This window comes from Spiroplasma endosymbiont of Polydrusus cervinus (assembly GCF_964019755.1).
GTDB lineage: Bacteria > Bacillota_I > Bacilli_A > Mycoplasmatales > Mycoplasmataceae > Spiroplasma.
In genome coordinates, this window is the sequence record NZ_OZ026469.1 from 865,073 (window position 1) to 922,743 (window position 57,671).

Sequence of the window (57,671 nt, forward strand, 5' to 3'; positions counted from 1 at the left end):
ATTTTTTAATTTTTTTAGCAGATAATCCAAGAATGCCAAGACTACCCATCCCCCCCTGCGCCAGCTAACACAAGTAAAGTAATTACTAACTCATTACTAATTTCCATTTTTATATTTCCTTTCTTATCCTTACTCAAACAGTGGCCATATATCCTTTCAGAACAAAATTATTGTTGTTTTTTATATTTGGTTAACCTTGCTATAATTATATATTATTTTTAAGAGTTATTGTTTATATTTAATTCTTTGTTATTTTCTTCTTGTTCTTGTTTTTTAATATTTTTATCTTGTATATTTTTAAATATTTCTTCTGTTACACCATCTAAATTATTTCATTGTTTTGCTATTCTTGGTTGAATAACACGAGGATTAATCCGGCAATCTAAACAATATCTTAAATGGTCTTTTTTTCATTTTGATTTATCAATTCAAATAATAATTAAAGAAATTATTAAAGTAATTAAAGGCAAAATTGCAAATACTAATCCCATTTTAGAAACTTTTAATCGTGGAATATCAATCTTCATATCTACTTTTGGTTTACTACTAGCAACAAAAACACCTTGAATTCCATGTATAAATAATGGTGTTAATAAAATAGCAATCCCATTACCCCAATATTGGCCGTAATTATATCAATTAATATTATCTTTAATTGCATTAATCATTCCATATTCCAATCAACAATTTAATGTTAAAAACATTAAAATATAAAAACTAACTACTCAACTCCTAATTTTATATTTTCTTTCTCATTCTCTAATATCTTTATGAGTTCAATTATAAGTTGGAATAGGGTCTTTTTTAAATCAATTTCACGGTAAGACACCTTTTAATCAACTTGTTTTATCTTGTTTTATTAATTAAACTCCTTTCTAACTTACTTTTTTTCTTTCAACAAAAACAAATTCCAAAGATCTAAACGTTGCTGGACCATTAACTCCAATATTAATCAATCCATCAGGATTAATAGATAATACTAAACATGCACTATTAACACCAATTTGATCATATATAATACCTATTATTTGTGTAAAACCACGCCTTATTTGCAACATTCCTTGACTCTTTAGATCTCCCTGACTGTTTTTCCCTGAGGCTCAAATTCTATAAATATATTTTTCTTTATAAAAATTAGGAATATTATATCCAGTTTGACCCGCTCTAAAATCATGAGTATCAACTTCTTCTCAATCATTACTAGAAATAATGGTTACATTACCACCCCCTAATAATGAATTACCATTAATAGTTTTAATGTTTGTTCCACTTATTAATTTATTTTGTTTTGTATTAATATCTTGTGATGTTTTTACAATATATTTATCATTTTCTTTATCAATATAATCTTTATTTAAATCACTATCTTTAATAATGTCAGTTGGAATATTATTAGACTGCACCCTGTTTAGTAAGTATTAATAAAAAGGTTTACAAACTTTCATTTATTATATATTTTTCTTTTTGGTTTGAATATCATTTATTTCATTTTTTAACATCATTAATATATTCATTATGAGATTTATAATTTTTATTATGGATTGTTCCTTTTTTAAGTAATGAATGAAAACTTTCAATAATAATGTTGTCTGCACAATGATAATTTTTACCCATTGAAATTATAATTTTGTTATCTAAACACTTACTATTGTAATCTTTAGATGTATATTGATATCCGTGATCTGAATGAATTATTATTTTATTTAAATCTTTTTTTATTTTTTTAATTTTATTAATTGCATCATTTAAATTATCAATTACAAGTTTGTTATTATTAAATTTTGATCATTTTACATCAATAATTTCTTTAGTATATCCATCAAGTATTGTTGATTGATAATGTTTTTTACCATTTCAAATTAAATAAGTTACATCAGTAAATAAAATTGAAAATCTTTCTTTAATATCATTAAAATTACGATTTACTAAATCAGGATATTTAATTATATTTTTATTTCTATTTTGTTTTATTAATATTTTTCTACGCATACGCTTTACATATTCAGCTTGAATATTATTTTCTTTCATAATTCGCAATACTTTCTTAGCATTATAAACAATGCCATAATCTTCTTTTAAATATTTGGTAATTCGACGATAACCAAATTGTTTTAAATTTTCTTCATAGACTTTTACAATATTTTTTAATGATTCGCTATCCTTACCATTACTTGAATAATTTTTATATTTATCTCAATAACTACGCTTTAAATCTGTTATATCAAGTAATAAATTTAGTGGATATTTATTAATGTTTTCTTTGATAAAAGATACAATTTTTCTTTTATTTAATTGTAAAAGTCATGAAGCTTTTTTAGTAATTCATACCTAACTTTGTAATAGTTTAAATCTCTTTTTTTCAAATGATTCTTTTGGACCTTTATTGGTGTTTAAAATTCCTTTCTTAAAATTTTCATACCATGAAGCAACAGTTTTTTTATTAATTTGATATTTTTTTGCAATAAAACTTATACTATTATTTTTAACCTCTTGTACTATCATTTTTCGAAAATATGCTGTATATTTATTAAATTTTTGTCCTTTTCTTGCCATATAAAAATGCACCTCCTTTAAAGTTTAGCAAAGACTTTTTTTCTTTACTTACTTTTTTGGGTGCAGTCTATACAACGACTTAAATTTTTTACGAAAATCATTAATTCTTATCTTTTTTTATTATGTAAAGAGAATTTAGATTTTTTAGGTTTTGATTTAACCGGATTATAAGAAACCTTATCCAGATTGTTTGTTTTTACTTGTTTTGTTTTTATAATTTCGACCGCTTTTGGCGAATTATTAGTTGTTTTAAAATGTGGTTTGCGGACAAATAAATGTTTAATTTTTTGTCCCAATGAATCCGTATTTTTATTTTTTTTGCTTTGTTTTTTAACTCGTAAAAAATGAAATCCTAATGTTTGTAAAATTTGAATAAAGGCTGAAAAAATCCAGTAAATAGCAACCCCCGACGCAATTGAGATTGTAACTACAAAGAAGACAACAATCATTACTCCTTGCATAATGAATTGGCGTTTACGAGCTTTTTTCTGCTCTTTTGTAATAACTCTTGTTTTTCGAAGGTTTAAAATAGTTGGTAAAATCATTGATAGAATTTGAATTGGTAAATATACAAATAATAAAGCTAAATAAACATAATTTCCACTTGTAATCATATCTCATGGCTTTTCAATTAAAAAAAGTTCCCCAATTGTTGCCATTTTTAACTCTCGTGTTGCTCTAACAACAGTATACATCGCAATTAAAAATGGAACTGATAAAAAGGAAGAACCAATTGTTGATAACGGTGAAACTCCTTCTTTCCGGTATAGTTGCATCATTTCCATTTGTTGTTTTTGTTTTGCAACAGGATCTTTTGAACCCTTATATTTCGCTTGAATTTCTGCTTGTTTAATTTGCATTAACTGCATTTTGTCTTGATTTCGTTGGACTTTTCAACTAAACATTAAAGTAATTAAACGGACAATTAATGAAGTTAAGAATAGCGCTCCAATAATTCCAGCTCCATTGTCTAAGCCACCAAAACCATAAATTAAATTAACTAAAATTCAGGCAACAGGAAATACAAAACATCCATAAAACGGTGATGATGTTTTAACAAAAGCATCAGATCATGTTCTAATTGCTAAATATGGATATTCATATAATTCTCCATTTTCAAAATGAAAAAAGTGTTCTTTTCCGACATTAGCGTATCCTAAAATAATTTCAAAAAAAACTCCTGGTTTATATACTCTTTGGCCAGAAACATCTAAAATTTGCGCTGTTCCATACTTTGGAACCATCATCTCTCCACAACCTCATAACATTGATATAATTAAAAAAAGATACAAAACTAATTTTGCTCATTTTCAGGTAATTGAATATCAAGGTTTTCGTGTTTTTTTCCCGTCTGAGAAAATATAATCACGATAATTCACTATTACGCCTCCTTTTTACATTTTGATTTGCTTTAATAAAATCTCTTTATTAACTAAATAACTATTACTAAAATATGATTTTCTAACAATGATGATTTGATCATAACCTTCTGTTACAGCAAAATCAAAAGTTAACATACTTCGAATTTGTCTTTTTACTTTATTTCTAACAACGGCATTTCCTAATTTTTTACCAACAGATATTCCAAACCGATGATAATTAAGATCATTTTTTTTTAAATAAATAAAATAAGTGTTAGTTTTAATAAAAGAACGATTACTTATTATTTTCTGAAATTCATAATTTTTTTTAACAATAAATTTTTTTCACATTTCGACACAAATAGAAAAATAAAGTATTTTACCAGCAAATTATGCCGATAATACTTTTCTTCCTTTCGTTCTTCTTTTACTTAAAACTTTACGTCCTGTCGCTGATTCCATTCTTGCTCGAAATCCATGTGTTCTTTTATGTTTAATTTTACTTGGCTGTCACGTTCTTTTCATGCTAACACCTCCTTATGATATAAATTATTAACATAGCGCTGTGTAGATACAAACGGTAAATTTATATCTTGCTAGATTAATAATAAAATATTTTTAATAAATTGCAACCATTTTTTCAAAAAAAAAAAAATAATAGCTTCATCGTACATGATGCCATAATATACCGCAACCGCTCACCCTCAAAGTGAAGCGGGCGGCAAAGTAAATAAATAGATAAATACCTTAATTATATAACTAATTCTCGCTTTGGTACTTTCACTTGGGAGTGGGTGCCAGCGAGTTAAAAAAGAGAATTAAAAAAATTAATAAAATAATTTAACGAAGGGATATATATGAAAAAGAAAAAAGTTAAATAAATACATAATTAATAAATTAAATCAAATAATGCTTAGAAGTTACCCTGTATCACTTGATGATATTACTGATGAACATTGAGCATTAAACAATAAAAATAATTAGGAGGAATAAGAAAATGTCATATTGTATTAGTGATTACTTAAATGAAAAATGAATTAATAATAAAGCATTAAAAATTAGTAATAAAGATATTATTTATGCACAAAAATTTAGACTGCACCCCGTTTAGTAAGTATTAATAAAAAGGTTTACAAACTTTCATTTATTATATATTTTTCTTTTTGGTTTGAATATCATTTATTTCATTTTTTAACATCATTAATATATTCATTATGAGATTTATAATTTTTATTATGGATTGTTCCTTTTTTAAGTAATGAATGAAAACTTTCAATAATAATGTTGTCTGCACAATGATAATTTTTACCCATTGAAATTATAATTTTGTTATCTAAACATTTACTATTATAATCTTTAGATGTATATTGATATCCGTGATCTGAATGAATTATTGTTTTATTTAGATCTTTTTTTATTTTTTTAATTTTATTAATTGCATCATTTAAATTATCAATTACAAGTTTGTTATTATTAAATTTTGATCATTTTACATCAATAATTTCTTTAGTATATCCATCAAGTATTGTTGATTGATAATGTTTTTTACCATTTCAAATTAAATAAGTTACATCAGTAAATAAAATTGAAAATCTTTCTTTAATATCATTAAAATTACGATTTACTAAATCAGGATATTTAATTATATTTTTATTTCTATTTTGTTTTATTAATATTTTTCTATGCATACGCTTTACATATTCAGCTTGAATATTATTTTCTTTCATAATTCGCAATACTTTCTTAGCATTATAAACAATGCCATAATCTTCTTTTAAATATTTGGTAATTCGACGATAACCAAATTGTTTTAAATTTTCTTCATAGACTTTTACAATATTTTTTAATGATTCGCTATCCTTACCATTACTTAAATAATTTTTATATTTATCTCAATAACTACGCTTTAAATCTGTTATATCAAGTAATAAATTTAGTGGATATTTATTAATGTTTTCTTTGATAAAAGATACAATTTTTCTTTTATTTAATTGTAAAAGTCATGAAGCTTTTTTAGTAATTCATACCTAACTTTGTAATAGTTTAAATCTCTTTTTTTCAAATGATTCTTTTGGACCTTTATTGGTGTTTAAAATTCCTTTCTTAAAATTTTCATACCATGAAGCAACAGTTTTTTTATTAATTTGATATTTTTTTGCAATAAAACTTATACTATTATTTTTAACCTCTTGTACTATAATTTTTCGAAAATATGCTGTATATTTATTAAATTTTTGTCCTTTTCTTGCCATATAAAAATGCACCTCCTCTAAAGTTTAGCAAAGACTTTTTTTCTTTACTTACTTTTTTGGGTGCAGTCTAATTGATAGTGATTATGATATGAGTTGAGAATTAAATTTATATCTTAAATTTGGTAATGAAGAAAGATATGTAGGTAATGTTTTATTGTCAACAGATTTTGACTTAAATTTAAAATGATATGAAATTGATGAAGTTAAAGGTTTAATAGATGATTATTTAGAAGATGAAGAAGCAGATTACGAAGTGATAAATTATGAATAATATGTGAAAAAATGAAGATGGTTATGTTTATACAGAAGAAGATTTATTTAATATAGCATTAGAAGAATGTCATTCAGAAGAAAGTGCTTATGAAGATATTAATAATTTAATTGAAGAAATGCAATTAGAGGAAATTTAATAATGGCAGATTTAACATTAAATAATCAAATTAAAAATATTACTTATCCATTTTATTTAAAAGGTAATGATTTTAAAAAATTAAGTTTAAAAGCATTACCAATTAAAAATTGAATTGATAATCATGGTCAAGAATTAACAGAGTTTATCTATCGTCACCTTAATCATTATACATTAAATGGTTATCAAGATATACATTTAAAAGATATACCCAGTGCTATTAGTAAAATTTATTTTGTTTTTAGAGAACCATTAGAATTAATAAAAGATTTTAAAGATGAATTAAATCGAATTAGAGTTAATATTATTAATTTAGAAAAAATACTTCAAAATAATAAAATTTAAATTAAAAATAGCCTAATACAAGTTCAATATTTAAAACAACAACAGTTTATTCAAACTAAAAAACAAGAACAAGAAAATAGGATTGAATATGCTAATAACTTAACGTCTGATATGGGGTTAGACATGGACTAAATTGAAGATGAACAAGTTCGTGCTATGGAAGATGTAGCAAAAATAGATAGGGAATTAGAAAAAAATATTGGTAAATTTCGTAAAGAAAAAATATTAGTTAAAGATATTGAGATTTTAGGTGTTAATGATGATTTTTTACAAAATACCGATAAGTTAGGACTTATTAATCTTATTAAAAATTATTTAATTATCGATGAACAAGTTGTTAAAAACGAAATTAAAGAACAATGAGATAGTAATAAAGATATTAATACTATTGGAGTTAATGGAATTAAATTCAAAATAAATAAAGGAGAAAAATAAAATGACAAATAAATTACAACAAAATGTATACTGTAAAACTAAATCATAAAAAGTTAATAAAATTATAGCAAATTAAAAATAAGTTAGAATATAACTTATTTTTTAACCCGTTAATTTATAAATTTCTTTACTTGGTTCATGCTCATCCATTTTTTTCGCATTCTTGTGTAAAGTTTCTTCTCGTTCCCATATCTTTTGATACGGCATTTCTGGTTCGGTTAAAGTAATAAAATCATTTTCGTATTTTTTACGGCGAATTGTTCGCATTTTATTTTGTCGTTTTGTTCAAATTTTATAAACAAGGGGTAAGCATAAGAAGAGACCACGGACGGAACCAGGGACTCAAAAGATTGAATTAGCAAAAATAACAAATAAAGAAGCAAAGATTAATCCGAAGAAGAAATTTAATAATTTTTGTCATCTTCAAACTGGTTGTAAATCAATATTATAAATTTCATTTGGATTATATGCTTTTGTTAAGAATAAATAATTCACTAAAATTGCAATAATAATTGGCACTAATAAAATCATTCAATTTTGAAAGACTCCTTTAAAGTTACTATTATAAGTTAAAAAGATTCAATTATAAAATCATAAGTATAAGAACCGCAGGAAACTAACAAAACAAGTAATGATTAAAATACTATATAATGCTGCGGATAAATCATCTAAACCAAAGCGGCAAATTAAAGCACTGAAAAAAGAAAGAACAATATTGATGCAACCAATAATAAAAGTTGGCATCGCTGTTTGTTTATAATTCGCTTTAGCATACACCATTACATTTGACGGCTCCGCTAAAATAATGAAAACAGAACTTAAGGCCACTAATAAGGAGAAAGTTGGTTCGTAAAAAATACTTTTAAAAATTTCAACTTCTTGTATTATTCATGGGTTTAATGTTGAATTACTATTTCTAATTTGTTCAATAATTTGGGGCGCATATAGCGTTGTGACAAAATATGGCGATAAAATAAACTGGTTAATAAATAAGAAACCACCAATCATAAACGCATATGTTTCAAATTTCATATAACTTTTTCAATCAACTCGCCCATTTTTTGCTGTTCAAGCGGCAAAGAATTCACGGAAGGAATTAATTAAAATCATCATAATGCTTCGTACCCCGACTGTGATCGTCATATATAACAATAAGGTTGAGGATGCCCGTAACCCTAATAATAAGGCGGTAATAATAACATCGCCATTAATTAGTAATGTTTCACCAATGTTTTTAAACACAACAATGTTGCTCGCTTTAACTAATTGCATATTATCGCGTTGACGAAGGAGGCGTATTCACGGATAATGTAACTTAATAAATAAATAAATTAAGCTTCCTTTCATCACCGAATAAACTAAAAAGATTAGGAAGACAAAAACCGGATCAACCGCAATTGCAATTAAGTAGAAAATAACTGAATAGGTTATTAAATCACAAATCATTAAAATTAACCGGCGTAAATGATTATTTTGGTCAGCTTGCATTAAGTTTTCATAAGCCGCTGTTCAAAATAAGGTAATTAAGTTTTTTAAGCCAATAATTAAAACAATTAAAATCATTTTTCATAAGGGATAACTAATTGTTTCATCATTTCATAAAATACTAAAATTATTTTCAAATAAATAAATATAAGCACTATAGCCAACCGCAATTGCAATTAATAAAATAATTCCGACATAACCTGATACTTTATACTGGTGCTTCGCGGTGTTAACCATTTCATTCGCTTTAATTCAATCTTTTTGTAGTAATGGCTTTACTAAAAAAATAACAGTAATGGCCCCTAAACCACCCTCTACTGTTCCTAAAAAAGAGACAATCGCCACGCTATTCTTTACAAACCCGTTTAATTGTGATCCATAACTACGAATTAATAAATACATTAGCGTAAATTGAAAACATGTTCCAATTAACGAAGTAAAAGCCCCGATTAAAATACTAAAAATTCCTTTTCTTGTTGACAATTACTTCACCTCGTTTCTAATATTTTTATTTTATAATATTTTCTGAGATTTTAATAACCTTTTCATTTAAATACGCTAAATGATCTGGTAATTTATGGAAACTTAATGTTGTTACATATAAGGCAATCATATAAGCTTTTGTTATTTATTTCACCCCATATTTAACATCATTGACAACCGGATGATGGAAATAACTTAACGATGCTCGAATCTGATGTTTCTGACCAGTTATTAATGTTCCTTCTAATCAAGTCGGATTTGCCAATCGCTCTTGAACGATAAAATGCGTGCTAACTGCCTTTGCTATTGGTTGGGCAATTTTAGTAAAACCCATTTTTTGATTAGGCTCATCTTTATACATGGATTGGCAACCCTTTTTAGGACACTTTTTATATGGACTGTTGTTTTCTAAATTCAACAGGTGTTAAATAATTTAAACTACCGTGAATTCGAATATTGTTATATCAATGCACAAAGTCAAATAATTTGTTATAATTTTATTAATTTTTTATGATTTAATTTTACAATATACAGTCAGTTCATCGTACAGGACGCGTCTTACGAATTATTTAATTTATCACCAATATTTTTAAAACTAAGCTATAATATAAATAATGTTATGGTTAAGGAGGAAAACAATGGTAAAAATGAAATATTCAACAATTAAAATTGCTGTAACATTCCAAAAAATAATGCTTTGAATTTCTGGGTTTTGATTATTTATCTTGGCAATTTTAAATTCTTTTCCAAGCGTTTATGTTAACACAAAACTTTTTGATCTTCATAATACTGGTGGCGATAATGGCGCAATTATTTTAATTACAGCTTTCTTATTTATTTTTATTGCAACCTTTATTCGACATAAAATCGGTAAACTAGTTGCAGGAATTATTTTTATTACTATTGCAGTTGTTGGAATGATTGGAGCAATTATTACTTCAACAAAAGAAGTTTCAACATGAGTAATTGTTGTTGGTGAATTAATCGCTATAATTGGTGCATTAATTTGATTATTAGAAGGAATTGGGGCAATTCGTGCCAATAAAACTAGTCCTTCAACAAGTACAACACGTAGAAACAAACAGTAAGTAATTACAAACTGTAAATTGTAAATACTAATCCCATTTTAGATAATTTTAATCGTGGAATATCAATCTTCATATCTACTTTTGGTTTACTATTAGCAACAAATATACCCTGAATTCTGTGTGTATACTGTAAAACTAAATCATAAAAAGTTAATAAAATTATAACAAATTAAAAATTGTAATATCTTGATTTGGATTATCCTCATCGTCATCATCAATAATATGTTTGGCTTGTAACGAACAACTAGCAAGCTCAAAACTACTCCCCAAACCTAACACAAAAACATTAGTAATTTTTTTATTAAATTGTCACCTTCCTTTCCTTTTGCGATGTAAGCATAATTACACTGAAAAAAAGCACCATGGTTGGTGCTTTTAACAACTTAATTGCTTACAAAGACATTTTGTAGGGAATTATTTGTTTTAAATTCGGTTAAATGTAAAATTATTTCTCCCAAATTTTTTCTTTTTTTCTTTTCAAGTTTTATTACCTTGCGAACTGAAGTCTCTCTTACCATTAGATTGCTTACTTTTATTGCTACATTGTAAATTATCATATTTAAAATTACTATTCTTTTGCTTAAAACTCGTTTGTTTACGATTAGCACCAAAGTTTTTTATTCCTTGTGGTTTTGGTTTTAAACCATATTCTGAAATATCTAATAATTCAATTCTTTTCTTCTGATATTCACCTAAGTGCTGCATTTCTTTCAATTCATTACAATTTGAAACAATTGATATTGCTACTCCAGTTGCGCCAGCTCGTGCTGTTCGCCCAATACGGTGAATATAACTTTCTCGTTCAGTTGGAATATCATAATTAATAACATAATCGATATTCTCAATATCAATTCCTCGCGCAGCAACATCAGTTGCAACCATTACCGTTTTTTTACCATCACGGAATAAACGCATTGCTTGTGTTCGTTCATAACGACTTTTATCACCGTTAATAACACAGCAACTAATACCATTGCTTGCTAACATATCCGCAATTTTATTCGTAAAAGCTTTTGTGTTAGAAAAAATAATACTTCGTTTTGGTTGTAAATGTTGGTATAAAGCAATTAAAACATCTTCCTTATGATAATTAATTGCATTAACATATTGTTGTGTTATATTATTTTGTTCAATGCTGTTTTTTGTAACAACAATTTCAACTGGATTATTTTGATAAGTATTAGCAATTTCTAATACTTGTTTTGGCATTGTTGCAGAAAACAATAATGTTTGATATTTTTCTGGGGCATTTTCAAACACTTTATCAAGATCATTTTTAAAACCCATTTTTAACATTTCATCAGCTTCATCAAGGACAATTGTTTTAATTTTATCTAAGCGTAATGTCTTACGATTAATATGATCAGCAATTCGCCCTGGTGTTCCAACAATAATATTGCTTTTTCGTAAAGCATAAATTTGGCGTTGCATATGCGAACCACCACAAATTAATGTTGCATTTACTCCTTCTAAATAAGTTGCAAATTTACGTACTTGACCAATAATTTGGGTTGCTAGTTCATGTGTTGGACATAAGATAATTGTTTGTGACCGTTTTAAGTTTGTATCTAAGTTTTGCAAGATTGGTAAAATAAATGCTACCGTTTTACCAGTTCCGGTATGACTTTTACCAATAATATCTTGATTATTTAGGGCAAGTGGAATCGCTTTTTCTTGGATTTCAGTTAGATTAGTATAACCCATTTTAGCAATCATTCGCTGTAATGCTGGGTATAAATTTAATGTATTAAAATTCATTTAGTCTCCTTTTATTTTCATATCATAGTTTAGTTGTTTTTTTAACATTACAGCTGTTGAATTTAGATATTTATATTATTTTAGATAACAGAATAAATTAAAGTTTAACAACTTAATAAGTATATCTCAAAATGAAAAAAAAATAAAGTTTTTTTATGCTAATTTTTTAAATGTATATGGTACCTTAAATTTAGTTTTACAGTATACAAAAATTTTATTTATTTTTAGTTGTTTTTGATTAAAAAAGGCGTATAATCATAAATAGTGACAAGATGTTAAAAGAACTACGGTGAGAAAAATTTTTAACTTTACTTAGATGATCAACATTTAGTGTTAGTTAATGATTTAATTACCCAATTGCAAGTCTCCCCAACAACATTACACCGTTATTTAAAGGAATGGAACAACAAGGTTTATTAAAAAATCGCGTTCATGGTGGGATTAAGTTGCAAAAGGGCCGTGAATTTTGGTTAGAGGAACAATTAAATGAAAAGATTCAACTGCATGTTGAAGAAAAGTATTTAATTGCTTGTCAAACAGTTGCAAAAGTTAAACCCAAAATGTGTCTTTACTTAGACGCTGGGGGTTGTCAACCGTAGCCCTAATTAAATTGTTATAACCAGCAGATGATTGAGTAATTATTACTAATTCAATCGATCTTCCATGTTGAATTATTAACCTTAACGGGGTTTAATGATGATTCTATTTAGGTGGTAAGTATAACGACCAAACAGGGGCTTTAATCGGGTGAGAAGCAATGAGTACCTTGCAAAAATATTACATTGATTGTGCTTTTTAGAAGTGAATGGGATTAGTGGGCAAGATTTATACACTACTGATCCAGAAGAAGTAATGATTAAAGCGGAAGTTATTAAACGAGAAATCAAGAGTTATATTTTTGCGGATTAATCAAAATTTAACATCAAATCATTAGTAAAATTCGCTTCCCGTTAGGAAGTTGAAATCATTACAAATTCAAAGAAAGGATAGAAGAATAAAAATTATGAAAATAATTGATTATTTTACTGAAACGACAACCATCTTAAAAACTTCTGCGACAGATAAAACTGAAGTTTTTGCCACACTAGCAGCAGCATTAGTTAATAATGAAACAGTTACTGATCAAGCGGCATTAATTAAGGCTTTAGAAAATCGAGAAAAAGAAGGCCCAACGGGAGTTGGTGATGGTTTAGCAATTCCCCATTGTTCAAGTAGCAGTGTTACAAAACTAGCAATTTCGATTATGACATTAGAAAAAGCCGTTGATTGACAGAGTTTAGATAATAAACCAGTTGATATTATTTTTATGATTACAGTTCCAGCCGAAGGAGGCGAACAACATTTAAATGCCTTGGCAAAATTAGCTGGTTTTTTAGGGAAAGGTGAAGTTGTGAAGCAAGTTCGAGCAGCAAAAAATTTTGCTGATATTATTACTGCTTTTGCCGAACCAATTAATGAGCATGAGACAGTTAAGACTGATGGTCATTATGATATTATTGGGATTACAGCTTGTCCAACCGGAATTGCCCATACTTATATGGCTAAGGAAAAAATGGAAGAAGCTGCTAAAACAAAGGGCTTAACAATTAAAGTTGAAACCCAAGGGCGGAGTGGCAATGAAAATGTGTTAACAGCCAAGGATATCGCCAATGCGAAAGCAATTATTCTTGGAATTGATAAAAAAATTGCGGGAATGGATCGTTTGCAAGGAGTTTCTTATTTAGAAACAAGTACAAAAGATGTCATCTACCATGGCCCAAGTGTAATCCAAGACGCTTTAAACGGAAAACGTTTAACAGTTGGTAAAGCTAGCAAAGGTGGCAGTGAAGAAGTTGGAGAATTAAGTTTAAAAAACTTTAAAGATGTTACCAAAAACCTTCTTGGTGGAGTTTCACGAATGCTGCCATTTGTGGTTGCTGGGGGAATTATTTTAGGAATTGGATTCTTATTAGACTCTGGTAATTCTGGTGGTAACTTTGGGGTAACCCGTGATGTTGCTGCTTGATTTTCAGGATTAGGAAAAGTAATCTTTGGAATGATGGTCCCAATTTTAGGAGCCTATGTTTGTTACTCAATTGTTGGACCCCAAGGATTATTACCAGGGATGACAACAGGGTTAATTGCGAATGCGCCGGGAATGTTATATGATGCTTCAACCAAAACAGGATGAGCAAACACATGAGGGCGTTTATTCCCAGACTCAATTTCAACCTTTAACTCAGGGTTCTTTGGTGCCTTGATTGGTGGTTATCTGGTGGCCTTTGTTGTCTATGGATGTCAAAAAGGATTTTCCCGTTTCCATCCATCATTAAGAGGAGTACGAGATATTGTCTTAATTCCTATTTTAACAGCCTTAGCAGCCGGAGTCTTAATGTTTGGTTTAAATATTCCATTAGGATATTTAAACTGAGGTTTAATTGAAGGATTAAAAGCCATTGCTGATTATAATTTAAATGCTTTAATTGGAATTATTATTGGGTTAATGATGGCAGCCGATATGGGTGGGCCAATTAATAAAGCCGCCTATGTTTTTGGAACCTTAACGATTGATGCAACGCAAACAGCTTATGCAGGAATTCGTGCAACTAATGGGGGAACAGTCTTTATGGCTGTTGCGATGTTAGCTGGGATGGTGCCACCATTAGCTTTAGCCGTATGTACTAGAATGTTTAAAAAATATTGAACAAAAAAAGATGTTGAACAAGGTAATACAAACTATTTCTTAGCAGTCTGCTTTATTACAGAAGGGGCAATTCCATTTGCCGCTGCTGATCCAAAACGAACAATTCCTTCAATTATGGCCGGAAGTGCTATTACCGGAGTGATTATGAGTGGCTTTGGGGTAACCTTAGTAGTACCACATGGTGGAATCTTTGTCTTCCCATTATTACAAATTCAAGATAATGGTAAAAATTGATTTACGATTGCTAATCATGGCGCTTCAATTGGGGTTGCTGTCTTAATTTCAGTTATTGCCTTAATTATCGGAAGTTTTGTTAGTGCCTTAATTCTTGGTTTTTGAAGAATGCACGATGTTAAAAACAATAAAATTACTTTAGCAGTTTAATTTAATTTAAAACATAAAAACCCAATCATTTGGGTTTTTATAATACTAAAATAAGAACGAAAGGAGTAAAAAAGATGATTTATACATTAACATTAAATCCCGCAATTGATCAAGTAATTCAAGTTCCTAATTTTCAGTTAGGAGAAATAAATAAAGCTGTTAGCGAATATGAGGTTATTGGGGGCAAAGGAATTAATGTTGCAGTGATGCTACAATATTTAGGATATCCAACTACTGCCTTAGGCTTTTTGGGTCACGATAATAAAGAAATGTTTGAACATTATTTAGCAAAGCAAGGTGTTGTTGCTTGTTTTCATGAGGTTGCGGGTAAAACGCGAATTAATATGAAAATTAAGAGTTTAGAAATAAAGCAAGAAACCGAATTAAACGGAATTGCTTTTGCAATTAGTGACAATGATATTGCCGCAATATTAACAATTATTAAAACAGAAGTAACAAAGAATGATTGTTTAATTATGTCTGGTTCGTTACCGCAAAATTGTCCATTTGATTTATATCAAAAGATTAGTACTTATTGTTATGAAAATCAAATTCTATTTGTTGTTGATGCAACAAAAGATGTATTATTATCAACTTTAGGGGCAAAACCGCTCTTAGTTAAACCAAATTTAGATGAATTAAATGAATTATTTGGAACCGATTATAAATTTACCCAAAAAGCTGAAATTGTTGATTTAGGTCAAAAACTACAAGCACAAGGGGCCCAAAATGTTTTAATTAGTAGTGGTAAAGATGGCAGCATCTTAATTACGCCAACAGATGTGTATTTTGGTAATGCAGCAACGGGTCAATTAATTAATTCAGTTGGAGCTGGTGATTCTATGGTTGCTGGTTTTGTTGGAACTTATTTAGCAACTAAGGATTATCAAAAAGCTTTGTTAACTGGAATTTGTGCTGGTTCAGCAACTGCTTTTAGTCCAGGAATTGCTGAACCAGCAGTAGTGGAAAGTTTAAAAAAACAAATTAAGATTACTGTTTTTAAATTGTAAAACTAAATCATAAAATTTTGTAAATTGTAAATGCCAAATCATAAAAAGTTAACTATTAATTTAGTTAACTTTTTATGATTTGGCATTTACAATTTACAAAATTAAAGCGCTAATTTTTCTTTTACATCTTTCCGATAAATAAAGTAATATAAGAACGGTAAGAAAATTCCACCACTTAAGCAATTACCAATTAAAGTTGGTAATTGCACACTATAAGCAAATTTCCCAAATTCTGATCAATCACCACTTGTTCCAAAAATTTTTAAAAATGGTTGTAAAAATCATAAATATGAATTAGCAACAACATGTGAAAAACCTGAAATTGCAAAAGCCATAATAATTAAATTTACCATAAAGAATTTTGCAATTGATGATTTAGTTGTATGTGCAGCATAAATTGAACCTGCAACTAAGAAGTTACATAAAATTGCACTTCCAAAGTTTTCTCATCATGCATGTTCTAACTTTCCATCAATTAAATTAACTGTATTATAATAAAAATCAGTTATTGAATCAGGTGTATGATTTAAAAAACCACCTCAGACTGTTAAACCTGCCATAATTAAACACCCAATGAAATTTCCACTTAAGACAATAAATAAATTACTAATAAATCTAACAATATTTAATTGTTTTTTAATAACAACAATTAATGCTAACAAATTTGAGGTAAACATTTCTCCCCCTAGAAAAACAATCATTGTAATTGCAACAGTAAAGACAAGACCAAATACTAAACTTTTTAGTCCAATTGGAATATTATTTCAATCCCCTTTTGTTGCAGTAATCGCCGCAATATAACCAAATCCAATAAATAATCCCGCTGCAAGTCCCATTAAAAATGTTTTATAAAATGGACTGCTCCCCTTTTTTAAAGCATACTTATAAATATTTATAAAACTATCTTCATTACTATAACTATCGGAATTATCTATTTTCTCTTCTTTTTTAATTTCGTCACTCATTCTTTTCCTCTATTTTACATTCTATTTATTGTATACTGTAAATACCAAATCATAAAAAGTTAATAAAATTATAACAAATTAAAAATAAAAAACAATAATCACAATAAATATTAAAAACAATATTTTTAATTTAATATTTATTGTGATTATTGTTTTTTATTTTTAATTTGTTATAATTTTATTAACTTTTTATGATTTGGTATTTACAGTATACAGATCAACAATTAAAGATGGCGTAGAACAAATTGTTAAACAAGAAATGCCTGATATTAAAGCTGTTGAAGTTATTATGTAACTTCTTTTTTTGTATTGTAAAATATTACTTAAAAAAATAATGAGGCATAGAACCTCATCCTAAAGTTTATTAAGTTTATCAACACGAAGATTATGATGCCCAGAATCAAATGCAGTATTTAAAAACATTTCAACAATTCAAATCGCATTTTGATTGGCAATAACTCTAGCCCCCAATGCTAAAACATTAACATTATTGTGTTCGCGAGCTAATTTTGCTAACACTGTTTCATTACATAATGCTGCTCGAATCCCCTTTACTTTATTTGCTGCAATTGAAATTCCAATGCCTGTTCCACAAATCACAATTCCAATACTATTTTGCTCTTGGATTACTCTTTCCCCAACAGCTTGACCAATATCAGGATAGTCAACTGCCGTAACACTATCTGTTCCCAAGTTAATAATTTGATGCTTTTGTTCGGTTAAATATTTAACAATTGCGTTTTTCATTTCAGTTCCCGTATGGTCGTTCCCAATTACAATTTTCATTTTTTAGTACTCCTTTATTTCTGATTTAACTATAATATATTGCTTTCTTAAATAAAAAATCAAAAATTAATTTCTTGCAATAATATCTAATAACTTGCCAGGACTCATTGGCGTCACTGTTACAATTAAGCGGGATTTTTTTTCAACAACAACATATAAATCCCCTTTTAAATCATCTAACTTAATATATAAATTCTGGGTTGTTTCAACTCGGTCAGAAGAATTATCAATCATTTTAATAATTTTTTCTTTAATAATTCAATCATTTTCATTTTTAAAAATTGGAATTCGTTGCCGAATTCGTTGTAAACAATGAAAAGAAAAATTTAAATGATGTTGATAATAATAACCCACTACGATCCACCTACTTTGTAATTATTATACATAATATTTAATAAAATATTATAAAATATTAAGAAAAAAGCATTCTCTAGACTGCACCCTGTTTAGTAAGTATTAATAAAAAGGTTTACAAACTTTCATTTATTATATATTTTTCTTTTTGGTTTGAATATCATTTATTTCATTTTTTAACATCATTAATATATTCATTATGAGATTTATAATTTTTATTATGGATTGTTCCTTTTTTAAGTAATGAATGAAAACTTTCAATAATAATGTTGTCTGCACAATGATAATTTTTACCCATTGAAATTATAATTTTGTTATCTAAACATTTACTATTGTAATCTTTAGATGTATATTGATATCCGTGATCTGAATGAATTATTGTTTTATTTAAATCTTTTTTTATTTTTTTAATTTTATTAATTGCATCATTTAAATTATCAATTACAAGTTTGTTATTATTAAATTTTGATCATTTTACATCAATAATTTCTTTAGTATATCCATCAAGTATTGTTGATTGATAATGTTTTTTACCATTTCAAATTAAATAAGTTACATCAGTAAATAAAATTGAAAATCTTTCTTTAATATCATTAAAATTACGATTTACTAAATCAGGATATTTAATTATATTTTTATTTCTATTTTGTTTTATTAATATTTTTCTACGCATACGCTTTACATATTCAGCTTGAATATTATTTTCTTTCATAATTCGCAATACTTTCTTAGCATTATAAACAATACCATAATCTTCTTTTAAATATTTGGTAATTCGACGATAACCAAATTGTTTTAAATTTTCTTCATAGACTTTTACAATATTTTTTAATGATTCGCTATCCTTACCATTACTTGAATAATTTTTATATTTATCTCAATAACTACGCTTTAAATCTGTTATATCAAGTAATAAATTTAGTGGATATTTATTAATGTTTTCTTTGATAAAAGATACAATTTTTCTTTTATTTAATTGTAAAAGTCATGAAGCTTTTTTAGTAATTCATACCTAACTTTGTAATAGTTTAAATCTCTTTTTTCAAATGATTCTTTTGGACCTTTATTGGTGTTTAAAATTCCTTTCTTAAAATTTTCATACCATGAAGCAACAGTTTTTTTATTAATTTGATATTTTTTTGCAATAAAACTTATACTATTATTTTTAACCTCTTGTACTATCATTTTTCGAAAATATGCTGTATATTTATTAAATTTTTGTCCTTTTCTTGCCATATAAAAATGCACCTCCTTTAAAGTTTAGCAAAGACTTTTTTTCTTTACTTACTTTTTTGGGTGCAGTCTAGAATCATTAAAAAATATTGTAAAAGTCTATGAAGAAAATTTAAAATAATTTGGTTATCGTCGAATTACCAAATATTTAAAAGAAGATTATGGCATTGTTTATAATGCTAAGAAAGTATTGCGAATTATGAAAGAAAATAATATTCAAGCTGAATATGTAAAGCGTATGCGTAGAAAAATATTAATAAAACAAAATAGAAATAAAAATATAATTAAATATCCTGATTTAGTAAATCGTAATTTTAATGATATTAAAGAAAGATTTTCAATTTTATTTACTGATGTAACTTATTTAATTTGAAATGGTAAAAAACATTATCAATCAACAATACTTGATGGATATACTAAAGAAATTATTGATGTAAAATGATCAAAATTTAATAATAACAAACTTGTAATTGATAATTTAAATGATGCAATTAATAAAATTAAAAAAATAAAAAAAGATTTAAATAAAATAATAATTCATTCAGATCACGGATATCAATATACATCTAAAGATTACAATAGTAAATGTTTAGATAACAAAATTATAATTTCAATGGGTAAAAATTATCATTGTGCAGACAACATTATTATTGAAAGTTTTCATTCATTACTTAAAAAAGGAACAATCCATAATAAAAATTATAAATCTCATAATGAATATATTAATGATGTTAAAAAATGAAATAAATGATATTCAAACCAAAAAGAAAAATATATAATAAATGAAAGTTTGTAAACCTTTTTATTAATACTTACTAAACGGGGTGCAGTCTAGTATACTGTAAAACTAAATCATAAAAAGTTAATAAAATTATAGCAAATTAAAAATAAAAAACAATAATCACAAAAAATATTAAATTAAAAATATTTTTTTAAATTATTGTCTTGATGTAAAATTTTCCAAGCAAGATCTAGTTGTGGTATTTAATATATCTAAAATAGATTTTAATCTACTACGAATATTAATTAATGGCTCATTTTAAGCCAATCAACGCCTTATATCTCTATTTATTCTTTCTACTAATGCTTTCTGGCGAGGTTTACCAGGATCACAAAAATAAACTCTTACTTTAAAATGTTTTTCTATTGATTTTCATCTATAAAATTCTTTTCCTCTATCGGTTAAAATACAACTAAATTTACTAATACCAATTTGTTTAATCATTTTCATTAAAATTGTTAATACACAACACTTACCTTTTTATTAAATAAAATATGTAAATTGTAAATACCAAATCATAAAAAGCTAACTATTAATTTAGTTAGCTTTTTATGATTTGGTATTTACAATTTACACTTATTTGCACGCTAAGCTGTTACTTCACTTAATTTTCATGAAGATATGTTACGCAAAGATTCATGTAACATCACAGTCATTTGATAAGCAATATAAATAAAATCAATTTTCATCAACTTATTACCATATCTTGTTTCTAAAATTTTAACAAAATCAATATATAAATCATCATGATATTCTTTAATAAATATCTAATTTTTCTTTAAAATAACTAAAAGCTAGTGTTTTAGCATTTTGTAACAATGCGTCAATTCGTAATGATAAGGTTTTATAGGTATCAGCTAAAACTAATTCCAACCGATATGTGAAATCTTCATCAGTAATCAATCACGCGACCATTATTGTGAATTAAAATAACATTATCATATAGTAATTGAATTGGATTTGTTGAATCATGAATTTTTTCAGTATTTAAAACTAGGCGTAATTGATCACAAATATTACTAAAATGTTTTTCTAAAATAATATTCTTCATTTTATATTCTCCTTAATTATTTCAATTGTGTCCATTATCAATAGTAAATAAACTAAAGGATAGCAATGATAGTTTTTTTAAATTATTTTTATAAGATTTCAGTCTTATATATCAATACCATAACATAATAAGTATTTTTTTCTGAAAAAACCCTTCTTTTTTCCATGCGACAAAAAAACACTAAAATTTTTTAGTGTTTTCGTATTTTGATTAAACTGTTGCAAAGTATAACAATGTTCGTATCATTTGTGATACATATGACATTTCATTATCATATCATGCATATACTTTAACTAATTGTTTTCCATTACGTTCAATAATTTTTGTTAATGTTGCATCAAAAATTGATCCATGTGTTTCACCAATAATATCTGACGAAACGATTGGTTGCGTATTATAACCAAAAGTTTCTGATTCTGCTGCTTTCATTGCATTATTAATTTCTTCAACTGTTGCTGTTTTTTTCAATTCAACTGCTAAGTCAACAATTGAACCAGTAATAATTGGCACACGTAATGCCATTCCATCAAATCTACCTTCCAATTGTGGCAATATTAATGCTGCTGCTGCTGCTGCTCCTGTTTTAGTTGGAACAATATTAGAAAAGGCAGCACGTGCTCTTCTTAAATCATCATGCGCTAAGTCTAATAATCTTTGGTCATTTGTTACCGCATGCACAGTTGTCATATATCCTTTTTCAATTCCAAACTTTTCATCTAATACTTTCGCCATTGGTGCTAAACAGTTTGTTGTACAACTTGCTCCTGAAATAACAGTATCATCTTTTGTAATTTCTTTATGGTTTACATTATAAACAATTGTTTTAACATCTGTTCCTTTTGCTGGAGCGGAAATTAAAACTTTTTTTGCTCCTGCTGTAAGGTGTTTTGATGCTCCGGCACGATCAGCAAAGAAACCTGTTGATTCAACAACAACATCAATTCCTAATTTACCTCATGGTAATTCAGCTGGATCTCTTTTAGCAAAAACATTTATTTTTTTCCCATCAACGATAATAACTCCTTCTTCTGAAAAAATTTTCCCACGTTTTCATCCCCCTTGTACTGAATCAAGTTCCAATAATGTTGCCAAAGTTTTTGCCTCTGTTAAATCATTAATTGCGACAATTTCAACATTTTTTTCATCAAATAATCTTCTAAAAGCTAAACGGCCAATACGTCCAAATCCGTTAATTGCAATTTTTGTCATCTACTTTTTCTCCTCTACATACATTTAATAACTTAGTCTGCAATAAAATACTGCATACTTATTATAATTTTACAACCTCTAGTCTTAATTTGCAAGAAAATTAACAAATATCCAGATATACAATGGTTTTATAGTCTTTTAATTCAATATATTTAGATTACTTTAAATTCTATTATTTGTAAAAATTAATATTTTTTGTAATTATTGTTTTTTATTTTTAATTTGCTATAATTTTATTAACTTTTTATGATTTAGTTTTACAGTATACATCATAAAGGAAATACAGATATGAAGAAATTACTCAGCTTATTAACATTAACAACCTTAGCAATGAGTGTTCCTGCACCGTTGCTGGCCAACACACCGTTAACTCGCGACAAACGCGATGTTGGGACAAGTGAAAAAGATATTACTGATGGATTGCAAATAAATATTAAGGACAGTGATAAATTATGAATTAAAATTTCAAATCCATTAACTGAAATAAACCCCGATGAAAAATATTGATATTTCATTATAGTAAAAGGGATAAATATAGATTGAGGTAAAAATATTTATGATAGTAGTGAATTAAAATGAGATTTTACAAATCAAAGACTTGATTTTCCCAAGTTAAAACCAATAGGAGAAGGAACTATTGGCATTTCTCTTGAAAAAAACAGAACACCATATTTTATATATAAGTGGTCTAGTAATTGAGGTGACTCATATATACCAAAACAACCAATAATAGATAAAAATGCAAACATTATTGATTGAAATATTGATGTATCACCGTTTCAAAAAGGAATAACTTTTTCTATTGATAATGATAATAATGGTTATTGACTAAAACCTTATCAATTAGTAACAAAAGGACAAGTTAAAGTTAAAATAGCAAATACTAATATTAAGATTGTTAAAGTCAATGGAAAAGAAATGCCACAAACAAATAAAGTATGGGAATTTGACTTGCCAACAGATAGTACCACCGTTGAAAATAAAGACTATAAAATTGAGATTGCTTTTACCCTTGATAAAAAAAGTTATGTGGGGCAAATTCTCGTATCATTATTGTTGTCGCAACCAAGTATTAATGTTAAAAAAAATACTTCGGTAATTGGCAATGTTGATAGTTATGTTTATCAAGCACCAACTAATGGTAAAGTGGGGGATATTACTTTAACTAGTGATTTGTATTATTCTGATACCAAAGTTAAAGTCAGTTTAAGCAAACCAACTGGTAGTACAACCATTACAGCACAAATATTTGGGTTAGATGAAAAATGAGAAAAAAATAAAAAAGTTTTTCAAATATTTGATAACCAAACACACAATTTAGATGGTAGTCAATTAGAAACATATCAAGGCCACTATTTAATAGAAACAGAAGATAATGCAAAAAACAAAAGTAGTTACCATGTTATTATTAACAAAAATAATTCAACGCTTAATTTTTGAGATACTGAACAAGGAAAAACTTTTTATCAGTGAGCAAATTCAAATGGCTATAATAAAAACATTAAAAAACTTAACGCAACAGAACTAAACAAAATAATCAAAGATAGTACAAACTGGCAAAAGTTAGCTAGTGATAGTCAATTTTCCAATGCGGTTGCCGAGTGGTTTAAAACAAATGGTAAACTTGCTTCCAAAGAATCGTTGATAGCTGAGCAAGTAATCGAACAGTTAAAAACCGAAATTCCAAGTAGTATCATCATTCATGGGGTAAATACTAGCAATTATGATGTAAACAAAGTGAGGTTTGAAGTAAACAAAAGTGAATCTAAACCAAACGACAAAGTCAATATTGTTATTAAATATGGTTCAGAAAAATCAAATAGTTTCACATTACAAATTCAAAGTAAGAACCCACCCGACAGCAACAAAAAGGGACTAACTGGTTGGGCGATTATTGGGATTGTTGTTGGTTCACTGTTGGGGTTACTTATTCTTGGCTGGTTGTTTAAAAAGTTTGTGGTTAGACTGCATCCAAAAAAGTAAGTAAAGAAAAAAAGTCTTTGCTAAACTTTAAAGGAGGTGCATTTTTATATGGCAAGAAAAGGACAAAAATTTAATAAATATACAGCATATTTTCGAAAAATGATAGTACAAGAGGTTAAAAATAATAGTATAAGTTTTATTGCAAAAAAATATCAAATTAATAAAAAACTGTTGCTTCATGGTATGAAAATTTTAAGAAAGGAATTTTAAACACCAATAAAGGTCCAAAAGAATCATTTGAAAAAAGAGATTTAAACTATTACAAAGTTAGGTATGAATTACTAAAAAAGCTTCATGACTTTTACAATTAAATAAAAGAAAAATTGTATCTTATAGACTGCACCCCGTTTAGTAAGTATTAATAACAAGGTTTACAAACTTTCATTTATTATAATTTTTCTTTTTGGTTTGAATATCATTTATTTCATTTTTTAACATCATTAATATATTCATTATAAGATTTATAATTTTTATTATGGATTGTTCCTTTTTTAAGTAATGAATGAAAACTATCAATAATAATGTTGTCTGCACAATGATAATTTTTACCCATTGAAATTATAATTTTGTTATCTAAACACGTACTATTGTAATCTTTAGATGTATATTGATATCCGTGATCTGAATGAATTATTATTTTATTTAAATCTTTTTTTATTTTTTTAATTTTATTAATTGCATCATTTAAATTATCAAGTACAAGTTTGTTATTATTAAATTTTGATCATTTTACATCAATAATTTCTTTAGTATATCCATCAATTATTGTTGATTGATAATGTTTTTTACCATTTCAAATTAAATAAGTTACATCAGTAAATAAAATTGAAAATCTTTCTTTAATATCATTAAAATTACGATTTACTAAATCAGGATATTTAATTATATTTTTATTTCTATTTTGTTTTATTAATATTTTTCTACGCATACGCTTTACATATTCAGCTTGAATATTATTTTCTTTCATAATTCGCAATACTTTCTTAGCATTATAAACAATGCCATAATCTTCTTTTAAATATTTGGTAATTCGACGATAACCAAATTGTTTTAAATTTTCTTCATAGACTTTTACAATATTTTTTAATGATTCGCTATCCTTACCATTACTTGAATAATTTTTATATTTATCTCAATAACTACGCTTTAAATCTGTTATATCAAGTAATAAATTTAGTGGATATTTATTAATGTTTTCTTTGATAAAAGATACAATTTTTCTTTTATTTAATTGTAAAAGTCATGAAGATTTTTTAGTAATTCATACCTAACTTTGTAATAGTTTAAATCTCTTTTTTCAAATGATTCTTTTGGACCTTTATTGGTGTTTAAAATTCCTTTCTTAAAATTTTCATACCATGAAGCAACATTTTTTTTATTAATTTGATATTTTTTTGCAATAAAACTTATACTATTATTTTTAACCTCGTGTACTATCATTTTTCGAAAATATGCTGTATATTTATTAAATTTTTGTCCTTTTCTTGCCATATAAAAATACACCTCCTTTAAAGTTTAGCAAAGACTTTTTTTCTTTACTTACTTTTTTGGATGCAGTCTATCTTTTATTTAATTGTAAAAGTCATGAAGCTTTTTTAGTAATTCATACCTAACTTTGTAATAGTTTAAATCTCTTTTTTCAAATGATTCTTTTGGACCTTTATTGGTGTTTAAAATTCCTTTCTTAAAATTTTCATACCATGAAGCAACAGTTTTTTTATTAATTTGATATTTTTTTGCAATAAAACTTATACTATTATTTTTAACCTCTTGTACTATCATTTTTCGAAAATATGCTGTATATTTATTAAATTTTTGTCCTTTTCTTGCCATATAAAAATGCACCTCCTTTAAAGTTTAGCAAATATTTTTTTTCTTTACTTACTTTTTTGGATGCAGTCTATCTTTTATCAAAGAAAACATTAATAAATATCCACTAAATTTATTACTTGATATAACAGATTTAAAGCGTAGTTATTGAGATAAATATAAAAATTATTCAAGTAATGGTAAGGATAGCGAATCATTAAAAAATATTGTAAAAGTCTATGAAGAAAATTTAAAACAATTTGGTTATCGTCGAATTACCAAATATTTAAAAGAAGATTATGGCATTATTTATAATGCTAAGAAAGTATTGCGAATTATGAAAGAAAATAATATTCAAGCTGAATATGTAAAGCGTATGCGTAGAAAAATATTAATAAAACAAAATAGAAATAAAAATATAATTAAATATCCTGATTTAGTAAATCGTAATTTTAATGATATTAAAGAAAGATTTTCAATTTTATTTACTGATGTAACTTATTTAATTTGAAATGGTAAAAAACATTATCAATCAACAATAATTGATGGATATACTAAAGAAATTATTGATGTAAAATGATCAAAATTTAATAATAACAAACTTGTACTTGATAATTTAAATGATGCAATTAATAAAATTAAAAAAATAAAAAAAGATTTAAATAAAATAATAATTCATTCAGATCACGGATATCAATATACATCTAAAGATTACAATAGTACGTGTTTAGATAACAAAATTATAATTTCAATGGGTAAAAATTATCATTGTGCAGACAACATTATTATTGAAAGTTTTCATTCATTACTTAAAAAAGGAACAATCCATAATAAAAATTATAAATCTCATAATGAATATATTAATGATGTGTATACTGTAAAACTAAATCATAAAAAGTTAATAAAATTATAGCAAATTAAAAATAAAAAACAATAATCACAAAAAATATTAAATTAAAAACAATATTTTTAATTTAATATTTTTTGTGATTATTGTTTTTTATTTTTAATTTGCTATAATTTTATTAACTTTTTATGATTTAGTTTTACAGTATACACAAATAATGTTATTATCAATTTAATTTAACAAGAGATACAAACGGCAAATTTGTATCTACACAATGCCATAAATATATTATTAAATTTATGCAGGAAAGGAAAGCATATGGAACAAAAAAAACCAACAATTGTTTCAGGCATTACTGCTACTGGACAATTAACATTAGGGAATTATATTGGTGCAATAAAAAATTTTATTGAATTACAAGAAGATAATAATTTAATTATTTTTGTGGCAAATTTACATGCTATTACAATTCCAATTAGTAAAGAAGAATTACGAAATAATATTAAAAATATGATTGCATTATATTATGCCTGTGGTCTGGACCCTAAAAAAGCAATTATTTTTGTACAATCAGATATTTTAGAAGTTACTTTATTAGCCCATATTTTATTATGTAATACAACTGTTGGGGAGTTATCCCGAATGACCCAATTTAAAGACAAGTCAATTAAAATGAAAGCAGAAAATGGCACGGAATTTATTCCAACCGGTTTATTAACTTATCCAACCTTAATGGCCGCCGATATTTTATTATACGATGCTGACTTAGTTCCGGTTGGAAAAGACCAAAAACAACATATTGAATTAACCCGAAATATTGCCGGACGAATGAATAATCGTTACCAACAAGATCTTTTTAAAATTCCAGCTGATTTTATTCCACCAATTGGTGGTAAAATTATGGATTTACAAAATCCAACCAAAAAAATGAGTAAATCTTCCAAAGATATTAAATCATTTATTAGTTTATTAGATCCCTCCGATGTAATTCGAAAAAAAATTCGTAGTGCAGTAACTGATTCAGAAGGCAAAATTACTTATAACCTGGAGAAAAAACCAGGGGTAAGTAACCTGCTAACAATCTATGCTGTTTTAAAAAAAGTTTCAATTGAAACCGCTGTTAAGGAATTTGCTCAACAAGATTATGGTCAATTAAAAGAGCAAGTCGCCACAGCAATTATTGACACTTTAGAACCAATTCAAATAAAATACCAAAAATTAATGCAATATCAAATAATTGATGAATTAATTGAGGCAGGGGCAATAAAAGCACGAGCAATTACGAATAAAAAAATAACAAAAGTTAAAAATACCATTGGTTTAAATTATAAGAAAAAGTAATGCAAAGCATTACTTTTTTAGTTCCCCTATTGTTAAAAGATTAACTTTCAATTCGATATTTTAATGTTTGTAAATTGTAAATACCAATTTGTTTAATCATTTTCATTAAAATTGTTAATACAATACTTGCCTTTTTACTAAATAATATGTATATTGTAAAAAGTGTTGCATTTAATTTACAATATACAATTTAACTTAAAATTAATTAATTTTAAGTTATAATATAAATGTTGTCAAGTAACAACATAAAACTTATTCAGAAGTGGTTAGTACGCTAAGCGATGATCCACTAGCAACCCTATATTTAACTAGAAGGTGCTTTTAGCAGGGCAAAATAATATGCTACTAATAAGATTTATTAGTTATTGAAAAGAAGTTAACTATTAATTTATATGTAACAATATTGTTATTAATGCCACATTATTCTGATGTGGTTTTATTTATGATTAAGGAGAATAGAAAATGGAAAAAGAACGCATTTTATTTACATCAGAGTCAGTATCGGAAGGTCATCCGGATAAGATTTGTGATCAAATTTCAGATGCTGTTTTAGACGCATGTTTAAAAGAAGACCCATTAGCTCGTGTTGCTTGTGAATGCTTTATTACAACGAACCGTGTTATTATTGGTGGTGAAATTACCACAAAAGCCAAGGTGGATTATGCTGCGGTAGCTCGCAAAGTTTTAAAAGAAATAGGCTATAATAATGCCGAATGAGGCATTGATTGAGAAACTTGTGAAATTGAAGTTTTAATTAAAACCCAATCACCTGATATTTCAATAGGGGTTGATAAAGCGGGAGCAGGGGACCAAGGAATTATGTTTGGTTATGCAACAAACGAATCAGATAATTATATACCATTGGCAATTTCAATTGCCCATGCTTTAGTAAAGCGCGCAACGATGTTACGGAAAAAAGGAGTCTTTATTGGGGCCCGACCAGATATGAAATCACAAGTAACATTAGATTTAACTAATATGAAACATCTTTATATTGATACAATTTTAATGTCAATTCAACATGATGAAGATATTGATGAAACAAAATTTAAACAATTTGTCATTACCGAAATTATGGAATCAGTTGCCCATGAGTTTAAATTAAATTTAGATTTTAAAGTTTTAATTAATTCAACTGGTCGTTTTGTTATTGGCGGACCAAAAGGTGATGCTGGCTTAACGGGACGAAAAATTATTGTTGATACTTATGGTGGTTATGCTCGACATGGTGGTGGAGCGTTCTCAGGAAAAGATGGGACAAAAGTTGATCGCTCAGCGGCATATATGGCACGATATGTTGCAAAAAATATTGTCGCAGCAGGCTTAACAGAACGATGCGAGATTCAATTATCTTATGCAATTGGCGTTGCGGAACCAATTTCCATTTTTGTTGAAACATTTGGCACTAATTTTGTTCCGAATGATGTTATTTTAAAAGCAATCAAAGAAAATTTTGATTTTCGGCCACAAGCAATGATTGAAACACTAGAATTACAAAAGCCAATTTATCAACAAACAGCAATTTATGGTCATTTTGGGCGTTATCATACAGAGTTACCATGGGAGAAATTGGATAAAATTCAAAGTTTAATAAAATATTTACCAGTTGTTTAATTTTTAGATATAATTAATCTACAAGAAACAAAAGGAGAAAAACTAATGGAATATAAGTTAATCGCTCTTGATTTAGATGGCACAACAGCAAGGAGAAATCGAATTTCAAAACAAAATATAACGGCAATTAAGTGAGCAATGGCCAAGGGGGTTAAAGTAATTATTGCGACTGGTCGTAGTACTGGTGCAATTCGCAAAGTTGCCAAAAAAATAGGTGTTATTGAAAAAAAGATGCCCATAATCGCTTTCAATGGAAGCGTAATTTATGATTTTGCAAAAGAGAAAATTCTGCAACAAACTATTTTTTTAAATGTCGAATTAATTAATGTTTTTAATATGGCTAATGAATGTAAAGTGCAATTATGAGCTTATTCGGTGGATAATGAACATTTAGCTTATGTTAATACAAAACATAGTTTAATGGTTAAATGAATGAGTTTTCACACGAAACGAAAAATAAAATTAATTCATAATCCAGGTACTTTGCAAGATCGGGCTTATAAATTTGTTGTTAGTGGTAAAAAAGAAAATGTTTTAAAGTTTAAAACAAAAATTTTAGTAAAATATGAATTTAATATTTTTGATTGGTCGTACTTACCAAATCAAAGTTTAAACTTAGAAATTAGTCCAAAAGGAAGTGACAAAAAAGATGCTTTAGAGTATCTGGTTCAAATTTATAATATTCAACCATCAGAAGTTATTGCCCTGGGAGATGGCTCAAATGATTATGAAATGTTAAAATGAGCTGGTGTTGGTATTGCAATGAAAAATGCAAAAGACCATCTTAAAAACATTTCAGATGATACAACCGCCTATTATCGTCATTCGGGAGTAGCAAAAGCAATTAATAAATATTTTAAAAAATAAAAAATATCATCAAAACTATTGATATTTTTTTTGTTTTTTTTATAATTAATGTGGTCGTAATTTAAAAACAAAAAGTTTAGTATAATTAAACAAAATTACGAAGGGAGGGATACCAATGTTACTAGGAGAAAAAATCAAATTATTACGTCAGAAAAACAATTTAACAATTGAAGAATTAGCAAACCGTTGTGAATTAACGAAAGGTTTTATTAGTCAGCTTGAACGCGATATTTCTTCTCCAAGTATTGAAACGCTAGAAAGTATTTTAGAAGTTTTAGGCACCAACTTAGCAGATTTTTTTAAACAAGAAAAAAATAAGAAATTTGTTTATGCCGCAGAAGAACACTATGAGGTTAAACAAGATAATTATCGGATTGAATGATTAGTTCCTAATGCCCAAGTAAATAAATTAGAACCAATTTTAATTCAAATTAAGTCCCACGGCGAATCGAAACGGATATTACCTTTTGAAGGTCAGATTTTTGGTTATGTCTTAAAAGGGCCGGTCGTAGTTTATTCGGGGCAAAAAGGACAAGAAGCCCATACCCGGGATAGTTTTTATTTATATGGTAATAACCAACATTATTTAAAAAATGAAACAAGTGAAATAGTTGAAATATTATGAATATCAACCCCGCCAATATTTTAAAAGATTAGAAAAGGAGTAGGAGCATTGAAAACAAATATTTTAGAGTTACGGAATATTTCAAAACAATATGAAGGAAAGGTTATTTTGAAAGGAATTAACTTAAACATTAAAGAGGGAGAATTTGTCACATTACTGGGGCCATCAGGATGTGGTAAAACAACAATATTAAGAATTATTGCTGGATTTGAACAGCCAAATAGTGGTGAATTATTATTTTTAGAAAAAGATTACTTAAAAACGCCGGTTCATAAGCGCGAAGTTAATACTGTTTTTCAAAACTATGCCTTATTTCCTCATTTAACTGTTTTTGATAATATTGCTTATGGTTTAAAAATTAAACGAAATAAATATAATATTATTGAAACGGAAGTTAAAAAATTTCTACAGTTAGTGGGATTAGAAGGCTTTGAAGATAAATCAGTTGAGCAGTTGTCGGGAGGACAATGCCAACGGGTTGCGTTAGCCCGTGCTTTGATTAATAAACCAAAGGTTTTATTATTAGACGAGCCAATGGCGGCCTTAGATGTTAAGTTACGAAAAAAAATGCAAACAGAATTAAAAGCTTTGCAGGGGGAAATTGGGATTACTTTTATTTTAGTAACCCATGATCAAGAAGAAGCATTGACAATGTCTGATCGGATTATTGTGATGAATGATGGGGCAATTCAACAAGTTGGAACGCCAGCGGAAATTTACAATGAGCCAGAGAACTTATGAACGGCCCAATTTATTGGTGATTCAAATATTATTTCAAATGCCATTTTTATTAAAGACAATTTAGTTGAAATTGATGGGAAAAAATTTATTTGTGCTGACCGTGGTTTTGGAGAAAATGAAAATCGCATTGATATTATTATTCGTCCCGAAGATATTGATATTGTTCCAGTGGGGAAAGGGTTTTTTACAGGAACAGTTATAAGAGTTAACTTCAAAGGGGTTCATTGAGAAATTATTATTAAATATAAGGAAAGGAAATATTTAATTCATTCAACAGATAAAGTTGAAGAAGGTGATCAAGTTGATATTTCATGAAATGTTGAAGATATTCATGTGATGTGAAAAGAAATTGATGATTAAAGAGTAAGCGTGATGGAAAACAAAGGGAAACCACTGGGAAAAGTTAAAGGGTGATTTAAAAAACACGGTAGTAGGGTTAAATCAAATAGCCAGCAATTTTCTGCTTGATGCCGCACAAAATATTTAAAAATTTCTTATCACACAAAACAAAGTAAATGGTTTAAAAGAGGTTTAAATCCAATTTTATGACCATACCTTCTTATTATGATTTTATTAATTGTTTTACCGTTATTAATTATTTTGCTATATTCATTTATTCAACCAACAGGAAATAGTTTGGTATTTGAAATTAATTTTAAAAACTTTGTAACATTTTTTTCAGAACAGAATTTTGTTATTGCCTTATTTTTAGCATTGGGGTATTCATTAATTGCGGCCATAATTGCGATTGTGATTGCTTATCCAGTTGTATATGTGATGGCATTTTGTAAATCAAAATTGTTATCAAGAAATATTTGAATTTTAGTAACACTACCAATTTGAATTAATATGTTATTAAAAATTATTGGGTTGCAAACATTGTTTAATATTATTGCCCCAGGGTTGCTAGGAACGCCAATTTCAGTTGTTATTGGGATGGTTTATGCTTTTTTGCCATTTGTAATTTTACCAATTTATAATAGTTTAGATAGAATTGATACTTCATTAATTGAAGCTTCAAAAGATTTGGGAGCAAATGGTTTTAAAACATTTTGAAAAGTTATTTTTCGTCAATCAATTCCAGGCATTATTGCGGGAGGAACATTACTATTAGTTCAAGCCACAACGTCTTTAATCATTGTAAAATTTATGGGGAATGGTCGCATCAATCTAATTGTTGATGTCATTGAAGCGTATTTCTTTAAAGGGGAAAATTTTGGAATTGGCGCAGCGATATCAGTTGTTTTAGCGCTTATTGTCTTTTTAATTATTGTCCTATCAAATTGATTATCGAAATATTTTGAAACAAGAAAGGGGCGTCGAAATGAGAAAGTTTTTTAAGTCATCTTATATGGCATTAATTATGCTATTTATTTATATTCCAATTATGATTTTAATTTTATTTTCCTTCAATAGTGGGGAAAGTATGAGCATTTTTAATGGTTTTTCTGATCGTTGATATAAACAACTTGCCAGTGAACAACCTTTTTTGAAAAGTATTATTGTGTCAGTTTTTACCGCGGTAATTTCGACCATTGTTTCAGTTATCATTGGGACGTTAGCGGCGATTGGTTTAAGTCGAGCACGCCGAGTTACCGAAAAAATGACCTTATCAATTACAAACATTCCGTTAATTAATGCTGATATTATTACAGCCGTATCGTTAATGATGTTATTTATTGCCTTAGGAGCAAATTTTGGAATGTTAACATTAGTTTTAGCGCATATTTCATTTGATGTTCCGTATGTTATTTTAACGGTATTCCCACGATTACGAAAAGTGGATCCAAAATTAATTGAAGCATCATTAGACTTGGGGGCAAAGCCATCACAAACATTACGGAAAATTATTTTGCCAATTTTAAAACCAGCTATTATTGCGGCGGCGGCAATTGCCTTTGTGATGAGTTTTGATGATTTTATCATTTCTTATTTTACGGGTGGTGATGATGTTAACGTTGCAACATTCATTTATACGATGAAACGCATTAAACCATTTATTAATGCTTTTGGAACAATTTGTATTACAATTATTGGAATTGTTATTATTGGTTGAAATGGTTGAAATATTTATAAAATTAATTATAATAAGTTTCGCCGGGAAATGTTAAAAGGAACTTATAAAGACAAAGATATTATGCATTATGAAAAGAAATTAGCCTTTCTTTATCATCAATTAAATAGTAAGCAATTTGATAATGAAAAACAAAAAGAACGTTTACGTTGAAAAATTATTAGACTAGAAAAAAAATACGATAAAAGTGTTTTATGAATCGAAAATAAGAAACAAAGTTTTGTTGAACAACAAGAAATCAAAGAAAATATTAATAAAATGTCTCGGAAAAAATTCCGTTGATTGGCAAAAAGTTGAAAACTAGTTTCGTTGACAATTATTGCTGTTGGCTCAATAGCCTTATTAACGGGGGGTTATATTAATAATAATATTTATGATTTAGCCGTCGCGAACTGAGGGGGGTATATTACTGTTGATTTAATTAGTAATTTTGAAAAGAAATATAATGTAAAAGTTAAGTATAGTGTTTATGATAGCAATGAAACATTATACAACAAACTATATACAACACATTATGACATTATGGTACCAAGTGATTATATGGTTAATAAGTTAGCACAAGAAAATCGTTTAGAAGAAATTGATTATCAAAAACTAAATGAAGTTGATAAAAGCTTTAACATTATTAAACCAAATGTAAATTATCATGGTGAACAGGTGACAGAACGAAAAATTGGAAATGAATATTTTAATGATTTAAATGTTGATATTGCAACAGTGCAAAAAACAAATCCAGAATTTTACCAAAATTGTATTGTGCCAGCTAATTTAGACCCAACAACATCAAAATGTTTTGATAAAAATCATACCGCATCATTAGCCAATGGTTTATTAAATGTTTTAAATAAAAATAAAATAAGTGGCGAAAAAACAATTGTAAATTATAGTTTACCTTATTTTTGAGGCGAAGTTTCGTTAGTAGTTAATCCAACAGCAAGTAATTTAGAATTCTTAAAATATTTTTTTGCAAAGGCAAATCAAACTTTACCATCATCAGCGAAAGGGCAATTTGGTTATGAACGAGCAGAGTGAGATACTGATGCTGGCCGTGATCAAATTAAACTTATTGATGTGGTAAATAATAGTGTTGAATCAAATGGAATTTCATGAGATATTTTATGACGAGCAGCAGCAGCAAATAAGCGCGTTTTAATTAATAATGATCCGCGAAACTTATTTATGTTGACTACTGAAAAAAAATATTTTAAACCAGTGCCAACAACAAAAAGCGAAATTGATTATGGTTATCATGAATTAGCAATATTGTTAAAACATAATAATGTTGCCTTAATGAATGATGAATTAATAAACGCTGTTGGGGATGGAAACTTTGATTTTGCCTTTATATATAATGGTGATGCAATTTATGCTGATACATTATTTGCTAAGAGTCGTAGAGAAGCTAGTGCTACCAAATTAATTATTACCCGACCACGAGCAACAACTGAATGAACACCAGCAACAATCGAGGGAACTAATATTTGAAGTGATAATATGGTTTTAGCAAAGAATGCGAAGTATCCTGATTTAGCTTATAAGTTTATGAATTTTATTATTCAAAACGGAACCGCTTTAACTGAAGAAGCAAATTATATTTCTCCTTACCAACAAGTAATGGATTATGAAAATAATTATAATTATTATCGTAATGAACATGGCCCAATATCAGGAGCTATGGTTAATTATCGTCGTGACTATGTGCCGGTGGCGAAACTTGATGATAATGATATGTATATTTCCCAACCAGAAATGGCAGATGGACCATTTACAATTTACAATATATTAAACACAAAAAAATAAATTTTACTAATCTTAACAAACACTAATTTAATTTAAAAAAATTTTTTTAAAATATTGTCTTGATGTAAAATTTTCCAAGCAAGGTCTAATTATGGTATTTAATATATCTAAAATAGATTTTAATCTACTACGAATATTAATTAATGGCTCATTTTAACCCAAATCAACGCCTTATATCTCTATTTATTCTTTCTACTAATGCTTTCTGGCGAAGTTTACCAGGATCACAAAAATAAACTCTTATTTGAAAATGTTTTTCTATTGATTTGGTATTTACAATTTACATTTTAGGCATATATTCCATAGCGATCAACCAACTGTCTTGTTCGTCTTTCTAATAATAAAAATAAAGTAGCATTGACAATATATTTTCCTGTAAAAATTCCAAATAAAATTCCGATAAAAATTAAAGTATGCTGTCATGATTCAAAAATCGAAGCCATTCCGTGAATATCATGGTCATGATCATGACCAACATCAGTATGACGGATATTTACTAAAATTTTGGCAACAATTAGAAATAAAATTGCTTCAATTAAAGCACATATTGGAATAATAATAACAAATGCTAAAATTTTCTTTACGCAATTAATATTGCTAATTTTATGATGATGATTATGAGCTTTTTTAACATGATGATACTCATGAATATTATGGTCGGTCACATTTTCTGGCACCCTAGTTTTTGCACAAGCATTGAATAAAATATAATAAACAAATCATGTTATAAACACAACTAAAATATTAGAAATCATAAAAAACGCCATTTCAATTCAGGTATGATACCCATCAATTAAGTTATGAATTCATGGTAAGGCTATTCCCTCTAATAAACCAAATCCTAACCCAACAATTGAAATTGAATAAATAATTACTAAAGTATCAAAAAAACGCAATCCAAAAGTTGCTCCCCAAGGAGTTGGCACATTAAAAACTTCTAATAAGCTTAACTCAACCACCATTGCTAAAAAAATAGCAGAAGTCGCAATTTTAAAAGTAATTGACCTTTGATTATATAATTCTTTATGAAAAACTGATTTTTTAATTCGTGCTCAAATCTTATCATTTTGTAATATTAAATTACTGTTATTATTTTTTCTCATTATTTTTTCCTTTATTATTTATAAAAAATATAATTTTTTTAAAAAAGTCAAGTTAAACAATTTATTTTTATAAAAAAAATTATAACTAATTTAAATAAAAAAAATTATGAATATGTAAAGAAAAGTTTACATAAAAAATAAAATTTATTTAGGATTGAGTTATTCTGTATTCAACAGGACTTAATCCTTTTAATTTTCTTTGTGGTCTAATTTCATTATAAAATTTAATATATTGTGGAATCATTTTATATATATATTCTTTGTTTCTAAAAATACGTTTTAATGTTTCAAAAAATTAAGTTTTAAAAGTTCCAAATCAAGATTCAGTATGACCATTATCTGATGAAGATCCTCTTCGTGACATTGAAATTATTATTCCTAATTTTTTACATAAATTTGTAAATATAAAATTTGTATAGTGAAATCCTTGATCAGTTTGTAAAGTTCATGTTTTAGGTTTCCCCGCTTTTATTCAAGCATTAATTATATTTTTTACCACAAAAGGCATATCTAGAGTTTTGTTAATTTGGTAATCTAAAATTTCATTAGCATGAAAATCTTTTACTATAGATAAATAATATTTTTTATTATTAGTAGTTAAATATGTAATATCTATTCCATTTTTTGGTTAATTCCAGTTGTAGAAAAATTTCTATTTAGAATATTTTCATATCTTAATTGACCAGAAAGTTTTTTATAATTGAATCTTTTTTTCTAATTATAGCTTTTAATTTCATTTCTTTCATATATCTATATACTACTCATGGATTAATATTTAAATCATATAATTTTTTTAATCATAATGTAATCATATTATAACCATAGATTCTTTTAAAATTATGATATGTTGATTGAATAATATCCGCAATTAAATTATTTCATTTATTATATTTTGGTTTCCCCAAACATAATAATTTATGATAACCAGCTCTGGAAACTTTAAATATTTTACACAAAGATACAATTGTATAAATATTAGATAATTCATAAATTTTTTTATATTTATTTTTTACGCTTAAGGATACGTACTTTGATAATTCTTCAAATTGTTTTGCATATTCATATATTTCTTTCTTTGTCAGTAACTCTAATGGTTTATTGGCAACGCCATGCTTTCTGGTTCTGCTTTTTATTTGTGTTCCATGACCTCATTCTAAACTTTCTTCACCTTTTGCATTATATGTTTTAATTCATAAATAAATAGTATGTCATGAAACATTATATTCCTTTGAAAGTAATTTTACGGGTTTTCCATTTTTGTATAAATTAATAATATTTATTTTAAATTCTTTATTGTTTTTTTCATATAAAAGAACATCTCCTTAATAAATTAATAAAGTTTTAACATAATTTTCTATTTTTTATGTCTACTTTATTTTAGATGTTCATTAATATCTATTTTTATTAACAAAGTTACAACATCATAACCCACGTTCTGTTTTTATTTTCTTAAAATAAAATACTAGTTATTTATCTATCAATCATTAAATTGATCCTCTTGTTTCTTCTGTTTAAAAACAAGAAGTTCCCTTACCAAAATTTAGGTTTCTCGCTTGTGGGGTTTACCCGTTCCATTTTTTAAATTTCTTTAAAAACTCGTTTCTGTGGCACTTTTATAGGAAAAACTCCATATTATTTAATAATAACGTAGGAGTTTTTTCAGCCGTCATAAGTTACCCTTATGCCTAATTTTATGAATTAAATTAGCACAAACACTACAATCATCACAGACTGTGCGAGCGTGGAGTTTCCTCTATTAACAAAATGTTAATAGCAACTAGCTCTGTTATAACTCATAATTATTATACTATATCTTTATTCTTAATTAAACAAATCTAATCATTATTTATTTTACCCTCTAAATTATGAATTCGTTTAATTAAATCCGCTTTTGAATATCCTTCTTCTTCTAAGCGCGCTTTTTGTGCTTTTGTTTCATCAAGTTGAGCACGTAACACATCATTTTTATCTTGCAACTCACTTAATTGTTGACGCAAATACTTGATTTCTTTATTAAAATCATTTGTAATGTACTCAAAAATTTGATAATCAGTGGCAATCATATCCAAAAACATATCAACATCATTTGGATCATACCCCTGATAATCAACTTGAAATTCTTTATTAATAATATCAGTTACTCGTAATTTAATTGCTTTCATTTTTACACCTCATTTGTAATGAACAAATTCCCCTTTTTGATAATTATATTAGGGAAGGAGAAAAACAACAATGCCCCTACTCAATAATCGTGGAATGTTTTTAGAATCTTTACTTAATTATACTATTCAAAAATATTATGATAATAATATTCGTCTCTTTTTTAAACAACCAGTAACTATTATCCCGCTGGAAAAACAGCAACATTTAATCACAAAAAGTTATTTTAAATCAAAAACTGGTTGTGATTATTATGAACTTTATTAAGACCATTATATTGAATTTGAAGCAAAAGAAACCAACCAAAAAAATTTAATTTAAAAAATATTAAGACTCATTAATTACAACAATTAGCTTTGGTTCATAACCATCATGGCATTAGCTCTATTATTATTTATTTTCATATCTATAATCGTTATTTTATTTTATCATATCAGAAATTAATAGAATTGTATACTGTAAAACTAAATCATAAAAAGTTAATAAAATTATAACAAATTAAAAATAAAAAACAATAATCACAAAAAATATTAAATTAAAAACATTGTTTTTAATATTTATTTTTAAAATTATAAAATTAAACACAACAAAAAATAAATTTTACTAATCTTAATAAATACTAATTTAATTTAAAAAAATTTTTTTAAAATATTGTCTTGATGTAAAATTTTCCAAGCAAGGTCTAATTGTGGTATTTAATATTTCTAAAATAGATGTTAATCTACTACAAATATTAATTAATGGCTCATTTTAACCCAAATCAACGCCTTATATCTCTATTTATTCTTTCTACTAATGCTTTCTGACAAGGTTTACCAGAATCACAAAAATAAACTCTTATTTGAAAATGTTTTTCTATTGATTTTTATCTATAAAATTATTTTCCTCTATCGGTTAAAATACAACTAAATTTACTAATACCAATTTGTTTAATCATTTTTATTAAAATTGTTAATACACATAGACTGCACCCAAAAGAGTAAGTAAAGAAAAAAAGTCTTTGCTAAACTTTAAAGGAGGTGTATTTTTATATGGCAAGAAAAGGACAAAAATTTAATAAATATACAGCATATTTTCGAAAAATGATAGTACACGAGGTTAAAAATAATAGTATAAGTTTTATTGCAAAAAAATATCAAATTAATAAAAAAACTGTTGCTTCATGGTATGAAAATTTTAAGAAAGGAATTTTAAACACCAATAAAGGTCCAAAAAAATCATTTGAAAAAAGAGATTTAAACTATTACAAAGTTAGGTATGAATTACTAAAAAAGCTTCATGACTTTTACAATTAAATAAAAGAAAAATTGTATCTTTTATCAAAGAAAACATTAATAAATATCCACTAAATTTATTACTTGATATAACAGATTTAAAGCGTAGTTATTGAAATAAATATAAAAATTATTCAAGTAATGGTAAGGATAGCGAATCATTAAAAAATATTGTAAAAGTCTATGAAGAAAATTTAAAACAATTTGGTTATCGTCGAATTACCAAATATTTAAAAGAAGATTATGGCATTGTTTATAATGCTAAGAAAGTATTGCGAATTATGAAAGAAAATAATATTCAAGCTGAATATGTAAAGCGTATGCGTAGAAAAATATTAATAAAACAAAATAGAAATAAAAATATAATTAAATATCCTGATTTAGTAAATCGTAATTTTAATGATATTAAAGAAAGATTTTCAATTTTATTTACTGATGTAACTTATTTAATTTAAAATGGTAAAAAACATTATCAATCAACAATACTTGATGGATATACTAAAGAAATTATTGATGTAAAATGATCAAAATTTAATAATAACAAACTTGTAATTGATAATTTAAATGATGCAATTAATAAAATTAAAAAAATAAAAAAAGATTTAAATAAAATAATAATTCATTCAGATCACGGATATCAATATACATCTAAAAATTATAATAGTAAATGTTTAGATAACAAAATTATAATTTCAATGGGTAAAAATTATCATTGTGCAGACAACATTATTATTGAGAGTTTTCATTCATTACTTAAAAAAGGAACAATCCATAATAAAAATTATAAATCTCATAATAAATATATTAATGATGTTAAAAAATGAAATAAATGATATTCAAACCAAAAAGAAAAATATATAATAAATGAAAGTTTGTAAACCTTTTTATTAATACTTACTAAACAGGGTGCAGTCTAGTAAGTAATAGATTAAAACCTATTTTAGATATATTAAATACCACAATTAGACCTTGCTTGGAAAATTTTACATCAAGACAATATTTTAAAAAAATTTTTTTTAAATTAAATTAGTGTTTGTTAAGATTAGTAAAATTTATTTTTTGTTGTGTTTAATTTTATAATTTTAAAAATAAATATTAAAAACAATATTTTTAATTTAATATTTTTTGTAATTATTGTTTTTTATTTTTAATTTGTTATAATTTTATTAACTTTTTATAATTTAGTTTTACAGTATACATCCCAATTAAATTATTATTTATAACAATATCTTTAAATTTTGTTACAATTTCGCTAGCACTATGATTTTTTAATTTCACTGCAAAGTAATTGTTACTTGACTGTTCAACTAATACCAAACAACTAGATTGGTAGTGTTTTCCCACAACAGTATCCATTTCAAATCAACCAACACTAGAAACTTTATTTTCAATATCTCAAATTGATTTAAAATTAATTAATTTTCCACGATTATCATTTTGTTTTGTTTTATATTTTTTACCACGATGAGGAAAATTTTCTTTTCTTAACCCTAATTTTCCTAAACGAATTAATTTATATAAAGCTTTAACACAAATAGAAAATTTAACACCAAATTTTATAAAATAACGATAAATCAATTATTGGGGTGTATCACGGTATTTATTAAATCTTGTTTTAATAAAATCTAACTGATCTTTTGTAAATTCAGGTATTTTTTTAATACATTTTTACGCTTTTGTTTATAATCTTTGTGAGCATCTGATGGCTTATAATCTTGTATATTTTTAAATCGCTTAATTTCTCTTTTAACAGTATTAATCCCACGACCCATTTGTCTTGCTATTTCAGATAAATTAATCGTGCCATTTTTCTTTTTACAAGTATCAGATAATAATAAATCCTTAAAAAAATCTCGTTCATCAAATATTAAATGTTTAAATTTTTTCATTTTTATACAAATTACCTTTATTTTTTCTTATAATGTATTATATATAAAATAAAGAGGTTAATAAATATGCAAGAATTTAGTAAATTTAACAACAAAAAACGAATTATTAGTTATGAACATTTAAATAAAAAATATGATTTAAATTTTAGTGACTATAATTTTGGTTTTGATTGAGAAATATTTAAAAATTTTGTTGGTGATAGTTATGCTCGATATTTTACTTCGCCAAGTTACTGCCTTACCTTTAAACTATACACAAAAGTTAGTATTTAATCCTTTTACGATACCGGGTGGAGTTGGTAAATTCTTAAACTTTATTTCTTTTGGTATTCCTTGGGGATAAGTAATTAACGAAGATGAAAATACATGACCTAATTTTTAATGATTAAATGGTTTTATGAGTGCTAATGTTTATAGTTTTTATAATGATGCTTTTTGAAGTGGTGATGCAAAAGGTAATAGTTATTTACCATTTGAAATATTTAGAGAACAAGGTAATGATAAAGTTGGTGCTATTTTTGGTGCAAATGCTACTAGTTTTGGTTTTACTACTTTATTAACTGATAAATTAGTAGGTACTGTTTTAACTAAGGATGGTAAACCAACAAATAATATAGTTTATTCAACATATAATCTAAAACAATTAAACGAAAAAACTAATCGAGTTTATTTAATTAATGAACTTACAACAGCAGTAGATGCTCAAACACCAGTTAGTGATAAGTGAAGAAGATAATGATTGTGAATTCTTACAAACACCCGATGGGATAAATTGTAGTTATATAATTCATATGTTTTCAATCCAAGCATTATATAAAGGTAATTTTGAAATTATCTTTTATGCTGATAACCCATATACAAATAATGAAGAAGATTATTTACGTTTATCAGTATGGAGTTTTCGTGGTAAAACAAAAAGTGTATTAAATAACTATTTACGCGATATTACAACTAATTATAAAGCTAGTTTTTTATTATCCCATGACTATGAAATACCAACATTTAATTACCCACAACAATATGTATTGCCACCAGCTCCTTATAATTATCGAGAGTATACAAAAGATATTATTTCTGCTGGTGCAGTACAACCATTAAAAACTAAAATTACCGCACCAGCACAATGTAAAAGAACAGGTACATATATTAACTTATTTTTTGATGAATTTAATTATGCTCATTATGAAACTGAAATTGATTTAAGACAAATTGACCAACAATTCAAAGTATTGATAAATTTATTAGTTCTTATAAAATAATAGAAATAAGTAATCTAGGTAATTTACAAATTGAATGTGGGCCACCTGATATCGAAAATTTTATTCCTAATAGAAATATTAATATAATAAGTGGGAGTGAAGAATGTAGTAATAATTTATTTTCATTGAAAAATATAACTTTACAACAGAAGGGTTATTCGCAAACTGATAAAGTTAATTTTGATAATACAATAACTTTATATACTGATAATATAACTAATGAAATTAAAACATTTGCTACTGGTTATACTAATAGATTATTAAAAAAAACTATAATCCATATGATTCAAAAAATGGTGATAGAATAAAATTTTTACTACAAATAGTCTGATTAGACAGACTAGATAATCCTAAAATTAAAGAAACATATTTACAAGAATATTATACTAATGATATGAAATTAAAAATTAGATTTTCAAAAACATTACTATCTAAATTATTATTCACTTTTAAAGAAATACTTACTCTTTTTTTCGGTAATGATAAAAATGTTGTATTAGATGTTAATAATCCAAATACACTGGGAATTAGAAATAATAGTACTAGTCCTGTTAAAATTACAATGAAACCATGGTGAATAGAAGAAAGAGATTTAATATCTCTTTCTTCTATTCACCATTAACTTTTACATCACCATTTTTATCAACAATTACGTTAGGTAAATCTTGTTCTTTACCATTTCAACGATAAACTGCTTTAAAATAATTACCATTGTCACTTTCTTCACGAGTAGGATTGGGCCAATTCATAATAGTATACTTAATTCCTATTTTATCGTTAAATAAATATATTTTTCTACCTTCTTCATTATTTGATACTTTTTTAATTTTTCAACCATCTGAATAAAAAGTTATAAAATATCATTTATTATTAGGATTAAAAAATGGTTTTTCTTGTGGTGATATTCATTCTAAATTGTCTCTGATTTCTTGATTAGCAGTATCTATTTTATGATTTTCTTTTTCTTTTTTTAATTCATCTTCAGTATATTGTGGTTTATTACAAGCAACTAAACTGGTTGTACTTATTCCAATTAAAGTGATTGTTATTAAGGAGACTAATATTTTTTTCATTTAAGTATTTTTTTATTATCAATTAAGTGAATCTATTGAAATAGAATAATTAACATCTATATTTCCAATATAAACAGTTAAATCAGAAGAATTAATAGTTGCTTTGTTATTATTAATATTTTCAACTTTTATTTTATCAATATCTACCCGTGGATTTAATCCTTTTACTTTATTTTTGATTTGTTGCGCTGTTGGGTTAGATAAATTATTAGTTTTAAATTCGTCTAAAGTATTATTATTAATAACTGTACTTAGTAATACAGATTTATCAACTGTAAAATTGATATCTAATATATCAGAAACAGTATCATTATTTGGTCTACAACTAATTTTTGCATTTGTAGAATTTATAATATTAATGTTCAAAAAATTTAAAAAACTACTTTTTAACATTATAGGGTATAATTCTTTTATTTTATCTTTAATTTGATTATCTGTTGGTATACTTAGACCATTGGTTTTTATTACACCCAAATTATTATTTTTTATATAAAAACCTAGTGGTAAGGTATATTTAACATCTGTTTCACCAATATAAACATTTATATCATTTGAAGTAATTTTAGAAGAATGTGTACTAAGTAGTTTAATATTAATTTTTGAAATGTTTAATGACGGAAATAATTTTTTTAATTTATCTTTAATTTGTATTTCACTTATATTTACAATATTTTGTTTACCCTCCTCATTATCAATTATTTGACCTAAACTAGTATTATTTGGAATTATAGTATTTAAATCAACAGATTTATCAATTATAAAATTAATTGTTTTCGTATTACTAAAACCAGTTAGAGTGATTACCGCGCTATTTTCAGTAATTTTTGTAACATTAATGTTATTAACATTTAATTGAGGATTTAATTCTTTTACTTTATTTTTGATTTGTTTTTCAGTTGGTCTGTCAGCTCCATTAGTTTTAAATATATGTTTAGTTTGATTGTTTTTTGTGTCTCTTTTATTTTTATTTATATTTAAACCTGTTCAATTTAATTCAGATAAATCTTTAATAGTATTTTTTTGATAAGGAATATCAGCAATCATTATTCGTACACCAGTTCCACTAATTGTTAATATGCTTAATAAACTTAGTAATTTTTTCATACTTATATTTCTCCCTTTTTCAATTTCTATTGACAGTGTATATATCTATATATCTATATATATATATATATATATATAGATATATACACAAGCAAAATTATGAATTATTTTAAAAATTTTATCTTGTTAAATAACTACTATCACGCGTTTTAAGACCTAAAATGGTAATAAAATATATTAAGTTTAGTATTTATGTATAAAAAGTATTGTATTGGTAAAATAATAGTATATAATTAATTCATAGGTTTAATCTTTTTCCGTAAAAAAGAGTTATGCTGACTTGTTAATCGAACAAGAATAAAAAAAGAGGAGTTTATAAAAATGGCACTTACAAAAGAACAATTAATCGAACAAGGTTTAAATGAAGAAATTGCGGAAAATATCTTAAATCAGTTTAATAATGAAGCAAAACAAATTAGAGAAAGTGTGCAAAAACGCGAAGATGTTATATCTAGACTGCACCCCGTTTAGTAAGTATTAATAACAAGGTTTACAAACTTTCATTTATTATATATTTTTCTTTTTGGTTTGAATATCATTTATTTCATTTTTTAATATCATTAATATATTCATTATGAGATTTATAATTTTTATTACGGATTGTTCCTTTTTTAAGTAATGAATGAAAACTCTCAATAATAATGTTGTCTGCACAATGATAATTTTTACCCATTGAAATTATAATTTTGTTATCTAAACAATTTACTATTGTAATCTTTAGATGTATATTGATATCCGTGATCTGAATGAATTATTATTTTATTTAAATCTTTTTTTATTTTTTTAATTTTATTAATTGCATCATTTAAATTATCAATTACAAGTTTGTTATTATTAAATTTTGATCATTTTACATCAATAATTTCTTTAGTATATCCATCAAGTATTGTTGATTGATAATGTTTTTTACCATTTAAAATTAAATAAGTTACATCAGTAAATAAAATTGAAAATCTTTCTTTAATATCATTAAAATTACGATTTACTAAATCAGGATATTTAATTATATTTTTATTTCTATTTTGTTTTATTAATATTTTTCTACGCATACGCTTTACATATTCATCTTGAATATTATTTTCTTTCATAATTCGCAATACTTTCTTAGCATTATAAACAATGCCATAATCTTCTTTTAAATATTTGGTAATTCGACGATAACCAAATTGTTTTAAATTTTCTTCATAGACTTTTACAATATTTTTTAATGATTCGCTATCCTTACCATTACTTAAATAATTTTTATATTTATCTCAATAACTACGCTTTAAATCTGTTATATCAAGTAATAAATTTAGTGGATATTTATTAATGTTTTCTTTGATAAAAGATACAATTTTTCTTTTATTTAATTGTAAAAGTCATGAAGCTTTTTTAGTAATTCATACCTAACTTTGTAATAGTTTAAATCTCTTTTTTCAAATGATTCTTTTGGACCTTTATTGGTGTTTAAAATTCCTTTCTTAAAATTTTCATACCATGAAGCAACAGTTTTTTTATTAATTTGATATTTTTTTGCAATAAAACTTATACTATTATTTTTAACCTCTTGTACTATCATTTTTCGAAAATATGCTGTATATTTATTAAATTTTTGTCCTTTTCTTGCCATATAAAAATGCACCTCCTTTAAGTTTAGCAAAGACTTTTTTTCTTTACTTACTTTTTTGGGTGCAGTCTATAACAAAATTACCATCTTCTTTAATTTCTTTTTCATCTAAATTAATGTCAGTAATATCTATACTTAATTCTTGTGCTAATTTACGATATAATTTTGCTTCAACCATTTCTTTTGGTCATTTATTTCAAGGCGAATATTCACTATTTCCACTTGGACTACTATTTTTTAAACGGTCAATATCTGCTTTTCTTAATAAAATACCTTGATAATTTCCATTAATATCTTTTGCAAAAGCATAAGCACCAATAATTTCATTATAATCACTAGTATTTGCATTAAAATTAATCTCATGAATTTTGGTGCAAGAATTTATAGTATCCCATTCAAATTTTTCATCTTTAAATATAATAGATTTTCGTGGACTGTATCCTGCTTCTTCAATTCTTTTACAATAAATTTTACTATCAATAATAGTAGTTAATTTATTTTTAAATGGAATAATATTAAAATCTTTTCCAAAAATTAAACCTTTATTACTTAATTTAATAATTCCTAAGGCTGTAATTTTGGCATTATCTGCATTATTAATTAATTGTAAATAACTTTGTCCATTTTTCATTTTTAATTCTTCAAGTGCTAAAATATTTTCTTTTAAATATTTCTCATTAACTTTTAATTCATATTTAATAATTGCACCTTTAATATATTGTTGTAATTTATTTGTCATTTTATTTTTCTCCTTTATTTATTTTGAATTTAATTCCATTAACTCCAATAGTATTAATATCTTTATTACTATCTCATTGTTCTTTAATTTCGTTTTTAACAACTTGTTCATCGATAATTAAATAATTTTTAATAAGATTAATAAGTCCTAACTTATCGGTATTTTGTAAAAAATCATCATTAACACCTAAAATCTCAATATCTTTAACTAATATTTTTTCTTTACGAAATTTACCAATATTTTTTTCTAATTCCCTATCTATTTTTGCTACATCTTCCATAGCACGAACTTGTTCATCTTCAATTTGGTCCATGTCTAACCCCATATCAGACGTTAAGTTATTAGCATATTCAACCCTATTTTCTTGTTCTTGTTTTTTAGTTTGAATAAACTGTTGTTGTTTTAAATATTGAACTTGTATTAGGCTATTTTTAATTTCAATTTTATTATTTTGAAGTATTTTTTCTAAATTAATAATATTAACTCTAATTCGATTTAATTCATCTTTAAAATCTTTTATTAATTCTAATGGTTCTCTAAAAACAAAATCAATTTTACTAATAGCACTGGGTATATCTTTTAAATGTATATCTTGATAACCATTTAATGTATAATGATTAAGGTGACGATAGATAAACTCTGTTAATTCTTGACCATGATTATCAATTCAATTTTTAATTGGTAATGTTTTTAAACTTAATTTTTTAAAATCATTACCTTTTAAATAAAATGGATAAGTAATATTTTTAATTTGATTATTTAATGTTAAATCTGCCATTATTAAATTTCCTCTAATTGCATTTCTTCAATTAAATTATCAATATCTTCATAAGCACTTTTTTCTGAATGACATTCTTCTAATGCTATATTAAATAAATCTTCTTCTGTATAAACATAACCATCTTCATTTTTTCACACATTATTCATAATTTATCACCTCGCAATCTGCTTCTTCATCTTCTAAATAATCATCTATTAAACCTTTAACTTCATCAATTTCATATCATTTTAAATTTAAGTCAAAATCTGTTGACAATAAAACATTACCTACATATCTTTCTTCATTACGAAATTTAAGATATAAATTTAATTCTCAACTCAAATAATAAAAAGTTAACTAAATTAATAGTTAACTTTTTATGATTTGGTATTTACAATTTACACATCAAAGATAATTTTTGAATTTTCTAAGCATTTATAAAACCGCTTTTGTTTTTTATCTTTTGTTCGATTTAATAAATCTTTATGTTTTTCACAAGTTCATAAAACTCTATTTGATACAAATTCTTCGGTAATGAACGATATTTTTTATAGCAATTATCAATATCGCAAATTTGTTGTTGCTTATTAATTGCCATTACTTACTCCTTTCTTTATTAAGTTTTTTATTTATTAGCAAATTAATTAACTAAAGCAGAGAAAGGACAACACCTTAAAATAGGAGAAAAACAGCTACACTTTGTAAAGATTTCTAAGATTTTTAATAAATGTCTAACACAAATTAAATACGGTAACAAAAATTGTGATAAAAAGTTTCTATTTTAAAATTTAGGATGCTGCCCTTTCTCTGAATCAATTAATAATTTTTGTTTTATAAATAAAAAACAACTCTTTTTATTTAACAAGAGTTGTTTTTTGGAGCTTCATCGTACATGATGCCTTTTGAACCAATCCTTAATCAATTAATCAATTATATTTAGTTAATGATTTTGGTTTATTTTTAAGGTAATTATCAATAAATTTCAATAATTCTTTAAAAGTTATTTTTGTTTCTTGATGACTATTAATAATTAAAGTTAATTGAAAATCAGAAATTTTATTTTCTAAATAAGTATTTAAGGTAGATTTTTCGTGGTCATTAAGCGGTTGTTGTAAAATTTCATTTACTTGGTCAAATAAATTCTTTTTCTCAACATTTAACTGTAAGTTTTCAAGTGAAATAATAATTTTATTAAAAATTGGTGATAAATCCATTTCCAAAACATCTTTTTTCATCTTAATATCAATGAAACCATCTTGTTTCAACTGATCTAACATTTGTTTTGCTTGTGCTTCGGTAAAATTAGAATGATTTGCAATCTCTAACGGCGTAATAAACCTTTTATCAGAAGAAGAACAGTTCATAATCAACATGATTAACACTAACTGTTCTTCTGACAAATTTATTAATTTATAATGACTTAACAAAAAGCGTCACTTATTAATACTGCCTTTGTTAAATAAACTATTTAACATAACAATTAAATCTTTTCTAATTGTTAATTAGTTTAATACATCTTTTAATTGTTTAGCTGGTTTAAATTTAGCTGCTTTAGAAGCTGGAATCTTGATTGTTTCCCCCGTTGCTGGATTTCTTCCATCTCTTGCTGCTCTTTTATTTACAACAAATTTACCAAATCCTGCAATGGATACTTCATCTTCTTTTACTAAAGTTTCTTTAATTTTATCAAAAATAAAATTTGTAATTTCTTCAGCACGTGATTTTGATAAATCAGTAAATTGTCCTGCAATTTGTTCTGCTAGTTCTTTTTTTGACATAATTACACCTCTTCTAATAAACCTTTTATAAATTTAGGTTTATATTATCTTACCCAATTTTCCAGAAAATGTATACCTTTTTAGCCAAAAAATTACTTTTGGCAAGTTTTACAGTATACATTATGGTATAATGACTCTATGAAAACGTTGAAATTTAAGACAAAAACAAATAAGGAGTTCTATGTTGACGGTTCTTCATTTATTAATAAAAATAATAAATCTAAATTTGTTTTTAAGATATTGAAAATTGTTCTCTTAATTGTATACTGCACCCAAAAAAGTAAGTAAAGAAAAAAATCTTTGCTAAACTTTAGACTGCACCCTGTTTAGTAAGTATTAATAAAAAGGTTTACAAACTTTCATTTATTATATATTTTTCTTTTTGGTTTGAATATCATTTATTTCATTTTTTAACATCATTAATATATTCATTATGAGATTTATAATTTTTATTATGGATTGTTCCTTTTTTAAGTAATGAATGAAAACTTTCAATAATAATGTTGTCTGCACAATGATAATTTTTACCCATTGAAATTATAATTTTGTTATCTAAACATTTACTATTGTAATCTTTAGATGTATATTGATATCCGTGATCTGAATGAATTATTATTTTATTTAAATCTTTTTTTATTTTTTTAATTTTATTAATTGCATCATTTAAATTATCAAGTACAAGTTTGTTATTATTAAATTTTGATCATTTTACATCAATAATTTCTTTAGTATATCCATCAAGTATTGTTGATTGATAATGTTTTTTACCATTTCAAATTAAATAAGTTACATCAGTAAATAAAATTGAAAATCTTTCTTTAATATCATTAAAATTACGATTTACTAAATCAGGATATTTAATTATATTTTTATTTCTATTTTGTTTTATTAATATTTTTCTACGCATACGCTTTACATATTCAGCTTGAATATTATTTTCTTTCATAATTCACAATACTTTCTTAGCATTATAAACAATGCCATAATCTTCTTTTAAATATTTGGTAATTCGACGATAACCAAATTGTTTTAAATTTTCTTCATAGACTTTTACAATATTTTTTAATGATTCGTTATCCTTACCATTACTTGAATAATTTTTATATTTATCTCAATAACTACGCTTTAAATCTGTTATATCAAGTAATAAATTTAGTGGATATTTATTAATGTTTTCTTTGATAAAAGATACAATTTTTCTTTTATTTAATTGTAAAAGTCATGAAGCTTTTTTAGTAATTCATACCTAACTTTGTAATAGTTTAAATCTCTTTTTTTCAAATGATTCTTTTGGACCTTTATTGGTGTTTAAAATTCCTTTCTTAAAATTTTCATACCATGAAGCAACAGTTTTTTTATTAATTTGATATTTTTTTGCAATAAAACTTATACTATTATTTTTAACCTCTTGTACTATCATTTTTCGAAAATATGCTGTATATTTATTAAATTTTTGTCCTTTTCTTGCCATATAAAAATGCACCTCCTTTAAAGTTTAGCAAAGACTTTTTTTCTTTACTTACTTTTTTGGGTGCAATCTACAACGTAGCAATGACTATTCAACTTAGAATTGAACTTATCTTAATATGTGCTATTTCTTGATTTTTAAGAGTTAAATTTTCAAAAAGAGATGATTTGTTAAAGCATAATTATTGAATTGATGCTTTAAAAATATTTGTCGTATTTGGCCTTTTTTGGTGTTATTTTTGATCCAGTTTTAAAACTTTCTTTGGTAGACCATACTGAGTTCATGTTGATTATCAATATGTTATTGATCACTTACCAAGTGATTGAATAAACAAACCAACGGATATAATTAATGCCGAATATTTAGATTGATGACAAATTCAAGGGTTTAAATCTGAATATTGAGATTTCTTATTAGGAAAAGCAGGAGAAGAAACGCATCACTGAAGTGACAAAGCCTTTCCATCTGGTCATATTAATTCATCCTCAATGCCTGTTTATGGATTCTTATTATATTTTATGAATGAAAAACAAAAAAATATTACTTGATGAAAATGATTAGTATTTGGATTCTTTATCGCAAATGTTGCAATGATGGCATTTATGCACATTATTTCAAGAACACATTATTTAACAGATTTAATGTTTAGTTTAATCATCTTATTAATTTTCTTTAAAGGGGTAGCTTCTGTGATTGATCATGTTATTTGTAAAGTTTTATCATTAATTTGAAACAAACAGAATAAAACATATCATGGATAGGTTACAATAAGTTGGACCATATTTATATGGACTTTCAAATAAAATATAATTATGAAGAAAGTAGGAATATAAAAATGGGAAGAAATTCATATACCGATGAATTTAAAAAACAAATTGTTTTACTTTATCAAAATGGTAAAACTATTCTTGAAATTTTTAAGGAATATGGGGTGTCAAAATCAGTCGTATATCAGTGAATTGAAAAATTTAATAATTCTGGATCTTTTAAAGCAAAAGATAACCGCACTGTTCAAGAAAATGAACTGATTGCCTTGCGGAAAGAATTAATCCAATTACGAATGGAAAACAACATTTTAAAGCAAGCGACACTGATAATTGGCAAAAAATAGAAATTATTAACAATAAAGCGCTGTGTAGATACAAACGGCAAATTTATATCTTGCTAGATTAATAATAAAATATTTTTAATTTAATATTTTTTGTAATTATTGTTTTTTATTTTTAATTTGTTATAATTTCATTATCTTTTTATGATTTAGTTTTACAGTATACAAGGAGAAAAGTGATTATGACAGATATTAAATTAATTGCTGTTGATTTGGACGGAACATCTTTGAATTCAACTGGTGAAATGTCTCCGCATACTTTGCGGATTTTAAAAGAATTGGCTAGTAAAGATATTAAGTTAGTAATTGCTACTGGCCGACCATTATATCAAAGTAAAGATATTGCAGAAAAATTAGGATTAACTGATGATAATGATTTTACAGTTAGTTTGAATGGTTCAGTTGTAACAAATAATGCAACAAAAGAACTTTTATTTTGTGATTTTTTGAATCAACAATTATTACGAGAAATTTATTTGGATGTTATTAACTTTGATTTAGAAACCTTAATTATGTTTGATGCTGATCATTCGTCGTTTAATAAGATGTTATTGCATTGTAAAGGGTTCAAAGATAAAATAACCAAAAATTATTTAGCAACTTTTGCTGAAGCTAAAGATGAAGTAACGGCTTGTCTATATTCTACTAATTTTGATATTAATGTTAATAAGATTTATATTAGTAGCTATACTTCTGATGTGAATCGTTTTGTGGCGAAATGAGAAGGAAAAATTGAAATTTCACAAGAAATTCGTGGTGATCGCTCGTCGTTAGAAATTACTAGTCGCCAAATTAATAAAGCAACGGGAATTACCAAGATTTGTGAAAAATATCAATTAACAGCCAAGAATGTTTTAGCGTTTGGAAATGAACATAACGATGTTGCGATGTTACAGTGAGCAGGCATTGGCGTAGCAATGGGAAATGCTCCGGCCGATGTTAAAGCAATTGCTGATTTAGTGACCGATGATAATAACCATAATGGAATTACGAATGTAATTGAAAAATTACTTTAAATTAGGATAGTAATTCAGCAGTGCTAATAAGAGTAGACTGTACCCTGTTTAGTAAGTATTAATAAAAAGGTTTACAAACTTTCATTTATTATATATTTTTCTTTTTGGTTTGAATATCATTTATTTCATTTTTTAACATCATTAATATATTCATTATGAGATTTATAATTTTTATTATGGATTGTTCCTTTTTTAAGTAATGAATAAAAACTCTCAATAATAATGTTGTCTGCACAATGATAATTTTTACCCATTGAAATTATAATTTTGTTATCTAAACATTTACTATTATAATCTTTAGATGTATATTAATATCCGTGATCTGAATGAATTATTATTTTATTTAAATCTTTTTTTATTTTTTTAATTTTATTAATTGCATCATTTAAATTATCAATTACAAGTTTGTTATTATTAAATTTTGATCATTTTACATCAATAATTTCTTTAGTATATCCATCAAGTATTGTTGATTGATAATGTTTTTTACCATTTCAAATTAAATAAGTTACATCAGTAAATAAAATTGAAAATCTTTCTTTAATATCATTAAAATTACGATTTACTAAATCAGGATATTTAATTATATTTTTATTTCTATTTTGTTTTATTAATATTTTTCTACGCATACGCTTTACATATTCAGCTTGAATATTATTTTTTTTCATAATTCGCAATACTTTCTTAGCATTATAAACAATGCCATAATCTTCTTTTAAATATTTGGTAATTCGACGATAACCAAATTTTTTTAAATTTTCTTCATAGACTTTTACAATATTTTTTAATGATTCGCTATCCTTACCATTACTTGAATAATTTTTATATTTATCTCAATAACTACGCTTTAAATCTGTTATATCAAGTAATAAATTTAGTGGATATTTATTAATGTTTTCTTTGATAAAAGATACAATTTTTCTTTTATTTAATTGTAAAAGTCATGAAGCTTTTTTAATAATTCATACCTAACTTTGTAATAGTTTAAATCTCTTTTTTCAAATGATTCTTTTGGACCTTTATTGGTGTTTAAAATTCCTTTCTTAAAATTTTCATACCATGAAGCAACAGTTTTTTTATTAATTTGATATTTTTTTGCAATAAAACTTATACTATTATTTTTAACCTCTTGTACTATCATTTTTCGAAAATATGCTGTATATTTATTAAATTTTTGTCCTTTTCTTGCCATATAAAAATGCACCTCCTCTAAAGTTTAGCAAAGACTTTTTTTCTTTACTTACTTTTTTGGGTGCAGTCTAGAGGTTGCTAAATAATGTAGAAAAATAGTAACCTTTTCTAAAATAATCGTTTTTAAAAAATATTTTAGTGATATAATATTGTTGTTCATATGACAATCTAATAAATCTTCCTTTTTTTTCAGTTAAAATTTAAAGTATGATTTAAGTATTCATTTGAATAAGAAAGGAGGGCGGCAAGGATGTATAATAATAGACCACAACACAACAAATTTAATAAAAAAGATGAACAGTTTATTAACGATGTAAAATTCTTACTAGCATCAAAACAACCACAATTAAAAACAGTTACTAGTAAAGATGGACAAACAAGAGATTTATGTGAATTTTGAGTTTTAGATAATGGTGAAGAAGTGCAATGCGTAGTATGAAATGATTTAGCAGAAAGATTAAATGCTGAATTTGATCTTGAAAAATTTAAAGCAATTACTATTACTTATAAAAATAATTTCAATGATTTCACTGGTAAAACTCGTTATAGTGTTCGTGATTTTGCTTTTACTAATTAATTCATTCTTTAATTTTAAAGTAAAATAATAAAAACCCTTTAACAAGGGTTTTTTCTTTGTTTATGGAAAAGGAATTTAATCGTCTTTTATTTTGTTAACAAGACTTTTTTAATCAAAAATGTTATAATATCGCTAAATAGAAGCAAAAGGATGATAATAAATTTATGGAGAAAACATACTTAATTAAAATATTAGCAAAAAAGGATGCAACATTAAATTATAAAGCAGCAATGAGTTTGACCCAAAAGCTTTTAACAGAGGAAAATGGTGTTGTTGATCCTAAAATTATTTTACGTTTCAAATGATATTGCCCAACACAAGAAATTTTTGAAAGCATTTATTCGACAGCGGAGCGGTATGGGGCACAAAAATTGCTTTTGACCGTTATCAGACGTTGATTCCAAATATTGCATTAAAAGCTGCTGTTTCTTTTAATGCCCTGTAAATTGTCGTTAACCTTGCTTAGTTTAAAAAAATAACAGCAAAACCAACCGAATAAAACTCTCCTACTTGGAATATCGTAAAACCAAGCAAGCGAGGATAAACAATATAGGGGTGACTGTACCGCTACTACACAATAAAGGCAATTCTTTTAGGCAATATAAAAGAGTTATCATATCATGGTTTGGGGATAAATCTTTAACTTGCAATAGCTAAAGGGTGAGTACTCCACAATAAAAAAATTTAGAAATCTTACTATTTATAAGGGTGTTTTCCGAGTGTCTTTAAAAGAACTCTGTTAAAAGGAGTTAAAAATTAAAGTACAAAATAAATCAACGCTAATTAACAAATGTCAGTGTTATATCAATGAGTGCTTTTTAAAATTAACCAAAAACTGTATACTGTAAAACTAAATCATAATGCTTTTTATGATGAGAAATAAGACAATTAATAGGTTGACAATTAACTCAATCAAATGATATTGTTATTTCATTTCAAATTTTATTAATATATTTACTTTTATATTCTTTCATAATATTTTTCTCCTTTATTTTTTTAAATAAAAAGAAAATACCTTTGTTGGTTAATATTTTGATATTTAGTAAGAAATATTTATATTTTTATTTAATTAGCTTACTTCTCCACCCACCTGACTTCGGTGGTGAATGGTGGCGATACTAAAACTTTATATTTAGACAGAGTTTACCCCCCCAAAAACAGTTTACCCAGTTATTAATTACGCTTCATCCATTCCTACACAACTTTATATAAAGAAAATAACCTTTTGGAGTTCGAA

80 protein-coding genes, 1 other RNA gene, 12 pseudogenes and 1 riboswitch (1 of these 94 cut by a window edge) are annotated in these 57,671 nt (G+C 25.8%); of the genes and pseudogenes, 37 read left to right on the plus strand and 56 right to left on the minus strand.

Going from position 1 to position 57,671, the window contains the following annotated elements:
• The 12 genes and pseudogenes from AACK78_RS05515 to AACK78_RS05560 form a co-directional block, all read right to left on the minus strand.
• Nucleotides 1-49: the beginning of a hypothetical protein gene (locus AACK78_RS05515; RefSeq protein WP_338954946.1), read on the minus strand. The gene continues 188 nt to the left of window position 1, outside the view; the window shows 49 of its 237 coding nt (coding positions 1-49); its start codon is at nt 47-49; its stop codon lies off the left edge, out of view.
• Between the two features lie 169 nt (nt 50-218).
• Nucleotides 219-704 carry a hypothetical protein gene (locus AACK78_RS05520; RefSeq protein WP_338954948.1) on the minus strand — a complete coding sequence of 162 codons (486 nt, stop codon included), beginning with the start codon at nt 702-704 and terminating at the stop codon, nt 219-221.
• Between the two features lie 171 nt (nt 705-875).
• Complete coding sequence (locus AACK78_RS05525) at nt 876-1,403, minus strand: hypothetical protein (protein ID WP_338954950.1); 528 nt, start codon at nt 1,401-1,403, stop codon at nt 876-878.
• Nucleotides 1,404-1,431: 28 nt separating this feature from the next.
• Nucleotides 1,432-2,028, minus strand: a complete 597-nt coding sequence (locus tag AACK78_RS05530; protein ID WP_338954388.1) for a DDE-type integrase/transposase/recombinase — start codon at nt 2,026-2,028, stop codon at nt 1,432-1,434.
• A gap of 21 nt (nt 2,029-2,049) precedes the next feature.
• Nucleotides 2,050-2,322: pseudogene (locus AACK78_RS07670) on the minus strand (hypothetical protein); the annotation flags it as partial.
• A gap of 6 nt (nt 2,323-2,328) precedes the next feature.
• Nucleotides 2,329-2,553: a transposase family protein gene (locus AACK78_RS05535; RefSeq protein ID WP_338954592.1), complete on the minus strand. Its 225-nt coding sequence runs from the start codon at nt 2,551-2,553 to the stop codon at nt 2,329-2,331.
• Nucleotides 2,554-2,660: 107 nt separating this feature from the next.
• On the minus strand, nt 2,661-3,932 hold the full coding sequence (gene yidC / locus AACK78_RS05540; RefSeq protein WP_338954952.1) for a membrane protein insertase YidC: 1,272 nt from the start codon (nt 3,930-3,932) through the stop codon (nt 2,661-2,663).
• 15 nt (nt 3,933-3,947) lie between these two features.
• Nucleotides 3,948-4,265, minus strand: coding sequence for a ribonuclease P protein component (rnpA, locus tag AACK78_RS05545; protein ID WP_338954954.1), 318 nt, complete (start codon nt 4,263-4,265; stop codon nt 3,948-3,950).
• Nucleotides 4,266-4,304: 39 nt separating this feature from the next.
• A complete protein-coding gene (gene rpmH, locus AACK78_RS05550; protein ID WP_338954956.1) occupies nt 4,305-4,439 on the minus strand; it encodes a 50S ribosomal protein L34 in 135 nt (44 codons plus the stop codon).
• A 605-nt stretch (nt 4,440-5,044) separates the two neighbouring features.
• Nucleotides 5,045-5,641 carry a DDE-type integrase/transposase/recombinase gene (locus tag AACK78_RS05555; RefSeq protein WP_338954958.1) on the minus strand — a complete coding sequence of 199 codons (597 nt, stop codon included), beginning with the start codon at nt 5,639-5,641 and terminating at the stop codon, nt 5,045-5,047.
• A gap of 21 nt (nt 5,642-5,662) precedes the next feature.
• A pseudogene (locus AACK78_RS07675) lies at nt 5,663-5,935 on the minus strand (hypothetical protein); the annotation flags it as partial.
• A gap of 6 nt (nt 5,936-5,941) precedes the next feature.
• The gene (locus AACK78_RS05560; protein WP_338954601.1) at nt 5,942-6,166 is read right to left on the minus strand and encodes a hypothetical protein; all 225 of its coding nucleotides are present in this window, start codon (nt 6,164-6,166) and stop codon (nt 5,942-5,944) included.
• A gap of 88 nt (nt 6,167-6,254) precedes the next feature.
• On the opposite strand from AACK78_RS05560, the gene AACK78_RS05565 reads away from it, so the two are divergent.
• The 4 genes from AACK78_RS05565 (at nt 6,255) to AACK78_RS05580 (ending at nt 7,355) form a co-directional block, all read left to right on the plus strand.
• Complete coding sequence (locus AACK78_RS05565; protein WP_338954960.1) at nt 6,255-6,437, plus strand: hypothetical protein; 183 nt, start codon at nt 6,255-6,257, stop codon at nt 6,435-6,437.
• A complete protein-coding gene (locus AACK78_RS05570) occupies nt 6,430-6,576 on the plus strand; it encodes a hypothetical protein (RefSeq protein ID WP_338954962.1) in 147 nt (48 codons plus the stop codon). Before AACK78_RS05565 ends, AACK78_RS05570 begins: the two co-directional genes overlap by 8 nt.
• Before the next feature lie 2 nt (nt 6,577-6,578).
• Nucleotides 6,579-6,920, plus strand: a complete 342-nt coding sequence (locus AACK78_RS05575) for a hypothetical protein (RefSeq protein WP_338954964.1) — start codon at nt 6,579-6,581, stop codon at nt 6,918-6,920.
• A gap of 156 nt (nt 6,921-7,076) precedes the next feature.
• Entirely contained in the window at nt 7,077-7,355 is a 279-nt protein-coding gene (locus AACK78_RS05580) for a hypothetical protein (protein ID WP_338954966.1), read from the plus strand.
• 102 nt (nt 7,356-7,457) lie between these two features.
• Here AACK78_RS05580 and AACK78_RS05585 read toward each other — a convergent pair whose 3' ends face one another.
• The 3 genes and pseudogenes from AACK78_RS05585 to AACK78_RS07680 all read right to left on the minus strand — a co-directional run.
• Nucleotides 7,458-9,323, minus strand: coding sequence for a transporter (locus AACK78_RS05585; protein ID WP_338954968.1), 1,866 nt, complete (start codon nt 9,321-9,323; stop codon nt 7,458-7,460).
• Nucleotides 9,324-9,468: 145 nt separating this feature from the next.
• Nucleotides 9,469-9,684 (minus strand): hypothetical protein, encoded by a 216-nt coding sequence (locus AACK78_RS05590; protein ID WP_338954970.1) that lies wholly within the window; start codon nt 9,682-9,684, stop codon nt 9,469-9,471.
• A gap of 28 nt (nt 9,685-9,712) precedes the next feature.
• Nucleotides 9,713-9,811 (minus strand): annotated as a pseudogene (locus AACK78_RS07680) (IS3 family transposase); the annotation flags it as partial.
• Nucleotides 9,812-9,961: 150 nt separating this feature from the next.
• On the opposite strand from AACK78_RS07680, the gene AACK78_RS05595 reads away from it, so the two are divergent.
• Nucleotides 9,962-10,411: a hypothetical protein gene (locus AACK78_RS05595; protein ID WP_338954971.1), complete on the plus strand. Its 450-nt coding sequence runs from the start codon at nt 9,962-9,964 to the stop codon at nt 10,409-10,411.
• 423 nt (nt 10,412-10,834) lie between these two features.
• On the opposite strand, the gene AACK78_RS05600 is transcribed toward AACK78_RS05595, so the two are convergent.
• A complete protein-coding gene (locus tag AACK78_RS05600; RefSeq protein ID WP_338954972.1) occupies nt 10,835-12,169 on the minus strand; it encodes a DEAD/DEAH box helicase in 1,335 nt (444 codons plus the stop codon).
• A 398-nt stretch (nt 12,170-12,567) separates the two neighbouring features.
• Here AACK78_RS05600 and AACK78_RS05605 point away from each other — a divergent pair, with 398 nt between their 5' ends.
• The 3 genes from AACK78_RS05605 to pfkB all read left to right on the plus strand — a co-directional run bounded on the left by AACK78_RS05605 (nt 12,568) and on the right by pfkB (nt 16,246).
• Nucleotides 12,568-12,768 (plus strand): hypothetical protein, encoded by a 201-nt coding sequence (locus AACK78_RS05605; RefSeq protein ID WP_338954973.1) that lies wholly within the window; start codon nt 12,568-12,570, stop codon nt 12,766-12,768.
• A gap of 404 nt (nt 12,769-13,172) precedes the next feature.
• A complete protein-coding gene (locus AACK78_RS05610; RefSeq protein ID WP_338954975.1) occupies nt 13,173-15,236 on the plus strand; it encodes a fructose-specific PTS transporter subunit EIIC in 2,064 nt (687 codons plus the stop codon).
• A 74-nt stretch (nt 15,237-15,310) separates the two neighbouring features.
• Nucleotides 15,311-16,246 carry a 1-phosphofructokinase gene (gene pfkB / locus AACK78_RS05615; protein ID WP_338954977.1) on the plus strand — a complete coding sequence of 312 codons (936 nt, stop codon included), beginning with the start codon at nt 15,311-15,313 and terminating at the stop codon, nt 16,244-16,246.
• A gap of 101 nt (nt 16,247-16,347) precedes the next feature.
• On the opposite strand, the gene AACK78_RS05620 is transcribed toward pfkB, so the two are convergent.
• From AACK78_RS05620 to AACK78_RS05640, 6 genes and pseudogenes are all read right to left on the minus strand, one after another.
• A complete protein-coding gene (locus tag AACK78_RS05620) occupies nt 16,348-17,211 on the minus strand; it encodes a formate/nitrite transporter family protein (protein ID WP_338954979.1) in 864 nt (287 codons plus the stop codon).
• 354 nt (nt 17,212-17,565) lie between these two features.
• Complete coding sequence (gene rpiB / locus AACK78_RS05625) at nt 17,566-17,997, minus strand: ribose 5-phosphate isomerase B (RefSeq protein WP_338954981.1); 432 nt, start codon at nt 17,995-17,997, stop codon at nt 17,566-17,568.
• A 66-nt stretch (nt 17,998-18,063) separates the two neighbouring features.
• Entirely contained in the window at nt 18,064-18,351 is a 288-nt protein-coding gene (locus AACK78_RS05630; RefSeq protein WP_338954983.1) for a hypothetical protein, read from the minus strand.
• A gap of 115 nt (nt 18,352-18,466) precedes the next feature.
• Nucleotides 18,467-19,063: a DDE-type integrase/transposase/recombinase gene (locus tag AACK78_RS05635; RefSeq protein ID WP_338954985.1), complete on the minus strand. Its 597-nt coding sequence runs from the start codon at nt 19,061-19,063 to the stop codon at nt 18,467-18,469.
• A 21-nt stretch (nt 19,064-19,084) separates the two neighbouring features.
• Nucleotides 19,085-19,357: pseudogene (locus tag AACK78_RS07685) on the minus strand (hypothetical protein); the annotation flags it as partial.
• The gene (locus AACK78_RS05640) at nt 19,324-19,587 is read right to left on the minus strand and encodes a transposase family protein (RefSeq protein WP_338954390.1); all 264 of its coding nucleotides are present in this window, start codon (nt 19,585-19,587) and stop codon (nt 19,324-19,326) included. The pseudogene AACK78_RS07685 and the gene AACK78_RS05640, both read right to left, overlap by 34 nt.
• A gap of 196 nt (nt 19,588-19,783) precedes the next feature.
• On the opposite strand from AACK78_RS05640, the gene AACK78_RS05645 reads away from it, so the two are divergent.
• Nucleotides 19,784-20,380 carry a DDE-type integrase/transposase/recombinase gene (locus AACK78_RS05645; protein WP_338954388.1) on the plus strand — a complete coding sequence of 199 codons (597 nt, stop codon included), beginning with the start codon at nt 19,784-19,786 and terminating at the stop codon, nt 20,378-20,380.
• A 243-nt stretch (nt 20,381-20,623) separates the two neighbouring features.
• Here AACK78_RS05645 and AACK78_RS05650 read toward each other — a convergent pair whose 3' ends face one another.
• The 3 genes from AACK78_RS05650 to gap all read right to left on the minus strand — a co-directional run bounded on the left by AACK78_RS05650 (nt 20,624) and on the right by gap (nt 22,625).
• Complete coding sequence (locus AACK78_RS05650; RefSeq protein WP_338954987.1) at nt 20,624-20,815, minus strand: hypothetical protein; 192 nt, start codon at nt 20,813-20,815, stop codon at nt 20,624-20,626.
• A gap of 394 nt (nt 20,816-21,209) precedes the next feature.
• Complete coding sequence (locus AACK78_RS05655) at nt 21,210-21,416, minus strand: hypothetical protein (protein ID WP_338954990.1); 207 nt, start codon at nt 21,414-21,416, stop codon at nt 21,210-21,212.
• Nucleotides 21,417-21,626: 210 nt separating this feature from the next.
• Nucleotides 21,627-22,625: a type I glyceraldehyde-3-phosphate dehydrogenase gene (gene gap, locus AACK78_RS05660; RefSeq protein ID WP_338954992.1), complete on the minus strand. Its 999-nt coding sequence runs from the start codon at nt 22,623-22,625 to the stop codon at nt 21,627-21,629.
• A 288-nt stretch (nt 22,626-22,913) separates the two neighbouring features.
• On the opposite strand from gap, the gene AACK78_RS05665 reads away from it, so the two are divergent.
• Nucleotides 22,914-24,608: a hypothetical protein gene (locus AACK78_RS05665; protein WP_338954994.1), complete on the plus strand. Its 1,695-nt coding sequence runs from the start codon at nt 22,914-22,916 to the stop codon at nt 24,606-24,608.
• Between the two features lie 48 nt (nt 24,609-24,656).
• Nucleotides 24,657-24,818 (plus strand): hypothetical protein, encoded by a 162-nt coding sequence (locus tag AACK78_RS05670; protein ID WP_338954996.1) that lies wholly within the window; start codon nt 24,657-24,659, stop codon nt 24,816-24,818.
• Between the two features lie 178 nt (nt 24,819-24,996).
• Here the strand turns inward: AACK78_RS05670 and AACK78_RS05675 are convergent, their stop codons facing one another.
• The 4 genes and pseudogenes from AACK78_RS05675 to AACK78_RS05685 all read right to left on the minus strand — a co-directional run bounded on the left by AACK78_RS05675 (nt 24,997) and on the right by AACK78_RS05685 (nt 26,441).
• Nucleotides 24,997-25,575, minus strand: coding sequence for a DDE-type integrase/transposase/recombinase (locus AACK78_RS05675; protein WP_338954998.1), 579 nt, complete (start codon nt 25,573-25,575; stop codon nt 24,997-24,999).
• 21 nt (nt 25,576-25,596) lie between these two features.
• Nucleotides 25,597-25,869, minus strand: a pseudogene (locus AACK78_RS07690) (hypothetical protein); the annotation flags it as partial.
• Nucleotides 25,836-26,099, minus strand: coding sequence for a hypothetical protein (locus AACK78_RS05680; RefSeq protein ID WP_338955000.1), 264 nt, complete (start codon nt 26,097-26,099; stop codon nt 25,836-25,838). The pseudogene AACK78_RS07690 and the gene AACK78_RS05680, both read right to left, overlap by 34 nt.
• Before the next feature lie 78 nt (nt 26,100-26,177).
• Nucleotides 26,178-26,441 (minus strand): transposase family protein, encoded by a 264-nt coding sequence (locus tag AACK78_RS05685; protein ID WP_338954390.1) that lies wholly within the window; start codon nt 26,439-26,441, stop codon nt 26,178-26,180.
• 226 nt (nt 26,442-26,667) lie between these two features.
• Between AACK78_RS05685 and AACK78_RS07695 the strand changes: the two are divergent.
• From AACK78_RS07695 to AACK78_RS05725, 9 genes and pseudogenes are all read left to right on the plus strand, one after another.
• Nucleotides 26,668-26,733 (plus strand): annotated as a pseudogene (locus tag AACK78_RS07695) (hypothetical protein); the annotation flags it as partial.
• A gap of 21 nt (nt 26,734-26,754) precedes the next feature.
• Nucleotides 26,755-27,330 (plus strand): DDE-type integrase/transposase/recombinase, encoded by a 576-nt coding sequence (locus AACK78_RS05690; RefSeq protein ID WP_338955002.1) that lies wholly within the window; start codon nt 26,755-26,757, stop codon nt 27,328-27,330.
• 252 nt (nt 27,331-27,582) lie between these two features.
• Nucleotides 27,583-28,605: a tryptophan--tRNA ligase gene (trpS, locus tag AACK78_RS05695; protein WP_338955004.1), complete on the plus strand. Its 1,023-nt coding sequence runs from the start codon at nt 27,583-27,585 to the stop codon at nt 28,603-28,605.
• Between the two features lie 249 nt (nt 28,606-28,854).
• Nucleotides 28,855-28,960, plus strand: a riboswitch (SAM riboswitch).
• Nucleotides 28,961-29,067: 107 nt separating this feature from the next.
• Entirely contained in the window at nt 29,068-30,219 is a 1,152-nt protein-coding gene (gene metK / locus AACK78_RS05700) for a methionine adenosyltransferase (RefSeq protein WP_338955006.1), read from the plus strand.
• 45 nt (nt 30,220-30,264) lie between these two features.
• On the plus strand, nt 30,265-31,086 hold the full coding sequence (locus AACK78_RS05705) for a Cof-type HAD-IIB family hydrolase (protein WP_338955007.1): 822 nt from the start codon (nt 30,265-30,267) through the stop codon (nt 31,084-31,086).
• Between the two features lie 115 nt (nt 31,087-31,201).
• The gene (locus tag AACK78_RS05710) at nt 31,202-31,735 is read left to right on the plus strand and encodes an XRE family transcriptional regulator (RefSeq protein ID WP_338955008.1); all 534 of its coding nucleotides are present in this window, start codon (nt 31,202-31,204) and stop codon (nt 31,733-31,735) included.
• 24 nt (nt 31,736-31,759) lie between these two features.
• A complete protein-coding gene (gene potA / locus AACK78_RS05715; protein ID WP_338955009.1) occupies nt 31,760-32,812 on the plus strand; it encodes a spermidine/putrescine ABC transporter ATP-binding protein in 1,053 nt (350 codons plus the stop codon).
• Between the two features lie 204 nt (nt 32,813-33,016).
• Nucleotides 33,017-33,793, plus strand: a complete 777-nt coding sequence (gene potB, locus AACK78_RS05720) for a spermidine/putrescine ABC transporter permease (protein WP_338955010.1) — start codon at nt 33,017-33,019, stop codon at nt 33,791-33,793.
• Between the two features lie 10 nt (nt 33,794-33,803).
• On the plus strand, nt 33,804-36,326 hold the full coding sequence (locus tag AACK78_RS05725; RefSeq protein ID WP_338955011.1) for an ABC transporter permease subunit: 2,523 nt from the start codon (nt 33,804-33,806) through the stop codon (nt 36,324-36,326).
• Nucleotides 36,327-36,353: 27 nt separating this feature from the next.
• On the opposite strand, the pseudogene AACK78_RS07700 reads toward AACK78_RS05725, so the two are convergent.
• From AACK78_RS07700 to AACK78_RS05750, 7 genes and pseudogenes are all read right to left on the minus strand, one after another.
• Nucleotides 36,354-36,594: pseudogene (locus tag AACK78_RS07700) on the minus strand (IS30 family transposase); the annotation flags it as partial.
• A gap of 19 nt (nt 36,595-36,613) precedes the next feature.
• Nucleotides 36,614-37,429 carry a hypothetical protein gene (locus AACK78_RS05730; RefSeq protein WP_338955012.1) on the minus strand — a complete coding sequence of 272 codons (816 nt, stop codon included), beginning with the start codon at nt 37,427-37,429 and terminating at the stop codon, nt 36,614-36,616.
• 148 nt (nt 37,430-37,577) lie between these two features.
• Entirely contained in the window at nt 37,578-37,673 is a 96-nt protein-coding gene (locus AACK78_RS07705; RefSeq protein ID WP_422396864.1) for an IS3 family transposase, read from the minus strand.
• Between the two features lie 51 nt (nt 37,674-37,724).
• Complete coding sequence (locus AACK78_RS05735; protein WP_338955014.1) at nt 37,725-37,928, minus strand: hypothetical protein; 204 nt, start codon at nt 37,926-37,928, stop codon at nt 37,725-37,727.
• A 175-nt stretch (nt 37,929-38,103) separates the two neighbouring features.
• Nucleotides 38,104-38,334: a transposase gene (locus tag AACK78_RS05740; protein WP_338955015.1), complete on the minus strand. Its 231-nt coding sequence runs from the start codon at nt 38,332-38,334 to the stop codon at nt 38,104-38,106.
• A gap of 514 nt (nt 38,335-38,848) precedes the next feature.
• Nucleotides 38,849-39,218: RNase P RNA component class B (rnpB, locus tag AACK78_RS05745), an RNA gene on the minus strand.
• A 46-nt stretch (nt 39,219-39,264) separates the two neighbouring features.
• Entirely contained in the window at nt 39,265-39,591 is a 327-nt protein-coding gene (locus AACK78_RS05750; RefSeq protein ID WP_338955016.1) for a DivIVA domain-containing protein, read from the minus strand.
• Between the two features lie 70 nt (nt 39,592-39,661).
• Here AACK78_RS05750 and AACK78_RS05755 point away from each other — a divergent pair, with 70 nt between their 5' ends.
• From AACK78_RS05755 to AACK78_RS05775, 7 genes and pseudogenes are all read left to right on the plus strand, one after another.
• Entirely contained in the window at nt 39,662-39,856 is a 195-nt protein-coding gene (locus AACK78_RS05755) for a Holliday junction resolvase RecU (protein ID WP_338955017.1), read from the plus strand.
• An 89-nt stretch (nt 39,857-39,945) separates the two neighbouring features.
• Nucleotides 39,946-40,083 (plus strand): Holliday junction resolvase RecU, encoded by a 138-nt coding sequence (locus AACK78_RS05760; protein ID WP_338955019.1) that lies wholly within the window; start codon nt 39,946-39,948, stop codon nt 40,081-40,083.
• 537 nt (nt 40,084-40,620) lie between these two features.
• Entirely contained in the window at nt 40,621-40,884 is a 264-nt protein-coding gene (locus tag AACK78_RS05765) for a transposase family protein (protein WP_338955020.1), read from the plus strand.
• 173 nt (nt 40,885-41,057) lie between these two features.
• Nucleotides 41,058-41,123: pseudogene (locus tag AACK78_RS07710) on the plus strand (hypothetical protein); the annotation flags it as partial.
• A gap of 21 nt (nt 41,124-41,144) precedes the next feature.
• Nucleotides 41,145-41,318 (plus strand): hypothetical protein, encoded by a 174-nt coding sequence (locus AACK78_RS05770; RefSeq protein WP_338955021.1) that lies wholly within the window; start codon nt 41,145-41,147, stop codon nt 41,316-41,318.
• 54 nt (nt 41,319-41,372) lie between these two features.
• Nucleotides 41,373-41,519, plus strand: a pseudogene (locus AACK78_RS07715) (IS3 family transposase); the annotation flags it as partial.
• Between the two features lie 39 nt (nt 41,520-41,558).
• Nucleotides 41,559-41,741: a hypothetical protein gene (locus AACK78_RS05775; RefSeq protein ID WP_338955022.1), complete on the plus strand. Its 183-nt coding sequence runs from the start codon at nt 41,559-41,561 to the stop codon at nt 41,739-41,741.
• Between the two features lie 322 nt (nt 41,742-42,063).
• On the opposite strand, the pseudogene AACK78_RS07720 reads toward AACK78_RS05775, so the two are convergent.
• Nucleotides 42,064-42,752: pseudogene (locus AACK78_RS07720) on the minus strand (IS30 family transposase); the annotation flags it as partial.
• Nucleotides 42,753-42,818: 66 nt separating this feature from the next.
• Here AACK78_RS07720 and AACK78_RS05790 point away from each other — a divergent pair.
• The 4 genes from AACK78_RS05790 (at nt 42,819) to AACK78_RS05805 (ending at nt 44,319) form a co-directional block, all read left to right on the plus strand.
• A complete protein-coding gene (locus AACK78_RS05790; protein WP_338955025.1) occupies nt 42,819-43,025 on the plus strand; it encodes a hypothetical protein in 207 nt (68 codons plus the stop codon).
• 124 nt (nt 43,026-43,149) lie between these two features.
• The gene (locus tag AACK78_RS05795; protein ID WP_338955026.1) at nt 43,150-43,488 is read left to right on the plus strand and encodes a hypothetical protein; all 339 of its coding nucleotides are present in this window, start codon (nt 43,150-43,152) and stop codon (nt 43,486-43,488) included.
• Nucleotides 43,469-44,011 (plus strand): hypothetical protein, encoded by a 543-nt coding sequence (locus tag AACK78_RS05800; RefSeq protein WP_338955027.1) that lies wholly within the window; start codon nt 43,469-43,471, stop codon nt 44,009-44,011. The genes AACK78_RS05795 and AACK78_RS05800 overlap by 20 nt, the downstream gene beginning before the upstream one ends.
• Before the next feature lie 125 nt (nt 44,012-44,136).
• Entirely contained in the window at nt 44,137-44,319 is a 183-nt protein-coding gene (locus tag AACK78_RS05805) for a hypothetical protein (RefSeq protein ID WP_338955028.1), read from the plus strand.
• A 300-nt stretch (nt 44,320-44,619) separates the two neighbouring features.
• Here AACK78_RS05805 and AACK78_RS05810 read toward each other — a convergent pair whose 3' ends face one another.
• Nucleotides 44,620-45,084, minus strand: coding sequence for a hypothetical protein (locus AACK78_RS05810; protein ID WP_338955030.1), 465 nt, complete (start codon nt 45,082-45,084; stop codon nt 44,620-44,622).
• Nucleotides 45,085-45,099: 15 nt separating this feature from the next.
• Entirely contained in the window at nt 45,100-46,188 is a 1,089-nt protein-coding gene (locus AACK78_RS05815; protein ID WP_338955031.1) for a hypothetical protein, read from the minus strand.
• A 321-nt stretch (nt 46,189-46,509) separates the two neighbouring features.
• On the opposite strand from AACK78_RS05815, the gene AACK78_RS05820 reads away from it, so the two are divergent.
• The gene (locus tag AACK78_RS05820) at nt 46,510-46,659 is read left to right on the plus strand and encodes a hypothetical protein (protein ID WP_338955032.1); all 150 of its coding nucleotides are present in this window, start codon (nt 46,510-46,512) and stop codon (nt 46,657-46,659) included.
• A gap of 19 nt (nt 46,660-46,678) precedes the next feature.
• Here the strand turns inward: AACK78_RS05820 and AACK78_RS05825 are convergent, their stop codons facing one another.
• From AACK78_RS05825 to AACK78_RS05875, 12 genes and pseudogenes are all read right to left on the minus strand, one after another.
• Nucleotides 46,679-46,861, minus strand: a complete 183-nt coding sequence (locus AACK78_RS05825; RefSeq protein WP_338955033.1) for a hypothetical protein — start codon at nt 46,859-46,861, stop codon at nt 46,679-46,681.
• Nucleotides 46,862-46,877: 16 nt separating this feature from the next.
• The gene (locus tag AACK78_RS05830) at nt 46,878-47,276 is read right to left on the minus strand and encodes a DDE-type integrase/transposase/recombinase (protein ID WP_338955034.1); all 399 of its coding nucleotides are present in this window, start codon (nt 47,274-47,276) and stop codon (nt 46,878-46,880) included.
• A 24-nt stretch (nt 47,277-47,300) separates the two neighbouring features.
• Nucleotides 47,301-47,570 (minus strand): annotated as a pseudogene (locus AACK78_RS07725) (hypothetical protein); the annotation flags it as partial.
• Entirely contained in the window at nt 47,537-47,800 is a 264-nt protein-coding gene (locus AACK78_RS05835; RefSeq protein WP_338954390.1) for a transposase family protein, read from the minus strand. The pseudogene AACK78_RS07725 and the gene AACK78_RS05835, both read right to left, overlap by 34 nt.
• 43 nt (nt 47,801-47,843) lie before the next feature.
• Nucleotides 47,844-48,536 carry a recombinase RecT gene (locus AACK78_RS05840; protein WP_338955035.1) on the minus strand — a complete coding sequence of 231 codons (693 nt, stop codon included), beginning with the start codon at nt 48,534-48,536 and terminating at the stop codon, nt 47,844-47,846.
• 1 nt (nt 48,537) lies between these two features.
• Nucleotides 48,538-49,314, minus strand: coding sequence for a hypothetical protein (locus tag AACK78_RS05845; protein ID WP_338955036.1), 777 nt, complete (start codon nt 49,312-49,314; stop codon nt 48,538-48,540).
• A gap of 2 nt (nt 49,315-49,316) precedes the next feature.
• Complete coding sequence (locus AACK78_RS05850; RefSeq protein ID WP_338955037.1) at nt 49,317-49,463, minus strand: hypothetical protein; 147 nt, start codon at nt 49,461-49,463, stop codon at nt 49,317-49,319.
• Complete coding sequence (locus tag AACK78_RS05855; RefSeq protein ID WP_338955038.1) at nt 49,456-49,638, minus strand: hypothetical protein; 183 nt, start codon at nt 49,636-49,638, stop codon at nt 49,456-49,458. The genes AACK78_RS05850 and AACK78_RS05855 overlap by 8 nt, the downstream gene beginning before the upstream one ends.
• A 572-nt stretch (nt 49,639-50,210) precedes the next feature.
• The gene (locus AACK78_RS05860; protein WP_338955039.1) at nt 50,211-50,771 is read right to left on the minus strand and encodes a DnaD family protein; all 561 of its coding nucleotides are present in this window, start codon (nt 50,769-50,771) and stop codon (nt 50,211-50,213) included.
• A gap of 27 nt (nt 50,772-50,798) precedes the next feature.
• Nucleotides 50,799-51,074: an HU family DNA-binding protein gene (locus AACK78_RS05865; protein WP_338955040.1), complete on the minus strand. Its 276-nt coding sequence runs from the start codon at nt 51,072-51,074 to the stop codon at nt 50,799-50,801.
• Between the two features lie 349 nt (nt 51,075-51,423).
• Complete coding sequence (locus AACK78_RS05870; RefSeq protein ID WP_338954420.1) at nt 51,424-52,020, minus strand: DDE-type integrase/transposase/recombinase; 597 nt, start codon at nt 52,018-52,020, stop codon at nt 51,424-51,426.
• Between the two features lie 300 nt (nt 52,021-52,320).
• Nucleotides 52,321-52,545 carry a transposase family protein gene (locus tag AACK78_RS05875; protein WP_338954592.1) on the minus strand — a complete coding sequence of 75 codons (225 nt, stop codon included), beginning with the start codon at nt 52,543-52,545 and terminating at the stop codon, nt 52,321-52,323.
• Nucleotides 52,546-52,625: 80 nt separating this feature from the next.
• Here AACK78_RS05875 and AACK78_RS05880 point away from each other — a divergent pair, with 80 nt between their 5' ends.
• The 3 genes from AACK78_RS05880 (at nt 52,626) to AACK78_RS05890 (ending at nt 54,666) form a co-directional block, all read left to right on the plus strand.
• The gene (locus AACK78_RS05880; protein ID WP_338955041.1) at nt 52,626-53,303 is read left to right on the plus strand and encodes a phosphatase PAP2 family protein; all 678 of its coding nucleotides are present in this window, start codon (nt 52,626-52,628) and stop codon (nt 53,301-53,303) included.
• Nucleotides 53,304-53,377: 74 nt separating this feature from the next.
• Entirely contained in the window at nt 53,378-53,653 is a 276-nt protein-coding gene (locus tag AACK78_RS05885; protein ID WP_338955042.1) for a transposase, read from the plus strand.
• Nucleotides 53,654-53,832: 179 nt separating this feature from the next.
• Nucleotides 53,833-54,666: a Cof-type HAD-IIB family hydrolase gene (locus AACK78_RS05890; protein WP_338955043.1), complete on the plus strand. Its 834-nt coding sequence runs from the start codon at nt 53,833-53,835 to the stop codon at nt 54,664-54,666.
• Between the two features lie 71 nt (nt 54,667-54,737).
• On the opposite strand, the gene AACK78_RS05895 is transcribed toward AACK78_RS05890, so the two are convergent.
• The 4 genes and pseudogenes from AACK78_RS05895 to AACK78_RS05905 all read right to left on the minus strand — a co-directional run bounded on the left by AACK78_RS05895 (nt 54,738) and on the right by AACK78_RS05905 (nt 55,858).
• Entirely contained in the window at nt 54,738-54,920 is a 183-nt protein-coding gene (locus AACK78_RS05895; RefSeq protein ID WP_338955044.1) for a hypothetical protein, read from the minus strand.
• A 54-nt stretch (nt 54,921-54,974) separates the two neighbouring features.
• Nucleotides 54,975-55,334, minus strand: a complete 360-nt coding sequence (locus tag AACK78_RS05900) for a DDE-type integrase/transposase/recombinase (RefSeq protein WP_338955045.1) — start codon at nt 55,332-55,334, stop codon at nt 54,975-54,977.
• 21 nt (nt 55,335-55,355) lie between these two features.
• Nucleotides 55,356-55,628, minus strand: a pseudogene (locus AACK78_RS07730) (hypothetical protein); the annotation flags it as partial.
• A complete protein-coding gene (locus AACK78_RS05905) occupies nt 55,595-55,858 on the minus strand; it encodes a transposase family protein (protein WP_338954390.1) in 264 nt (87 codons plus the stop codon). The gene AACK78_RS05905 and the pseudogene AACK78_RS07730, both read right to left, overlap by 34 nt.
• A 249-nt stretch (nt 55,859-56,107) precedes the next feature.
• On the opposite strand from AACK78_RS05905, the gene AACK78_RS05910 reads away from it, so the two are divergent.
• Both AACK78_RS05910 and AACK78_RS05915 read left to right on the plus strand, forming a co-directional pair.
• Nucleotides 56,108-56,434, plus strand: a complete 327-nt coding sequence (locus AACK78_RS05910) for an OB-fold nucleic acid binding domain-containing protein (RefSeq protein WP_338955046.1) — start codon at nt 56,108-56,110, stop codon at nt 56,432-56,434.
• A 164-nt stretch (nt 56,435-56,598) separates the two neighbouring features.
• Nucleotides 56,599-56,850, plus strand: coding sequence for a hypothetical protein (locus AACK78_RS05915; protein WP_338955047.1), 252 nt, complete (start codon nt 56,599-56,601; stop codon nt 56,848-56,850).
• A 408-nt stretch (nt 56,851-57,258) separates the two neighbouring features.
• Here the strand turns inward: AACK78_RS05915 and AACK78_RS05920 are convergent, their stop codons facing one another.
• On the minus strand, nt 57,259-57,408 hold the full coding sequence (locus tag AACK78_RS05920) for a hypothetical protein (RefSeq protein WP_338955048.1): 150 nt from the start codon (nt 57,406-57,408) through the stop codon (nt 57,259-57,261).
• Between the last annotated feature and the right edge of the window lie 263 nt (nt 57,409-57,671).